Origin of the sequence: Microbacterium sp. C5A9, assembly GCF_022627955.1 — a bacterium.
In the GTDB taxonomy this organism is placed as follows: Bacteria; Actinomycetota; Actinomycetes; order Actinomycetales; family Microbacteriaceae; genus Microbacterium.
This window is the reverse complement of record NZ_JABXGD010000011.1, coordinates 1-55,343: the sequence shown is the minus strand read 5'-3', so window position 1 is coordinate 55,343 and position 55,343 is coordinate 1. Positions and strand designations below refer to the sequence as shown.

The 55,343-nt window shown below is 68.3% G+C and carries 57 protein-coding genes and 1 tRNA gene (1 of these 58 running past the window's edge); 30 read left to right on the top strand and 28 right to left on the bottom strand.

Going from position 1 to position 55,343, the window contains the following annotated elements:
• The 3 genes from fliD to HWD99_RS18045 all read right to left on the bottom strand — a co-directional run.
• Positions 1-1,041 carry the 5' portion of a flagellar filament capping protein FliD gene (gene fliD, locus HWD99_RS18055; protein ID WP_241797578.1) on the bottom strand. It extends 327 nt beyond the left edge of the window, so the window shows 1,041 of its 1,368 coding nt (coding positions 1-1,041); its start codon is at positions 1,039-1,041; its stop codon lies beyond the left edge, outside the window.
• A 101-nt stretch (positions 1,042-1,142) separates the two neighbouring features.
• Positions 1,143-2,003, bottom strand: a complete 861-nt coding sequence (locus HWD99_RS18050) for a flagellin (protein WP_241797577.1) — start codon at positions 2,001-2,003, stop codon at positions 1,143-1,145.
• Between the two features lie 105 nt (positions 2,004-2,108).
• Positions 2,109-2,966, bottom strand: coding sequence for a sigma-70 family RNA polymerase sigma factor (locus HWD99_RS18045; RefSeq protein WP_274618403.1), 858 nt, complete (start codon positions 2,964-2,966; stop codon positions 2,109-2,111).
• Positions 2,967-3,209: 243 nt separating this feature from the next.
• Here HWD99_RS18045 and HWD99_RS18040 point away from each other — a divergent pair, with 243 nt between their 5' ends.
• The 4 genes from HWD99_RS18040 to HWD99_RS18025 are packed head-to-tail and all read left to right on the top strand — an operon-like array spanning position 3,210 to position 5,353.
• Positions 3,210-3,800 (top strand): sulfite oxidase-like oxidoreductase, encoded by a 591-nt coding sequence (locus HWD99_RS18040; protein WP_241797575.1) that lies wholly within the window; start codon positions 3,210-3,212, stop codon positions 3,798-3,800.
• Complete coding sequence (locus tag HWD99_RS18035) at positions 3,797-4,522, top strand: ferredoxin reductase (protein ID WP_241797574.1); 726 nt, start codon at positions 3,797-3,799, stop codon at positions 4,520-4,522. The genes HWD99_RS18040 and HWD99_RS18035 overlap by 4 nt, the downstream gene beginning before the upstream one ends.
• On the top strand, positions 4,522-4,800 hold the full coding sequence (locus HWD99_RS18030) for a DUF6510 family protein (RefSeq protein WP_241797573.1): 279 nt from the start codon (positions 4,522-4,524) through the stop codon (positions 4,798-4,800). The genes HWD99_RS18035 and HWD99_RS18030 overlap by 1 nt, the downstream gene beginning before the upstream one ends.
• Before the next feature lie 58 nt (positions 4,801-4,858).
• Complete coding sequence (locus HWD99_RS18025) at positions 4,859-5,353, top strand: hypothetical protein (protein ID WP_241797572.1); 495 nt, start codon at positions 4,859-4,861, stop codon at positions 5,351-5,353.
• 40 nt (positions 5,354-5,393) lie between these two features.
• On the opposite strand, the gene HWD99_RS18020 is transcribed toward HWD99_RS18025, so the two are convergent.
• Both HWD99_RS18020 and HWD99_RS18015 read right to left on the bottom strand, forming a co-directional pair.
• Complete coding sequence (locus HWD99_RS18020; RefSeq protein WP_241797571.1) at positions 5,394-5,897, bottom strand: hypothetical protein; 504 nt, start codon at positions 5,895-5,897, stop codon at positions 5,394-5,396.
• Positions 5,897-6,577: a GntR family transcriptional regulator gene (locus HWD99_RS18015; RefSeq protein ID WP_241797570.1), complete on the bottom strand. Its 681-nt coding sequence runs from the start codon at positions 6,575-6,577 to the stop codon at positions 5,897-5,899. The genes HWD99_RS18020 and HWD99_RS18015 overlap by 1 nt, the downstream gene beginning before the upstream one ends.
• A gap of 66 nt (positions 6,578-6,643) precedes the next feature.
• Between HWD99_RS18015 and HWD99_RS18010 the strand changes: the two genes are divergently transcribed.
• On the top strand, positions 6,644-9,484 hold the full coding sequence (locus HWD99_RS18010; protein WP_241797569.1) for an FAD-binding and (Fe-S)-binding domain-containing protein: 2,841 nt from the start codon (positions 6,644-6,646) through the stop codon (positions 9,482-9,484).
• 198 nt (positions 9,485-9,682) lie between these two features.
• On the opposite strand, the gene HWD99_RS18005 is transcribed toward HWD99_RS18010, so the two are convergent.
• On the bottom strand, positions 9,683-10,516 hold the full coding sequence (locus HWD99_RS18005) for a hypothetical protein (RefSeq protein WP_241797568.1): 834 nt from the start codon (positions 10,514-10,516) through the stop codon (positions 9,683-9,685).
• Positions 10,517-11,905: 1,389 nt separating this feature from the next.
• Positions 11,906-11,978: transfer RNA gene (locus HWD99_RS18000), tRNA-Val, on the bottom strand.
• 152 nt (positions 11,979-12,130) lie between these two features.
• Between HWD99_RS18000 and aceE the strand changes: the two genes are divergently transcribed.
• From aceE to HWD99_RS17970, 6 genes are all read left to right on the top strand, one after another.
• A complete protein-coding gene (aceE, locus tag HWD99_RS17995; protein WP_241797567.1) occupies positions 12,131-14,857 on the top strand; it encodes a pyruvate dehydrogenase (acetyl-transferring), homodimeric type in 2,727 nt (908 codons plus the stop codon).
• Positions 14,858-14,888: 31 nt separating this feature from the next.
• Positions 14,889-16,091, top strand: a complete 1,203-nt coding sequence (locus tag HWD99_RS17990) for a CdaR family transcriptional regulator (protein WP_241797590.1) — start codon at positions 14,889-14,891, stop codon at positions 16,089-16,091.
• A gap of 99 nt (positions 16,092-16,190) precedes the next feature.
• Positions 16,191-17,111 (top strand): ACP S-malonyltransferase, encoded by a 921-nt coding sequence (locus HWD99_RS17985; RefSeq protein ID WP_241797566.1) that lies wholly within the window; start codon positions 16,191-16,193, stop codon positions 17,109-17,111.
• A complete protein-coding gene (locus HWD99_RS17980; RefSeq protein WP_241797565.1) occupies positions 17,108-18,109 on the top strand; it encodes a beta-ketoacyl-ACP synthase III in 1,002 nt (333 codons plus the stop codon). Before HWD99_RS17985 ends, HWD99_RS17980 begins: the two co-directional genes overlap by 4 nt.
• A gap of 68 nt (positions 18,110-18,177) precedes the next feature.
• Positions 18,178-18,426 (top strand): acyl carrier protein, encoded by a 249-nt coding sequence (locus tag HWD99_RS17975; protein WP_017830435.1) that lies wholly within the window; start codon positions 18,178-18,180, stop codon positions 18,424-18,426.
• 90 nt (positions 18,427-18,516) lie between these two features.
• Positions 18,517-19,755: a beta-ketoacyl synthase gene (locus HWD99_RS17970; RefSeq protein ID WP_241797564.1), complete on the top strand. Its 1,239-nt coding sequence runs from the start codon at positions 18,517-18,519 to the stop codon at positions 19,753-19,755.
• Between the two features lie 84 nt (positions 19,756-19,839).
• On the opposite strand, the gene HWD99_RS17965 is transcribed toward HWD99_RS17970, so the two are convergent.
• A complete protein-coding gene (locus tag HWD99_RS17965; RefSeq protein ID WP_241797563.1) occupies positions 19,840-20,505 on the bottom strand; it encodes a YitT family protein in 666 nt (221 codons plus the stop codon).
• Between the two features lie 95 nt (positions 20,506-20,600).
• Between HWD99_RS17965 and HWD99_RS17960 the strand changes: the two genes are divergently transcribed.
• A complete protein-coding gene (locus tag HWD99_RS17960; RefSeq protein ID WP_241797562.1) occupies positions 20,601-22,004 on the top strand; it encodes a PLP-dependent aminotransferase family protein in 1,404 nt (467 codons plus the stop codon).
• Between the two features lie 193 nt (positions 22,005-22,197).
• Here the strand turns inward: HWD99_RS17960 and HWD99_RS17955 are convergent, their stop codons facing one another.
• Positions 22,198-22,701: a DUF3145 domain-containing protein gene (locus tag HWD99_RS17955; RefSeq protein WP_241797561.1), complete on the bottom strand. Its 504-nt coding sequence runs from the start codon at positions 22,699-22,701 to the stop codon at positions 22,198-22,200.
• 187 nt (positions 22,702-22,888) lie between these two features.
• Complete coding sequence (locus HWD99_RS17950; RefSeq protein WP_241797560.1) at positions 22,889-23,662, bottom strand: hypothetical protein; 774 nt, start codon at positions 23,660-23,662, stop codon at positions 22,889-22,891.
• 176 nt (positions 23,663-23,838) lie between these two features.
• Here HWD99_RS17950 and HWD99_RS17945 point away from each other — a divergent pair, with 176 nt between their 5' ends.
• Genes HWD99_RS17945 through HWD99_RS17935 form a run of 3 tightly spaced genes read left to right on the top strand, consistent with a single transcriptional unit; the run spans position 23,839 to position 27,427 of the window.
• A complete protein-coding gene (locus HWD99_RS17945) occupies positions 23,839-25,842 on the top strand; it encodes a DUF262 domain-containing protein (protein WP_241797559.1) in 2,004 nt (667 codons plus the stop codon).
• Between the two features lies 1 nt (position 25,843).
• Complete coding sequence (locus tag HWD99_RS17940) at positions 25,844-27,091, top strand: alpha/beta fold hydrolase (RefSeq protein WP_241797558.1); 1,248 nt, start codon at positions 25,844-25,846, stop codon at positions 27,089-27,091.
• 54 nt (positions 27,092-27,145) lie between these two features.
• The gene (locus HWD99_RS17935) at positions 27,146-27,427 is read left to right on the top strand and encodes a hypothetical protein (RefSeq protein ID WP_241797557.1); all 282 of its coding nucleotides are present in this window, start codon (positions 27,146-27,148) and stop codon (positions 27,425-27,427) included.
• A gap of 66 nt (positions 27,428-27,493) precedes the next feature.
• Here the strand turns inward: HWD99_RS17935 and HWD99_RS17930 are convergent, their stop codons facing one another.
• From HWD99_RS17930 to glgA, 3 genes are all read right to left on the bottom strand, one after another.
• On the bottom strand, positions 27,494-27,751 hold the full coding sequence (locus HWD99_RS17930; RefSeq protein ID WP_025103626.1) for a type B 50S ribosomal protein L31: 258 nt from the start codon (positions 27,749-27,751) through the stop codon (positions 27,494-27,496).
• A 91-nt stretch (positions 27,752-27,842) separates the two neighbouring features.
• The gene (locus HWD99_RS17925; protein WP_241797556.1) at positions 27,843-28,628 is read right to left on the bottom strand and encodes an ABC transporter ATP-binding protein; all 786 of its coding nucleotides are present in this window, start codon (positions 28,626-28,628) and stop codon (positions 27,843-27,845) included.
• Positions 28,629-28,645: 17 nt separating this feature from the next.
• A complete protein-coding gene (glgA, locus tag HWD99_RS17920) occupies positions 28,646-29,830 on the bottom strand; it encodes a glycogen synthase (protein ID WP_241797555.1) in 1,185 nt (394 codons plus the stop codon).
• A 69-nt stretch (positions 29,831-29,899) separates the two neighbouring features.
• On the opposite strand from glgA, the gene glgC reads away from it, so the two are divergent.
• The 3 genes from glgC to HWD99_RS17905 are packed head-to-tail and all read left to right on the top strand — an operon-like array spanning position 29,900 to position 32,554.
• Entirely contained in the window at positions 29,900-31,141 is a 1,242-nt protein-coding gene (gene glgC, locus HWD99_RS17915) for a glucose-1-phosphate adenylyltransferase (protein ID WP_241797554.1), read from the top strand.
• Between the two features lie 40 nt (positions 31,142-31,181).
• Positions 31,182-31,817 (top strand): phosphoserine phosphatase SerB, encoded by a 636-nt coding sequence (gene serB, locus HWD99_RS17910; protein WP_241797553.1) that lies wholly within the window; start codon positions 31,182-31,184, stop codon positions 31,815-31,817.
• 32 nt (positions 31,818-31,849) lie between these two features.
• Positions 31,850-32,554, top strand: a complete 705-nt coding sequence (locus HWD99_RS17905) for an alpha/beta fold hydrolase (RefSeq protein WP_241797552.1) — start codon at positions 31,850-31,852, stop codon at positions 32,552-32,554.
• Between the two features lie 31 nt (positions 32,555-32,585).
• Here the strand turns inward: HWD99_RS17905 and HWD99_RS17900 are convergent, their stop codons facing one another.
• Positions 32,586-33,296, bottom strand: a complete 711-nt coding sequence (locus tag HWD99_RS17900) for a beta-ketoacyl-ACP reductase (protein ID WP_067119158.1) — start codon at positions 33,294-33,296, stop codon at positions 32,586-32,588.
• Between the two features lie 138 nt (positions 33,297-33,434).
• Between HWD99_RS17900 and HWD99_RS17895 the strand changes: the two genes are divergently transcribed.
• From HWD99_RS17895 to HWD99_RS17880, 4 genes are read left to right on the top strand one after another with little or no spacing between them, the layout of a single operon-like run.
• Complete coding sequence (locus HWD99_RS17895) at positions 33,435-34,139, top strand: DUF4190 domain-containing protein (RefSeq protein WP_241797551.1); 705 nt, start codon at positions 33,435-33,437, stop codon at positions 34,137-34,139.
• Positions 34,140-34,191: 52 nt separating this feature from the next.
• The gene (locus HWD99_RS17890) at positions 34,192-34,545 is read left to right on the top strand and encodes a DUF3099 domain-containing protein (protein WP_241797550.1); all 354 of its coding nucleotides are present in this window, start codon (positions 34,192-34,194) and stop codon (positions 34,543-34,545) included.
• Entirely contained in the window at positions 34,542-34,736 is a 195-nt protein-coding gene (locus HWD99_RS17885) for a hypothetical protein (protein WP_241797549.1), read from the top strand. The genes HWD99_RS17890 and HWD99_RS17885 overlap by 4 nt, the downstream gene beginning before the upstream one ends.
• Positions 34,733-35,545 carry an SURF1 family protein gene (locus HWD99_RS17880; RefSeq protein ID WP_241797548.1) on the top strand — a complete coding sequence of 271 codons (813 nt, stop codon included), beginning with the start codon at positions 34,733-34,735 and terminating at the stop codon, positions 35,543-35,545. Before HWD99_RS17885 ends, HWD99_RS17880 begins: the two co-directional genes overlap by 4 nt.
• Positions 35,546-35,580: 35 nt before the next feature.
• Here HWD99_RS17880 and HWD99_RS17875 read toward each other — a convergent pair whose 3' ends face one another.
• From HWD99_RS17875 to HWD99_RS17865, 3 genes are all read right to left on the bottom strand, one after another.
• Entirely contained in the window at positions 35,581-36,186 is a 606-nt protein-coding gene (locus HWD99_RS17875; RefSeq protein WP_241797547.1) for a pyridoxamine 5'-phosphate oxidase family protein, read from the bottom strand.
• Positions 36,187-36,217: 31 nt separating this feature from the next.
• Positions 36,218-37,816 (bottom strand): ABC-F family ATP-binding cassette domain-containing protein, encoded by a 1,599-nt coding sequence (locus tag HWD99_RS17870; protein ID WP_241797546.1) that lies wholly within the window; start codon positions 37,814-37,816, stop codon positions 36,218-36,220.
• A gap of 109 nt (positions 37,817-37,925) precedes the next feature.
• Positions 37,926-38,246: a CHY zinc finger protein gene (locus tag HWD99_RS17865; protein ID WP_241797545.1), complete on the bottom strand. Its 321-nt coding sequence runs from the start codon at positions 38,244-38,246 to the stop codon at positions 37,926-37,928.
• A gap of 93 nt (positions 38,247-38,339) precedes the next feature.
• Between HWD99_RS17865 and HWD99_RS17860 the strand changes: the two genes are divergently transcribed.
• The 4 genes from HWD99_RS17860 to HWD99_RS17845 all read left to right on the top strand — a co-directional run bounded on the left by HWD99_RS17860 (position 38,340) and on the right by HWD99_RS17845 (position 42,400).
• On the top strand, positions 38,340-38,960 hold the full coding sequence (locus tag HWD99_RS17860) for a DedA family protein (RefSeq protein WP_241797544.1): 621 nt from the start codon (positions 38,340-38,342) through the stop codon (positions 38,958-38,960).
• Between the two features lie 5 nt (positions 38,961-38,965).
• Positions 38,966-40,216: a sensor histidine kinase gene (locus HWD99_RS17855; RefSeq protein ID WP_241797543.1), complete on the top strand. Its 1,251-nt coding sequence runs from the start codon at positions 38,966-38,968 to the stop codon at positions 40,214-40,216.
• A 58-nt stretch (positions 40,217-40,274) separates the two neighbouring features.
• Positions 40,275-40,946 carry a response regulator transcription factor gene (locus tag HWD99_RS17850; RefSeq protein ID WP_241797542.1) on the top strand — a complete coding sequence of 224 codons (672 nt, stop codon included), beginning with the start codon at positions 40,275-40,277 and terminating at the stop codon, positions 40,944-40,946.
• A 137-nt stretch (positions 40,947-41,083) separates the two neighbouring features.
• Positions 41,084-42,400, top strand: a complete 1,317-nt coding sequence (locus tag HWD99_RS17845; RefSeq protein WP_241797541.1) for an acyltransferase — start codon at positions 41,084-41,086, stop codon at positions 42,398-42,400.
• On the opposite strand, the gene HWD99_RS17840 is transcribed toward HWD99_RS17845, so the two are convergent.
• The 3 genes from HWD99_RS17840 to HWD99_RS17830 are packed head-to-tail and all read right to left on the bottom strand — an operon-like array spanning position 42,347 to position 44,221.
• A complete protein-coding gene (locus HWD99_RS17840) occupies positions 42,347-42,940 on the bottom strand; it encodes an energy-coupling factor transporter transmembrane component T (RefSeq protein ID WP_241797540.1) in 594 nt (197 codons plus the stop codon). The genes HWD99_RS17845 and HWD99_RS17840 overlap by 54 nt on opposite strands.
• Positions 42,937-43,644, bottom strand: a complete 708-nt coding sequence (locus tag HWD99_RS17835; protein WP_241797539.1) for an energy-coupling factor ABC transporter ATP-binding protein — start codon at positions 43,642-43,644, stop codon at positions 42,937-42,939. Before HWD99_RS17835 ends, HWD99_RS17840 begins: the two co-directional genes overlap by 4 nt.
• Positions 43,634-44,221, bottom strand: coding sequence for a biotin transporter BioY (locus HWD99_RS17830; protein ID WP_241797538.1), 588 nt, complete (start codon positions 44,219-44,221; stop codon positions 43,634-43,636). The genes HWD99_RS17835 and HWD99_RS17830 overlap by 11 nt, the downstream gene beginning before the upstream one ends.
• Positions 44,222-44,277: 56 nt before the next feature.
• On the opposite strand from HWD99_RS17830, the gene HWD99_RS17825 reads away from it, so the two are divergent.
• Positions 44,278-44,880 carry a TetR family transcriptional regulator gene (locus HWD99_RS17825; protein WP_241797537.1) on the top strand — a complete coding sequence of 201 codons (603 nt, stop codon included), beginning with the start codon at positions 44,278-44,280 and terminating at the stop codon, positions 44,878-44,880.
• On the opposite strand, the gene HWD99_RS17820 is transcribed toward HWD99_RS17825, so the two are convergent.
• From HWD99_RS17820 to sufB, 7 genes are read right to left on the bottom strand one after another with little or no spacing between them, the layout of a single operon-like run.
• The gene (locus tag HWD99_RS17820) at positions 44,843-46,213 is read right to left on the bottom strand and encodes an MFS transporter (RefSeq protein ID WP_241797536.1); all 1,371 of its coding nucleotides are present in this window, start codon (positions 46,211-46,213) and stop codon (positions 44,843-44,845) included. The two genes, HWD99_RS17825 and HWD99_RS17820, sit on opposite strands and share 38 nt — an antisense overlap.
• On the bottom strand, positions 46,210-47,364 hold the full coding sequence (locus HWD99_RS17815; protein ID WP_241797535.1) for a MalY/PatB family protein: 1,155 nt from the start codon (positions 47,362-47,364) through the stop codon (positions 46,210-46,212). The genes HWD99_RS17820 and HWD99_RS17815 overlap by 4 nt, the downstream gene beginning before the upstream one ends.
• A gap of 2 nt (positions 47,365-47,366) precedes the next feature.
• Positions 47,367-47,696, bottom strand: a complete 330-nt coding sequence (locus HWD99_RS17810) for a metal-sulfur cluster assembly factor (protein WP_201469981.1) — start codon at positions 47,694-47,696, stop codon at positions 47,367-47,369.
• A 10-nt stretch (positions 47,697-47,706) separates the two neighbouring features.
• Positions 47,707-48,477, bottom strand: a complete 771-nt coding sequence (gene sufC / locus HWD99_RS17805) for a Fe-S cluster assembly ATPase SufC (protein ID WP_241797534.1) — start codon at positions 48,475-48,477, stop codon at positions 47,707-47,709.
• Entirely contained in the window at positions 48,478-48,804 is a 327-nt protein-coding gene (locus HWD99_RS17800) for a non-heme iron oxygenase ferredoxin subunit (RefSeq protein WP_241797533.1), read from the bottom strand.
• Positions 48,801-50,006 carry a Fe-S cluster assembly protein SufD gene (gene sufD / locus HWD99_RS17795; protein ID WP_241797532.1) on the bottom strand — a complete coding sequence of 402 codons (1,206 nt, stop codon included), beginning with the start codon at positions 50,004-50,006 and terminating at the stop codon, positions 48,801-48,803. Before sufD ends, HWD99_RS17800 begins: the two co-directional genes overlap by 4 nt.
• Before the next feature lies 1 nt (position 50,007).
• Positions 50,008-51,426: a Fe-S cluster assembly protein SufB gene (gene sufB, locus HWD99_RS17790; RefSeq protein ID WP_241797531.1), complete on the bottom strand. Its 1,419-nt coding sequence runs from the start codon at positions 51,424-51,426 to the stop codon at positions 50,008-50,010.
• Between the two features lie 233 nt (positions 51,427-51,659).
• On the opposite strand from sufB, the gene HWD99_RS17785 reads away from it, so the two are divergent.
• Together HWD99_RS17785 and HWD99_RS17780 are read left to right on the top strand one after the other, a co-directional pair.
• On the top strand, positions 51,660-52,769 hold the full coding sequence (locus HWD99_RS17785; RefSeq protein WP_241797530.1) for a heme A synthase: 1,110 nt from the start codon (positions 51,660-51,662) through the stop codon (positions 52,767-52,769).
• Between the two features lie 71 nt (positions 52,770-52,840).
• On the top strand, positions 52,841-53,326 hold the full coding sequence (locus HWD99_RS17780; RefSeq protein WP_241797529.1) for a hypothetical protein: 486 nt from the start codon (positions 52,841-52,843) through the stop codon (positions 53,324-53,326).
• Here HWD99_RS17780 and HWD99_RS17775 read toward each other — a convergent pair.
• On the bottom strand, positions 53,272-54,186 hold the full coding sequence (locus tag HWD99_RS17775) for a heme o synthase (RefSeq protein WP_374205488.1): 915 nt from the start codon (positions 54,184-54,186) through the stop codon (positions 53,272-53,274). The genes HWD99_RS17780 and HWD99_RS17775 overlap by 55 nt on opposite strands.
• A 173-nt stretch (positions 54,187-54,359) precedes the next feature.
• Between HWD99_RS17775 and HWD99_RS17770 the strand changes: the two genes are divergently transcribed.
• Positions 54,360-54,884: a hypothetical protein gene (locus HWD99_RS17770; RefSeq protein ID WP_241797527.1), complete on the top strand. Its 525-nt coding sequence runs from the start codon at positions 54,360-54,362 to the stop codon at positions 54,882-54,884.
• Positions 54,885-55,343: the final 459 nt, after the last annotated feature.

The window sequence follows — 55,343 nt, the reverse complement described above, 5'->3', positions numbered from 1 at the left end:
GTCGAACGAGAGCACGCCCTTGTCGCTGATCGAGATGCCGATGGTCGAGGGCGAGATCCCGTCGATCGGATGCTGCATCGCGCTGGCGAGAGCGCCTCGAAGATTGCGAACCGTGCTGTCGCCGGTGAAGACGCCGAGCGTCGTGGTCTCGCCGACAGCACCGATCGTGGCCTTGGATCCGTTGTCGATCCGCGTCAGCAGCGCCGCGATCTCCTTCACGAAGGCTTCGGCAGAGGCGGTCTGCGCCTTGGCATCGAGAGCGACGACGACGGTCACGGGGTCGGCGCTGACCTTCGACACTGTGACGTCGATGCCCTCGGTCACGGTGAACGTGTTGTCGGCGCTGGTGAGAGTCTGCTCGGCCGCGGTTCCGGCGAAGAGGCGGATGCGCGCATCGCCCCCCTGCGTGAGGACGGCGGCGCCGGATTCGGTCGCCACATCGACGGACGATCCCGCATCGACCTCGGCGCCGGTGCCGCGGTGCAGCGCGAAGCGGGCTTCTTCTCCGGTCTCTGCGCTGGTCAGCTGGATGCGCGACAGCGGTGCGCCGTCGGCATCCGTGCCCGCGGGGACGACCGTCGCGGTGACGCCGGACTTCGCCGCGTTGATCGCCTTGGCGAGGTCCTGCGGGCTGCTGCCGTTCGGGGTGATCTCGGTCTGCGTGCCGTCTGCGGCCACGAGAGTGTAGGTGCCGCCCCAGGCGTCGGCTCCGGCGGACGCCGTGACGATCGAATGCGCCGAGGCGACGGCGTCGACGACGACGTCCGTCGAGAACGCGCTCGCCGTGGGGCGAGCCGTGACGGTGACGCTCTCGGACGATGCGGTGGCGGTGAAGGCCGCGAGCGACGTCGCTCCTGCGGCCGTCTTCGCCTTGGCGACGAGGGCCTGCAGCGAGCTGTTGAGAGACTGCAGGTTCGTGATGATCGCGCTGCGATCGGTGATCTTGGTGGTGATGAGCTTCTTGGGGATCGCCGACACGTCCATGAGCGCGTCGATGAGCTCGCCTGTCTTCAGGCCGGAGATCAAGCCGTCGAGTTTCATCCTCAGATGCCTTCCCAGTGCTGCGGATCGTGTCATTCCCCGAAGGTGCCCGAGCGGAGACGACCCCGCTCGGGCACCCGAAGCGCCTCAGGCGCAGCGACTCAACGGAGCAGCTGGAGAACGCCCTGGCCGGACTGGTTGGCCTGCGCCAGCATGGCGGTGCCGGCCTGAGCCAGGATGTTCGCCGCCGTGTACTTGACCATCTCCGAGGCCATGTCGGTGTCCGCGATGCGGCTCTTGGCAGCCGAGAGGTTCTCGGCCGAGACCTGCAGCGAGTTGATCGTCGACTCGAAGCGGTTCTGCACCGCACCGAGGTCGGCGCGGGCCGACGAGACGCTCTTGATGGCGGTGTCGACCGTGGTGATGGTCGCGGCGGCCACCGTCGGGTCCGCGAATCCGTCGGTCGTCACGATGTCCGTGCGCAGCTGCGTCGAGAGCGCCTTGATGTTGGCGCTGCTCAGGTCGACGGTGATCTGGCTGGATGCAGAACCGTCGGCGCCCACCTGGAAGCTGAGCGTTCCGTCGCCTGCGGCACCGGCCGTGCCGTCGAGCAGCTGGATGCCGTTGAAGTTGGCGCTGTCGGCGATGCGCTCGAGCTCGTCGACCAGCTGCGTCACCTCGGTGGTGATCGCTCCGCGCGAGTCGGCGTTGTTCGAGTCGTTACCGGCCTGCACCGCGAGGTCGCGCACGCGCTGCAGGATGGAGTGGACCTCGGTCAGCTGGCCTTCTGCGGTCTGGATGACCGAGATGCCGTCCTGAGCGTTGCGGGCTGCGACGTTCAGGCCGTTGACCTGCGAGCGCAGGCCCTCGGAGATGGCGAGACCCGCGGCGTCGTCGGCTGCGCGGTTGATGCGCAGACCGCTCGAGAGCTTCTCGAGCGACTTCGAGACGTCGTTCTGGTTCGCCGACAGGTTGCGGTACGAGTTGAGCGCACTGACGTTGGTTGCGATCTGAAGACCCATGTTTATCCTCCGTGGTGATGGGACTGAATGCGGGCCCATCCGTGGGCCTGCACTCACCACATTCGCGACGTGCGGATCGCCCGTAACCCGGGGCCGGGAGAAATCTCAGACGCCGGCGAGCACGCGCGCGGTCGTCGCCGTCTCCGCGGGGGCGGCGGCTCCGAAGAGCGCCTCGAAGAAGTCCGAGCGGGCCTTGGTCGAACGGTCGCCGGTGGTGCCGTCCTCCCACGCCTGCATGGCCTCGCGCATCAGAGTGAGCCCCTTGGAGCGCAGCTTCGAGACATACGCGTGGCTCACCGCGAGCTCCTCCGCGATGTCCTTGACCATGCGGTCGTCGAGGTAGATCCCGCGCACCACCTGACGCATGGCGTCGGGCAGCGCGTCGATGACGCGCGAGAGCATCGTGCGCAGCTCCGACTGCTCGACCGCGTGCTCGGGCAGGATCACGCTGTCGGTGAGGTCGGCCGCCTGGCGTCCGGTCTCCACGTCGAAGTGCTCCTCGAAGCTGGTCGCGGTGCGCACCATCTCGTCGAGCTTCTGCATCTCGATCACCGTGTCGATGTCGAGACCCGACTCTCGTGCCAGCTCCAGGGGCGTCGCGGTGCGGCCCGTGCGGGCGAGTACGGCCTCGGCGGCGACGCGCAGGCGTTCGATCTTGTCCCGACTGCGTTCTCCTGCGGGGTCGGCACGACGCATCTCCGACAGCATCGCCCAGTTGATCTGGCTGCTCGCGAACGCACCGAACGGAACACCGCGCGACGCGTCGTACGACATCGCCGCTCGCGCGAGTCCCATCCGTGCGGCGGAGAGCAGGTCGTCGAGGTCGACGTGCGTCGCCGAGCGCGCCTTCTCGACGGCGAGGAAGGTGGCGAGGGGCATGTTGTCCCTGGCGAGCTGATCGGGTGTCGACGCGACGCCCTGACCCGGGTCAGAATCAGCAAAAACATCAGAATGACGCAGCAATGTGACTCCGTGGCTTGTTCAACTGGTTTATCAGGAACATAGCAGGATTTACGCGTATACAAGTAAATATTTGATGTCGCTGAGATCACGATCAGCCGCCGCTCGCGCGATCAGCGCGAACCCCTCGTGCGACGAGGAGGCCGCTCACTAGAATCGTCGCGTCACCGCAGGGCCGTCCCCGGAGGGGGCCAGGCGACCGCGGTCGACCGGCCGTATTCGCTGGACCGACGGAAGAGGACGACGATGGCTGTGATCTCACGAGGGTTCGGCGCACGCCGCAGAGGGGCAGACGAGCGGCTGCCACCGGGTCAGTACCTGACCGAGGACTTCCCCGTGCTGTCCGCCGGGCCCACGCCTCGCATCGCCACCGACACCTGGGAGTTCGCCGTCGTCGGGCTCGACGGAATCCGGCGGACGTGGTCGTGGGATGACCTGCACGCGCTCCCGCTCGACACGATCACCACCGACATCCACTGCGTGACGCGCTGGTCCAAGCTCGGCACGCGGTGGCGGGGAGTCTCGCTGGATCACCTGCTCGCAGACGCCGGGGACGGCGAATTCACGCGCGTCTTCTCGTACGGCGGGTACACCACCAATGTCCCCCGCGCCGATCTGACGGGCGGCCGCGCATGGATTGCCGTCGAGTTCGAAGGTGAACCGCTCGGGGCCGAGCACGGCGGGCCCGCACGTCTGCTCGTTCCGCATCTCTACTTCTGGAAGTCGGCCAAGTGGGTCCACGGCCTCGACCTGCTCGAGAACGACGAACCGGGTTTCTGGGAGCAGAACGGCTACAACATGTATGGAGACCCCTGGAAAGAGGAGCGGTACTGGTGACCACCTCGTCGCTGTGGCTGGCCGCCACGGTCGTCGAGACCCGGCAGGCCACGGCGCACGGTCGCATCCTCCGGCTGCGGGTGCACGGATGGCCGGGAAACCTCGCAGGACAGCACGTCGACGTGCGCCTCACCGCGGAAGACGGCTATCAGGCCGTGCGCTCCTACTCGCTGGCCTCCGCGGGCGGCTCCGATCTCCTCGAGCTCGCCGTCGACGAGGTACCGGACGGAGAGGTCTCCCCCTATGTCGTGGAGGACGTGCGTCCGGGCGACGAGCTCGAAGTGCGCGGCCCCATCGGCGCCTACTTCGTGTGGACCCCCGACCGACCGGAACCCGTGCAGCTCATCGCCGGCGGCTCGGGCATCGTCCCGCTGCTCGCGATGGCACGGGAGCACGCCCTCGTCGCGAGCGGGGCGCCGATGCGCCTGCTGTACTCGGTGCGCACCGCGGACGACGCGTTCTACGCCGACGAGCTGAGCGCGCTCTCCGACGAGACGTTCACCCTCGACTGGGCGTACACCCGGTCTTCTCCCGCCGGTGTCGCACGACCCGCAGGCAGGGTGGATGCAGCCACGATCACGGCATCCACGATCCCGGTGTCGCAGAACCCCGCGGTCTACGTGTGCGGCCCGACGGGTTTCGTCGAGGCGGTCGCCGACCTGCTCGTCTCCGCGGGTCACTCCCCCGATCGAATCCGTACCGAGCGCTTCGGAGGTGCCTGATGCGCGCCCATCACCCCGGCCATCACGAGCAGCTCGACGGCAACGCCGCCGGCGGCCTCCTGCTCGAGCTCTTCGGCAGAGACATGACGGACGCGCGGGCGGCGTGCGCGCACTGCGAGCATGAAGCGGCGCTCGCCGATGCGGTCGCCGAACTCGACGATGCCGGCATGATCCTCCTGTGCCGAGGCTGCGGTCACACGCTGCTCACCTCTCTCCGCTCCGACGGCCGACAGACCCTCGTCATCGGAGGCCTCCGCCGCCTGCAGTGGCCGCTCTAGAACCCGCACGACGATCCTTGCCCCCCGCATCCGCGCCCTGGCCTGCGATGATCGGAGCATGCGCACCCGTCCTCGAGGCACCTGGAGACGGCAGGTGACCCGCGCCGCCCGCGACGCCCAGATGGTCGACAGGCTCGACTCGGCGCCCGTCGTGATCGACGGCGACGCCCACGACCTCGTGCGCGATCTGCAGGAGAGCGCCCGGGCCGGCGGCGTGATGCTGCAGACCTTCGCCACCACGACGGAGCCCGCCCAGATCGTCATCCTGGCGATCGAGGGCGACGGCCGCTCGTCGCTGCTCAAGATCAACACCCTGCTCCGGTCGGCCTCCGACTCCGTGGCCGCGGATGCGCTGCGCATCGCCGTCATCCGCAGCGGCCGAGCACGGATCGCCCCCGCGAAGGTGCAGCGACTCCTGTCCTCCGAGATCCTCTTCCAGATCTCCGTGGCGCTGTCACCGGTCTCCGCAGGCACCCGCGACCGCTCGCTGCGGCAGCGCCTCGTGCTCGGCTCTCTCGATGCCGCGGGGTTCAGCGTGCTCCGGGTGGGCTGATCGGCGGCAGAGCTGCGGGCCGTCTCGGTCGGTTCGGCGGTCAGGCGTGCGCGAGCACCTGCAGACCGATCACGGCCAGCGCCAGCACGGCCTCTCCCCCGAGCACCAGAAGGCGCACCTGCCACGACAGACGGATCCTGCGCACCGCGAGGAACCCGATGCCGACCAGCGCGGCGACCAGGGCGACGGCCGACCACCGCAGCGCCGACTCCACACTCCACCACCCCCATGCGGACGTGGCGAGCAGGATGAACGGCAGCGCGACGGCACCGAGCGCACCGAACGTCGTCACGACGGCATGGCGGAGCTCGGCGGCGGTCATGAACCGCTCGTGCACGACCAGGTGGGAGATCAGGTCGGCGGTGAAGACCGCGAGCAGGGTGCCGAGCACCGTGACCGCCAGGGTGCGCAGCGCTTCACCCGCCTCGACGTGACCGTGCGTCGCGAGGGCGAGCACCACGGCGAGCGCGGCGAAGGTGAGGTAGATCCGCTCCTTCAGCCGATCGGCTCGTTCATGCCGGTCCGGTCTCTGTCGCTCTCTCATCACGCGTCCTCTCCGTCGCCGACCGTGATCGCCTCGACGAGCCGCTCCTCCGCCGAAGCCAGGTGCGCGGTCAACAGGGCCGCCGCACGCTCTGCGTCACCGTCACGGACCGCGTCGAGCATCGACGCGTGCTGGGCGGCGATCACGGCGGCATCCAGCAGCCGTCGGTCCTGCACCTGCGCCATGCACAGGCGCACCTCGTCGAGCACGCTGCGATACATCCGCGATGTGCGTTCGCTGCCGAGAGCGTCGATCAGCGCGGTATGGAACCGAAGATCAGGATCGACAGTGGCGGGATCCGGCCCCGTCGGCATCGCGAGCAGCGCCGCGTTGGCGTCGACGGCCTCGTCGGGAACGGCTCGCATCGCGGCGAGCTCTCTCAGTGCCGCGCTCTCGAGACGACTCCGCGTGCGGTAGACGTCGCGCACCATCTCGGCGTCGATCGGGATCACCCGCGCGCTCCGATGAGCCGTGCGTACGAGCAGGCCGGCACCGACCAGCTGCTCGATCGCCGCCTTCGCCGTCGGGCGTGCGACGCCGTACGCCGACGAGACCCGCGCTTCGGTGAGAGCACTGCCCGAGGCGAGTTCGCCGCTGAGGATCTCCTCCCGCAGCCGGAGGGCGACGGCCTCGACGACGCCCACGACTCCGAGCGGCGCGGAGGCGGCAGCACTGGTCATGGCATCAGGATAATCGATGCCGATGAATCCGGTACTCTTGTCTGACAATCCGGCGAAGGAGCCCCGATGTCCGCGACACTGCTCACCCCGCTCTCCCGCGACCTGCTCGGCGCCGACACCGTCGTCGCCTCCCGGTCGATCGACAGGTTCGCGCGTGCGCACGACGCGTCGCACTACCTGCTGATCCCCGACGCCGTGCTCTCTCCGCAGGACGCCGAGGGCGTGGCACGCGCATTCGCCGCCGCGCGGGCCGCCGGCCGCACACTCACGTTCCGCTCCGGCGGCACGAGCCTGTCCGGCCAGGGGGTCTCCGGCGACATCCTCGTCGACACCCGCAGCGCGTTCCGCGACATCCGCGTCGACGACGGCGGCGCTCTGGTCAGGGTGGGCCCCGGGGCCACGGTGCGCCAGGTCAACACACGGCTCGCGCGATACGGGCGCAAGCTCGGACCCGATCCCGCGAGCGAGATCGCGTGCACGATCGGCGGTGTCGTCGCCAACAACTCGAGCGGCATGGCCTGCGGCATCACCGAGAACTCGTACCGCACGATCGACTCCCTGCTGCTCGTGCTCCCCAGCGGCACCGTCGTCGACACCGGGGCATCCGACGCGCTCGATCGCCTCACCGCCGCAGAGCCTGCCGTGGTGGCCGGGCTGCGCCAGCTCCGCGCGCGACTGCTGGCCTCCCCCGAGCACACGGAGATCGTGCAGCGGCAGTTCTCGATGAAGAACACCATGGGATACGGGCTCAACTCGCTGCTCGACTTCGACGATCCGGTCAAGATCCTCGAGCACCTGATCATCGGCTCCGAGGGCACCCTCGCCTTCGTGGCAGAGGCGCGGTTCCGCACCGTCGAGGTGCGTCCGCACATCGCGACCGGCCTGCTCGTCTTCGCGACGCTCGCCGACGCGATGGCCGCTCTACCCCAGCTCGTGACGCAGGGGCTCGCCACGATCGAGCTGATGGATGCCGCGTCGCTCCGCGTCGCGCAGGGCCTCGCCGACGTCCCCGCGGCCATCGCCGACATCGCGGTCGAGGGGCACGCCGCCCTGCTCGTCGAGGTGCACGCATCCGACCCCGACGAACTGACGGCCGCCGCCGACGCCGCGCTCGCCGAGTTCGCGCGGCTCCCTCTCGCCTCACCGCCCCGCCTCACCACGGATGCCGCCGAGCGGGCCTCTCTCTGGCTGGTGCGCAAGGGACTCTATACGGCCGTCGCCGGTGCTCGACCGAGCGGTACGACCGCTCTGCTCGAAGACATCGTCGTTCCCGTCGACCGCCTGCTGGTCACCTGCGAGCGCCTCATCGACCTGTTCGCGGCGCACGACTACGACGGCTCGGTGATCTTCGGACACGCGAAGGACGGCAACGTGCACTTCCTGCTCAACGAGCGGTTCGACGACCCCGAGAGCCTGGCGCGCTATCGGCGGTTCACCGCAGACCTCGTCGACCTCGTGCTGAGCCAGGGCGGCTCGCTGAAGGCCGAGCACGGAACAGGACGCATCATGGCCCCGTTCGTGCGGACGCAGTACGGCGACGTCCTCACCGACATGATGTGGGAGATCAAGCGCCTCATCGATCCGTCCGGCATCCTCAACCCCGGCGTGATCCTCTCGGACGACTCGGAGTCGTATCTGCACGACCTCAAGCACGTGCCGACGGTCGAGAGCGAGGTCGATCGCTGCGTGGAGTGCGGATACTGCGAGCCGACGTGCCCGAGCAAGAGCATCACGCTGACGCCGCGACAGCGGATCGTGCTGCGCCGGGACATGGCCTGGGCGGAGGAGCAGGGCGATGCCGATCTCGCACGCGAACTGCGTGCCGACTACGACTACGAGGGCGTGCAGACCTGTGCCGTCGACGGACTGTGCGGCGTCGCCTGTCCCGTGGACATCAACACCGGCGATCTCGTACGCCGTCTGCGTGCCGAAGAGTCGTCGAGGCTCGAAGACGGGCTGTGGGACGTCGCCGCCAAGAACTGGGGAGCAGTCACGCGGGTCGGGGGCGTCGCTCTCACCGTCGCCGACGCCATGCCCGCACCGCTCGTCACCGGCGTCACCGCGCTCGGACGCGCCGTGCTCGGCGCCGACACGGTACCGCTCTACGACAAGGCGCTCCCACGCGGCGGCTCCACGCCGCCGAAGCCGGAGAACCGCGCCGACGCGCAGGTCGTGTTCTTCGGGGCATGCATCGGCACCATGTTCGGAGCCGAGGGCGGCGGCGAAGGATCGCGAGACGCCCTGCGCGCGCTCCTCGATCGCGCCGCGATCCCGGTCACCGTGCCGGACGACGCCGGCGGCCTGTGCTGCGGAACCCCGTGGAAGTCCAAGGGGCATCTCACCGGGTACGACCGCATGACCGACAGGGTGCTCGCCTCGCTGTGGCAGGCGAGCAGACAGGGCGAGATCCCCGTCGTCTGCGACGCCGCCTCCTGCACGGAGGGTCTGCACACGATGCTGGCGAAGGCCGCCGCAGCGCATCCGGAGTACTCCGGGCTGGTGATCGAAGACGCCACGACCTACGTCGTCCGTGAGGTCGTCCCGCGCCTGACCGTCGCGACCAGGCTCCGCAGCGTGGCGGTGCACCCCACGTGCTCCACCACCGCGCTGGGTGCGACGACGGCGCTCACCGCTCTCGCGGCGGCCGTCGCCGACGAGGTGTACGTCCCCGACGACTGGGGATGCTGCGCCTTCGCCGGAGATCGCGGGATGCTGCATCCCGAGCTCACCGCCAGCGCCACGGCTGCCGAGACAGCCGAGCTGACCGCAGCGGACGCGGCCCGCGACGGATTCGACGCCTTCGTCTCCGCGAACCGGACGTGCGAGATCGGAATGACACGGGCGACGGGCAAGCCCTATCGCCATGTCATCGAGATCCTCGAGGAGCTGACGCATCCTTCGAGGTGAGTGGTGGGCCCTGCCGGGATCGAACCGACGACATCCACGGTGTAGTCAGGGTAGTCGCTTTGGTCTGCGATGACGCCCCCTCGCATGACTGGAAACGACAAAAGCCCCGCCGACGCGGCGAGGCTTTGCGTCACCACATGTGGAACCGCAGTTTGACAAAGCAGGCGGCCACAGTCAGTTTCAAGATCGAGAGGCAGGTTATGCCAAACGAAGGATGATCAGATCCGAGGTGGTCTCGATCACGCGACCCTTCGTATTTAGGTCCGCCAGCACCTGCTCGATCTCAGCTCCACGAATCCACTGATCTTCTTTCGGCGTATTGACCGTCTCCACAAAGACAGACGTACCGTCAGCCGTTGAACTCAAGCGCACGCCGATCACCCCTGGGAAGTCGCTGATTGACGCAACCAATACGCCCGTGCTGGCTGGCATACTCAGCCGACGTTCAGTTCGGATCAACTCGCCCAGAGCGAACACCTGCTCGGATATCACGTCGAGACGCGCCTCCGTCGAGTTCTCATCCGAACTCGGCGCGCTAGCGACGATCCCCGTCCCAAACCTTCGCCACATGGGATTGCCATCGTCGAGCCTCGTGCCGGTTTCACGAATGTGGTCAGCGAGTTCTTCGCGCTGCTGCTCCAGCCTCCAGGACTCGATGCCTGAGCTGTACTCGTAGGTGTTAATTCCACCAATATCGAACGGCAGCTTCGTCTGTTCGTCTTTTACCAAAACGATCGGCTTATCAACCGATGTACGCACGCCTAATTCGAACATGACGTTGGCGTTGTGTTGACTCAGATCGCAGAGCACCAGTGGCGCTGTCGCGAGATACTGTACGATCCGCGCATGAATCATGTCCGACCCAGTTGTGAAAGGCTTGATCGGCGAGAATCCTGCGAGCTCGATGGCCGGGATGAAAAGCTGCTCCATCACATGCTTCCAGTGATCTGCGTCCCTGTAGAGCTGTTTTTCCTCCAGGTGGACAGTGATCGGCATCGCGATGAAGCACTCACGAGCAGCAGCGTCGGTCATGTTGAACACGCTATCGGATCACCGAAGGTGCTCGGCTCAGTCAGCAATTCGCGCGAGCTATCAGCACTCATCCGACATTGACCTCGGTCGAACTGCCCTGCTCATCATGAATCTTTTCGCACGCGCAACCGTGGAGTGACGCCGAGGACGCTTCTGGCGGCCCCCAATAAAGCTGAACGCGTCTCCAACCCGGAGACTGCCTCTGGCTCTTATGACGTGACCCCATCGACCCACTCCGGTTCACCCGTCGTGCGACGCTGCGGCCCGCACGTCGCCATCACCGCGGCCACTCGTCGCGGGAAGTAGTTTGTCCGGCAAGCTCCGCGCTTCTTGGCTTGGTCCCCGCTCTATGGTCGTCGCACGGTGCCCCGACCCGCCTCGCCCGATATCCCACAGGCACCCAGTCTCCTGACCGGGTTCTGTGAAGCCGCCTCCATCACGAAGATACTGGACACGGCCCGGCCTCCTAGAGTGATGAGCATGGACCCAATTGCACTCGTCGGCTCGATAGCCTCAGTGCTCGCGGCGCTAGGAGTCGGCGTGCAGTTGACCTGGGCGTGGCGAACGCGCCCCGGTGTCGAACTCGAAGCGCAGACGTCAAAGATCTTCTCGAATCGCGAGCTGATGCATCTCCGGAACGTCGGCTCTGCAGGCGCGCGAGGACTGAGCTTGAAGGGGTTCGAGTGCACGATCGGTTCGGTGGCACCGAACACAGGGCATCTCGACAGCGGTGAGATGATGACGCTCACGATCGAGGACGCGACCGACAACGCGTGGGTGTTGTTCTTCTGGCACCATCCGTCGGGTCGGCGTTCTGAACAGACGTGGTTCCCCGTTCGCTCCGGAACAGAGTTGGAAGCAGAACATGTCGAACAGACGCTGCGCCCATGGTGGAAGCGCCGAGCAATGCGAAGATCGCAACGAATGCTTGCTGCTCCCGGCGCATCGCTGCGAGTTTCCCTGCCACGATCCCCTCAGAAGCTCCAGCGACTGTGGCGCCGATCAGAGCGCCAAGTCGCTAGATCCCGATCGCGAGGGAAACCATGAAGAGCCCGGGGAGACGTAATCGTTCCTGCTCGGACGACGCGCGAAGAATGCGATGCTGTGGTGTCCACTCTCGCCAATACCAGGTCGTTGCACCGGGAGATCATGGGACACCTGTAAACGATACAAAGTCCCTTGATCTCCGTCGTGCGCACCGTGACTTCGTCCACGACCTCATCAAGAACCGACGTCCGCTCTGCCCGTTGCATCGCCAACAGATCGGGCTGAACGCGTCCTCGATGAGCGAGACCCTGCGCAGCAAGACCCGGTCCTTGACGGCGAGCTCGAGAACATCGCAAGTGCTGAAGCTCGACACGATCGACTTCTACAACCAGTACATTTCGGTGGGCCCTGCCGGGATCGAACCGACGACATCCACGGTGTAAACGTGGCGCTCTACCAGCTGAGCTAAAGGCCCTGGTGCACCCAGTGTATCGGTGTCGCCGTGCGCGAGCATGTCGTGGAAGGGGGATAGGCTGAGGGCGGCACGCGTTGTGCACAGCCGACAAGGCTGCCCGCGTCGCTTCCCGTTTCATTGGCATGACCTGCCAGCTTGACGAAAGGCTCCCCGTGACTGTGCACGACCAGGATCCGTATTCCCAGGGCCCGCTCGACAGCGACCCGGATGAGACGGGCGAGTGGCAGCAGTCACTCGATGAGCTCGTCGAGGCGAAGGGCCACGGTCGTGGCCGCGAGATCATGCTCAGCCTGCTCAAGCGCTCGAAGGAGCTGCACCTGGGCGTGCCGATGGTCCCGACCACCGACTACATCAACACGATCGCCGCCGAGAACGAGCCCGAGTTCCCCGGCGACGAAGAGATCGAGCGTCGCTACCGCGCATGGATCCGCTGGAACGCGGCCATCACGGTGCACCGCGCGCAGCGCCCCGGCATCGGCGTCGGCGGACACATCTCGACCTACGCATCCTCCGCCGCTCTCTACGAGGTGGGCTTCAACCACTTCTTCAAGGGTGCCGACAACCCCGGCGGCGGAGACCAGATCTTCATCCAGGGGCACGCCTCCCCCGGCACCTACGCGCGCTCGTACCTCGAAGGACGTCTGAGCGAAGACCAGCTCGACGGCTTCCGCCAGGAGAAGTCGCACGCCCCGCACGGCATCCCGTCGTACCCGCACCCGCGCCTCATGCCCGAGTACTGGCAGTTCCCGACGGTCTCGATGGGTCTCGGCCCGATCAACGCCATCTACCAGGCGATGTCGAACAAGTACCTCGAGAACCGGGGCATCAAGGACACGTCGCAGTCGCACGTCTGGGCCTTCCTCGGCGACGGCGAGATGGACGAGGTCGAGAGCCGCGGCCAGCTGCAGGTCGCCGCCAACGAGGGGCTCGACAACCTCACGTTCATCGTCAACTGCAACCTGCAGCGTCTCGACGGCCCCGTGCGCGGTAACGGCAAGATCGTCCAGGAACTCGAGTCGTTCTTCCGCGGCGCGGGCTGGAACGTCATCAAGGTCGTCTGGGGTCGCGAGTGGGACGACCTGCTCGCCCGCGACACCGAGGGCGCGCTGCTCAACCTCATGAACGTCACCCCCGACGGCGACTACCAGACGTACAAGGCCGAGTCCGGCGCCTACGTCCGCGAGCACTTCTTCGGTCGCGACGAGCGCACGGCCGCCCTCGTCAAGGACTATTCCGACGACGACATCTGGAACCTCAAGCGCGGTGGCCACGACTACCGCAAGGTCTACGCCGCGTTCAAGGCCGCGACCGAGCACAAGGGCAAGCCGACCGTCATCCTCGCGAAGACCGTCAAGGGCTACGGCCTCGGTCCGCACTTCGAGGGCCGCAACGCGACCCACCAGATGAAGAAGATGACGCTGGACAACCTCAAGACGTTCCGCGACGCGATGCACATCCCGATCACGGATGCGCAGCTCGAGGAGAACCCGTACCTGCCCCCGTACTACAACCCGGGACCCCAGGACGAGACGATCCAGTACATGCTCGAGCGCCGCAATGCGCTCGGCGGCTTCCTGCCCGAGCGCCGTTCGACGCACGTCGGCCTGTCGCTCCCCGACGACAGCGCGTACGCGCTGCCCAAGAAGGGCTCCGGAACCCAGGAGATCGCCACGACCATGGCGTTCGTCCGACTGCTGAAGGACCTGCTGCGGTCGAAGGACTTCGGGCACCGCATCGTCCCGATCATCCCGGACGAGGCTCGCACCTTCGGCATGGACGCGTACTTCCCGACCGCGAAGATCTACAACCCGAACGGCCAGCACTACACCTCGGTCGACCGTGAGCTGCTCCTCGCTTACAAGGAGAGCCCGCAGGGCCAGATCGTGCACGTCGGCATCAACGAGGCGGGCGCCCTCGCGGCGTTCACCGCGGCCGGAACGTCGTACGCCACGCACGGCGAGCCGCTCATCCCGGTCTACCTCTTCTACTCGATGTTCGGCTTCCAGCGCACGGGCGACGCCCAGTGGGCAGCCGGCGACCAGATGGCCCGCGGGTTCATCATGGGCGCCACGGCCGGCCGCACCACCCTCACGGGTGAGGGCCTGCAGCACGCCGACGGCCACTCGCACCTGCTCGCCGCGACGAACCCGGCGACGGTGTCGTACGACCCGGCCTACGGCTACGAGATCGCACACATCATGCGCTCGGGTATCGAGCGCATGTACGGCGGCGACCACGAGGACCCGAACGTGATGTACTACATCACGCTCTACAACGAGCCTCTCGTGATGCCCGCCGAGCCGGAGAACGTCGATGTCGACGGCATCGTGCGCGGCATCCACCGCGTCTCGGTCGGCGAGGGCGAGGGCCCCCGCGCCCAGCTCTTCGCGTCGGGTGTCGGCCTCCCCTGGGCTCTCGAGGCTCAGGAGCTGCTGAAGAACGACTGGGGCGTGATCGCCGATGTCTGGTCGGTCACCTCCTGGACCGAGCTGCGCCGCGACGGCCTCGCCGCCGACGAGCACAACTTCCTGCACCCGGAGGAGGAGCCCCGCACGGCTTACCTCACGCAGAAGCTGCAGGGTGCCGAGGGACCGGTCGTCGCCGTGAGCGACTTCATGCACGCCGTGCAGGACCAGATCCGCCCGTGGGTCCCGCAGCGTTTCGCGACGCTGGGCGCCGACGGCTTCGGATTCTCCGACACGCGTGCCGCGGCCCGTCGCTTCTTCAAGATCGACGGTCCGTCGATCGTCGTCCGCACGCTGCAGTCGCTCGCCGAGGACGGGGTCGTCGACCGCTCCCTCGCCGCGCAGGCCATCCAGAAGTACAGCCTGCACGACGTGAACGCCGGCACCAGCGGCAACGCGGGCGGCGAAAGCTGAGCCATCGGTGACGGCTTCCTCTTCGCGCGGCATGGACAAGACCGCCACGCTCACCTGGCTGCGCCGGATCTCCGGTGACATCGCCTCGGTGACGATCAAGCGCCTCGAGGACACTCTCCCGTGGTACGCCGACATGCCACCAGCCCGCCGCTCTGCGGTCGGGCTGGTGGCCCAGGCGGGCATCACCTCCTTCATCCAGTGGTACGAGGATCCGACCTCGACTCCCTGGATCGCCGCCGACATCTTCGCCGCGGCACCGCGCGAGCTGCTGCGCAGCGTCAGCCTGCAGCAGACGCTCCAGCTAATCCGCGTCACCGTCGAGGTCACAGAGGAGCGCGTGGCGGGCCGGGGCGAGGACCTGCGCGAGGCGATCCTGCTCTACTCGCGCGACGTGGCCTTCGCCGCCGCCGACGTCTACGCCCGCGCGGCAGAGGCGCGCGGCCTCTGGGATGCGCGGCTCGAGGCTCTCGTCGTGGACTCGATCCTGACCGGCGAGGCCGATGAAGAGCTGCCGAGCCGTATCGCTGCGCTCGGCTGGCACGGACACGGCGAGGTGGCGGTGCTCGTCGGCACGACTCCCCCGCAGTTCGATGTCGACCTGGTCCGTCGCACGGCGCGCAAGCTGTCCGTCGATGTGCTGATCGGCGTGCAGGGCTCCCGGCTCGTCCTCGTGATCGGCCGCGCCCGCGCCGAAGGCCAGGAGGGCGGTGAGGACGACGACGAACTCGGCTTCACCGAGATCGCCGCGCGACTCGAGCCGTCGTTCGGTCCCGGCTACGTGGTTCTCGGCCCCGCTGTCGCGGCGCTCGTCGACGCGAGCCAGAGCGCACGTGCGGCCCTGGCCGGTTTCGCCGTCGCCCGGGCCTGGCGCAGCGCGCCGCGCCCCGTCGAGGCCGACGATCTGCTTCCCGAGCGCGCACTCGCCGGCGACCCTCTCGCCAAGCAGACGCTCATCGAACGCATCTACCGTCCCCTCCAGGCGCACTCCACCGATCTGGTCACCACTCTCTGGAGCTATCTCGACAACGGCCGCTCGCTCGAGGCGACGGCGCGAGAGCTGTTCGTGCACCCCAACACGGTCCGCTACCGCCTGAAGCGCGTCAGCGAGGTGATCGGCTGGGATGCGACCGGGCCGCGTGAGGCTCTGATCCTGCAGACCGCGCTCATCCTCGGATCCATCGGCGCCGCAGAGCAGGTCCGTCGGCGTCCGCCGCTCAGACGTCCCTCGCGCTGACCCGGATTCGGGCAGATCTGTACGCCACACACAAGCGTTCTTCGGAATCTTGTGATGGATCATCCACCGCTCAGCCCGGATCGTTGGCAGACTGGGTGTGTGATTGTCGTCGTATGCCCGGGACAGGGCTCGCAAACCCCCGGTTTCCTCTCTCCTTGGCTCGAGCTGGAGGGCGTCTCCGACCGCATCGCCGCCTACTCCGAATCCGCCGGGGTCGACCTCGAGCAGCACGGAACGGTGTCGGATGCCGACACGATCCGCGACACGCGCATCGCTCAGCCGCTGATCGTCGCGGCCTCGCTGGTCGCCGCGACCGCGCTCACGGAACGTGCCGGACGCGTCGCCGACGGCGTCGCCGGGCATTCGGTCGGTGAGATCGCCGCGCTCGTGAGCAGCGGCGTGATCGACGCCGAGACCGGGATGCGCCTGGTCGGCATCCGCGGTCGTGCCATGGCCGACGCCGCGGCGCAGACCCCCACCGGCATGAGCGCGGTCCTCGGCGGCGACGAGGAGACGATCCTCACGCGACTCACCGAGCTCGGACTCTCCCCTGCCAACTACAACGGCGGCGGTCAGCTCGTCGTCGCCGGCGAGCTCGCCGGGCTCGATGCCCTCGCCAGCGAGCCGGTCAAGGGAACGCGCGTCATCCCGCTGCAGGTGGCCGGCGCGTTCCACACCTCCTACATGGAGTCGGCCGTCGCCGCGCTGCGCGATGCCGTCTCGACCGTCACGCCCGCGGACCCCGCGATCACGCTCTGGACGAACCGCGACGGGTCGGTCGTGTCCGACGGCGCACAGGCGCTCAGCTACCTCGTCGATCAGGTGTCGTCCCCCGTCCGATGGGATCTCTGCATGGCCTCCTTCGCCGATCACGGGATCACCGGTCTGATCGAGCTCGCTCCGGCCGGCGCGCTGACCGGTCTCGCCAAGCGCGGGCTGCGCGGCGTCCCCACCGTCGCAGTGAAGACCCCCGACGACCTCGACGCAGCGGTCGCGCTGCTGAACGGAGAAGCAGCATGACCGCCACCCTCGCCCAGGTCTCCGGCCCCGCGTACACCCGCATCCTCTCGTACGGCGCGGCGCGCGGCGAGAACGCGGTCCCGAACGACGACCTGATCGGTCCGATCGACTCGAGCGACGAGTGGATCCGTCAGCGGACGGGCATCATCACCCGTGTGCGGGCGGACAAGGGCACCGACGCCATCGATCTCGCGGCTCTCGCGGGGGCCGAGGCGATCGAGAAGGCCGGCGTTCCCGCCGACCAGGTCGACCTCGTCATCGTCGCCACCATCAGCAACCCGAAGCAGAGCCCCTCGGTCTCGGCCATCGTCGCCGACCGGGTGGGTGCGAACCCCGCGGCTGCCTACGACATCAATGCCGCGTGCGCCGGGTACGCCTACGCCGTGACCCAGGCCGACGCCCTGATCCGCGCGGGTGCCGCCCGGTACGCGCTGGTGATCGGCACCGAGAAGCTGTCCGACATCGTCGACCCGACCGACCGCAGCATCTCCTTCCTGCTGGGCGACGGGGCCGGCGCGGCCCTCATCGGCCCGAGCGACACGCCGGGGATCGCTCCCGCCGTCTGGGGCTCCGACGGATCGAAGGCCGATGCGGTCGGCATGAACGGCACCCTCACGGAGTTCCGCGACGGCGACGTCCCGTGGCCGACGCTGCGACAGGAGGGTCAGACGGTCTTCCGCTGGGCCGTCTGGGAGATGGCGAAGGTCGCCCGCGAAGCACTCGACCGCGCGGGCCTGCAGCCCGAGGACATCGCCGCCTTCATCCCCCACCAGGCGAACATGCGCATCATCGACGAGTTCGCCAAGCAGCTCAAGCTGCCGGAGACCACGGTCATCGCCCGCGACATCGAGACCACCGGCAACACCTCGGCGGCGTCGATCCCCCTCGCCAGCCACCGTCTGATGGCCGAGCACCCCGAGCTCTCGGGCGGCCTCGCGCTGCAGATCGGTTTCGGCGCGGGCCTCGTGTTCGCCGCTCAGGTCGTCGTCCTCCCCTGAGAACGCGCCGACTTTCCCTAGACTGTTCCACGGTTCCGAATACAACCCGTTAGAAAGAGGAAGACCACATGGCTTTCACCAACGATGAGGTCCTCGCTGGCCTCGCAGAGCTGATCACCGACGAGACCGGCATCAACGCCTCCGAGGTCGCCCTCGAGAAGTCGTTCACCGACGACCTCGACATCGACTCGATCTCGATGATGACGATCGTCGTCAACGCCGAGGAGAAGTTCGGCGTCACCATCCCCGACGACGAGGTCAAGAACCTCAAGACCGTCGGCGACGCCGTCTCCTTCATCGTCGCAGGCCAGGAGTAATCCACGAAGGATGCCACCCCCGCACCCGCGGGGCGTGGCATCCTCCGCCTTGCCCGCCTTCTGCTCGACCCGCCTGACAAGGAACCACACATGACCAAGCGCATCGTCGTCACCGGCATCGGCGCCACGTCCGCCATCGGCGGGACAGCTCCCGAGAACTGGACCAACCTGCTCGCAGGGCAGTCCGGCACCCGCACCCTCGAACACGACTGGGTTCAGCAGTACGAGCTGCCCGTCACCTTCGCCGCTGAGGCGATCGTCCGCCCCGAAGAGGTCCTGCCCCGCCACGAGGCGAAGCGGCTCGACCCCTCCTCGCAGTTCGCGCTCATCGCGGCTCGCGAGGCCTGGGCGGATGCAGGATCCCCCGAGGTCGCCCCCGAGCGCCTCGGCGTCGACTTCGCCACCGGCATCGGCGGCCTCTGGACCCTCCTCGACGCCTGGGACACCCTGCGTGAGAAGGGCCCCCGCCGCGTGATGCCCCTCACCGTGCCGATGCTCATGCCGAACGCCGCAGCCGGCAACCTGTCGCTGCAGTTCCAGGCCCGCGCCTACGCCCAGACCGTGGTCAGCGCGTGCGCCTCCAGCACCGAGTCGATCATCCACGCCTTCCACCACCTGCAGGACGGTCTCGCCGACGTCGTGATCGCCGGTGGCACCGAGTCGGCCATCCACCCGATCACGATGGCATCGTTCGCTTCGGCGCAGGCGCTGTCGCGCCGCAACGACGACCCGGCCACCGCCTCGCGCCCCGGCGCGATCGACCGCGACGGCTTCGTGATGGGCGAGGGCGCCGCAGCCCTCATCCTCGAGACAGAGGAGCACGCGAAGGCCCGCGGCGCCAAGATCTACGGCTACGTGTTGGGTGGCGGTGTGACCGCTGACGCGTACCACATCACGGGCAACGACCCCGAGGGCAACGGTGCCGCACGAGCCGTCACCCAGGCCCTCGACGAGGCCGGCATCACGGCAGACCAGGTCGCGCACATCAACGCGCACGCCACGTCGACCCCCGTCGGCGACCCCAACGAGTACGTGGCGCTGAAGAAGGTCTTCGGAGACCGCATCGATGAGATCCCGGTGTCCGCCACGAAGGCGTCGACCGGACATCTGCTCGGTGGCACGGGAGCACTCGAGGCGATCTTCTCGCTGCTCGCGCTGCGCGACCGGGTCGCCCCGCCGACCATCAACATGACCGAGCCCGACCCGGCAGTGCCGTTCAAGCTCTCGGGTGAGGCACAGCCCCTCGGCGACGGTCAGCTGTACGCGATCAGCAACTCGTTCGGCTTCGGCGGGCACAACGCCGTCGCCGTGTTCGCGAGCGCCGACTGACACGCAGACCGCATGGACGACGGCCCCCGGGTGTTCCCGGGGGCCGTCGTCGTGTGCAGGGGGCCGATTCGGCGGCCGGGTGCCTCAGGGGGCAGGAGTGCGCGCGAGCTGACGCGACCGCACGGTGCGCAGGCGCGTCATCCACGGCAGGAACCACCCGACGAGCGGGCCGACGCCGAAGGCGAAGAGAACGGTTCCGACGCCCACCGGGCCGCCGAGCAGGAAGCCGACGAGCAGGACTCCGCCCTCGATCAGGGTCCGCACGATCCATACGGGCCAGCCCGTCCGTCGCACGAGACCGGTCATGAGGCCGTCCCGAGGGCCGGGACCGAAGTCCGCAGAGATGTACAGCCCGGTGGCGAAGGCGAGCAGCAGCAGCCCGGCGACGAACATCGGCGCGCCCACCCAGACGGATGACGGGGCGGGGATCACGGCCAGGGCCAGATCGGCGCTCGGCCCGACCAGGAGTGCGTTGAGCAGCGTGCCGAGTCCGACCCGCTGGCGCAGGGGGATCCAGAGCAGCAGCACGACGACGGACACGAGCACGGTGACAGCGCCATAGCCGATGCCCGTCTGGCCCGCGACGCCGAGCGCGAGCACGTCCCAGGGAGCGACCCCGATCCCTCCGCGCACCATCAGACCGAGCGCGACGCCGTAGAGGAAGAGCCCGACCAGAAGCTGGAGGGCGCGCTCGACGAGGTCGCGGGGACCGGTGGCGGCGATCGGCAGGAAGACGAAGCGGAGGCGCATCCCTCTATCGTGGATGCACCTCGGCGGGGGAACAGCAGGCCACTCATCGAAAAGTGGCCTGCTGATAGCAGTCCACTTTGCGGCATGCTGGATGCATGACCTCACGACTCGTCGAGCAGCTGGGCGCACAGAGCGTGGCGGGCGCGACCGCGGCATCGCTCGCCGCCCAGATCCGCGCGCTGATCCTCGACGGACGGCTGACCGTCGGCGAGCGGCTGCCGAGCGAGCGTGCTCTGGCGCTCGAGCTTCGTCGATCGCGGTCCACGACCACCCGCGTCTACGGCCTCCTCGAGGATGAGGGATATGTCTCGCGGCTGCATGGCGGCAGCACCAGGGTCGCTCTGCCGCACGGCGCTCCGCACGCGATCGACGACGAGGACGACTCGTCCATCGACCTGTCGATCGCCTCGATGGACTCCACGCCGGGGCTGTACGACGCGACGGTGCGATCCCTCCCCCGCCTCGCCGCTCTGCGCGGCACCAGCGGATACTCGCTGCGCGGACTGCCCGAACTGCGCGAGGCTGTCGCCCGGCGTTTCATCGAACGGGGTGCGGACACGCATCCGGACGAGATCATCATCACGTCGGGAGCGGTCAACGCCTTCAACCTGGTCCTGGCGACGCTCGGATCCCGCGGAGAGCATGCCCTCGTCGAGCAGCCGACCTTCCCCCATGCCCTCGAAGCCCTTCATCGGCACGGTTATCGGATGCTCCCCACACCGGTCGACGCCGACGGCTGGGACGAGCGGCATCTGACCGACTCGCTGCTGCGCAGTCGCCCGCATGTCGCGTACCTCATCCCCGACTTCCACAACCCCACGGGCGCGTCGCTGACGGATGCCGAGAGATCCCGCATCGCCACGACGGCGCGGAGCGTGGGGACGCACGTGGTTGTCGACGAGACGACAGCGGAGCTCGACATCGACCGCGGCTGGTCGCCCCGCCCGATGGCGGCGTTCAGCCCGCACATCATCACGGTCGGCTCGATGTCGAAGATCGCCTGGGGAGGTCTCCGCATCGGATGGATCCGGGCGGCGCGCCCCCTCATCACCCGCCTGCTCACCACGCGCCCCTCCTTCGAACTCGGAACCGCCCTGCTCGAGCAGTGCATCGCCGTCGAGCTGCTCGACGACATGCCGGCGCTCACCGCGCACGTCGCGACCCGCCTGCGCGCCGGCCGGGCCGCGGTGGCCGCGGGACTCGAGTCCATCCCCGGAATCACCATGCCGCCGACCAGCGGAGGCCTCTCGGCATGGCTCGACCTCGGCGCTCCCGTGTCGACGGCCCTGTCCCTCGCTGCGCGTGATCACGGGCTCATCCTCCCCCCGGGACCGCGGTTCACGACGGGCGGCGTCCTGGAGCGACGCCTGCGCATGCCGATCACGCTGCCGCCCGAGAGGACGGTCGAGGCTGTCGATCGACTGAGGCTCGCCTGGAGGGATGTGACGGCGGGCGACGCCCCCCGCGGCCACGAGATGCCCCGCTCCGCCGTCATCTGAACGGCTCAGCCCGTGAGGTGAACGACGAAGACCCCGCCCCCTGCTGTCAGGGACGGGGTCCTCGTCATGTGGAACGGGAATTCGCCTTCTCAGCGTCCGGGATCACTCACCGGCATCCGATACTCGCGCCTTCCCGTTCCAGGTCTCTGTGCGCCCTCCGGCCTGTGTGCGGGTCCGGGCGCCGGTCGCTCGACTAGCCGACCTTGTGCAGCCACACGACGCGCGCGTCGTCGCTCGCGTGACGGAAGGGCTCGAGCTCCTCGTCCCAGGCCGAGCCCAGGGCGATGTCGAGCTCGCGCTGCAGTTCGACGGCGCTTCCGGCGGCGATCTCCATCGCATAGCGGATGCGGTCCTCGCCGATCACGATGTTGCCGGCGGCATCCGTCTGCGCGTAGTGGATGCCGAGGTCGGGGGTGTGCAGCCAGCGGCCGCCGTCACTGCGCGGGGTGGGATCCTCCGTGACCTCGAAGCGCAGGTGCTCCCAGCCGCGGATCGCCGTCGCGAGAGCGGCGCCGGTGCCGACCGGGCCGTCCCAGTAGAACTCCGCGCGCCGCGCACCGTCGAGCACCGGCTGATCGCTCCAATCGAAGTTCACAGCACGACCGATGGCGCGTCCCACCGCCCATTCGAGGTGCGGGCAGAGCGCGCGAGGTGCAGAGTGGATGAACACCACTCCGCGTGCGTAAGCCGTCGCCATGATCTCTCCGTTTCATCAGGTGCGTCTTCCCCAACGACCTGAACCATGAGAACTGGCGAGAATATGCGGTTATGCGCTAATTCTCACCCAGACCGGACGAAATCACAAGCATGCGATCCCATGACGAAGGCCCCGGTCCTGGGGACCGGGGCCTTCGGACCGTCTCCGGTCGTGGATCAGTGAGGGATCAGGCCTCGCTCATCGCCTGCTTGACCTGCTGGCCCTTGGCCGCGTAGTACGCGGCGCGGGCGGCGTCACGGCGCGCCTGCTCGGCGTAGCCGGCCTCGAGCACGTCCTGCGGGACCTCGACGTTCGGCACGTCCTGGGTGCCGTTGTACTTCTCGATGTAGGCGTCGAGCTCGGGGCCCGACGTCCACGACGTGATGAGGCAGTAGCGGGGCTCGGTGCCGACGTGGGTCGCCGCGTGCCACAGGCGCTGCGTGTCGACGATCAGCTGCGCGCCGGCGGGCAGAGCGATGCGGTACTCGATGCTCGGGTCGGTGCGGTTCTCACGAAGGACGAAGAAGCTGTCCTTGTCGTCGCTGAGGTTGAAGAACCCGCGGACGACCCAGCCGGTGCCGTCGGGGTTCAGACGGTTGTTGTCGTCCTGGTGGAGGTTGTAGAGGCACTCGCCGTACGGCGTCGGCTGCAGCTCGATGACGCGGCAGCGACCGACGTTCGCACCCGGCTCCTGCGCGCGGCGCGTCAGGTTGGGGGCCTTGGCCGTCTGCGAGTCGATCCAGACGCCGTCCTTGTCGGTGCGCGGCGGCTTGTGGTTCCAGAAGCCGTTGCACTCGATCTCACCCTTGGCGCTCGCGAGCGGCGCGAAGCGGGTGTCACCCGACGACTTCCAGTCGTTGTACTCGATGTCGAGCCACTCCTTGGGGTCGAGCTCCTGGTTGTAGCTGTCGAGCACGACGAAGCCCTTGTCTTCGAGCGCGGCGGACTTGATGTATCCCATGATCTGAACCAGATCCTCTCATCGGGGGCCAGCACGTTTTAACAGGCCCTGATTAGGCAAGCCTAACAGGGCGCCTCGGGAGCGCCTCCGAGGGTCGCCGTGAATAAGCGAATAGACTGAATCGGGCGCCTGGCGACTCCTCGGCGCCGTGCGTCACGGGAGGGCTAGACACCAGCATGAGCACTGCGACCAACGTCGAGGCGACAGCTGTCAACACGATCGAGTGGCTCGCGGCGGACTCCACAACCATCGTCGTTCCGGTGTATCAGCGGCAGTACCGGTGGGACATCGGCGGCTGCGAGCAGCTGCTCTCCGACGTCCGCGCCGTCGCGCGGGAAGACGCATCGCATCGGCACTTCATCGGCTCGATCCTCTCTGCCGCAGACGACTCCGACGCCGACACCGATCTCGTGCTGATCGACGGCCAGCAGCGCATCACGACGCTCATGCTGCTCGTCGCCGCCCTGCGGCACGCCGTGCAGGACTCGTCCCCCGAGCTCGCCGCGGAGCTCGACCGCGTGCTCGTGCGCCCCGACGATGCGACACGCACCAAGCTGCGCCCGCACGACGCCTGGGCCGAGCTCTACGAGTCCGTGGTGCTCGAGCGCGGCGACCACGCCGACCGCGAGTCGCGGTTCGACGACAACTACGCGTTCTTCCGCAGCCAGGTGCACGTCGACGAAGCCCCGCTGATCTGGCGGGGCCTGCAGAGACTCGAACACGTGTCGATCACGCTCGGCGCCGAGGCGAACGCGCAGCAGATCTTCGAGAGCCTGAACTCGACGGGCGAGCCGCTGCGCGATCACGAGCTCATCCACAACTACATCCTCATGGGGCTGACCCACGCCGAGCAGATCGACGTGGAGGCGCGGTTCTGGCTGCCGATCGAACGCCACACCGGCGAGACGATCGGCGCGTTCTGGCGGCACTACCTCGTGATGACGACAGGACGCGAGGTGGCCGCGAACGGCGAGCACGGCGTGTACAGCGCGTTCCGGCAGTCGTTCCCCCGCGTCGACCTCGATCACCTGCAGGCGGATGCCGAGGTCTGGCGGCACTACGCCGAGATCTACGGCATCCTGCTCGATCCCTCGCTCGAGCCCGACCCCGTGATCGCACGGCAGCTGCGCTTCGTGAACACCTTCGGGCGCGCGTCGTACCCGCTGGTCCTGAGCGTCTACAGCGACCACTCGCGTGGACTCATCGGGCGCGACGAGCTGATCGAGACCCTCGAGTGGATCCAGACGATGTACCTGCGACGCACGCTGGTCAACCTTCCCAACGAGCGGCTCGTGGCGCGCCTGTGCCGGGCCCGTGTGAACGGCCGGGACGCGTTGGCCCGCGCCTTCGCGCGCATCACACCGTCGGACGAACGCGTGAGTGCCGTCCTCAAGTACAGCGAGCTGCCGCATCCCGCCTACGTGCTCGCACGCCTGGAGGGCGTCGACGACGCACAGGATTTCGACGTCGAGCACATCGTGCCGACGGTTCCCAGCGACAGCTGGTCGGGCGACGGCACTCGCCCCTGGATCGAGTACTCGGACGACGAGCGCAACGCCCATCGGGCGCTCGCGCCCACGCTCGGCAACCTCACGCTCCTCGAGCAGCACCTGGCGGAGCGCGTCTTCGGCGAGTCATTCGCCGCCAAACGCGACTCCGCCTACGCGCGCAGCGCCGTTCCCGAGACCAGGGCGCTCGAGTCGACCGAGGCCTGGGGAACCGCGGCGATCTCGGAGCGCACCATCCGCCTCACCGCCGATCTGCTGCGCATCTGGGCGCGCCCCGCGCTGCCCGAGATCGACGACGACGGACTCACCCCCATCCTCGATGCGGTGCGTCGCCGAGGATGGCCGGCCGGCTGGGAACGCGAGTTCGAGTACGTGGAGTATCGAGGCGAGCGCTGGGAGGTCTTCGACGTCCGCCACCTCTTCAACCGCGTCTTCCGTCGCGCGTGGACCGACACCCGCGCGGCCGCCGTCTCGTACTGCGCCGCCCACGGCGGACCCATCTACGACGGGATGGCGTGGAAGGGCCAGTGGGACCAGCTCGACGAGTTGCACCACCTGTACATGGGGTGGGACTCGAACTACATGATGAACGCGGTGCAGGGCGTGCTCCAGGAGGCGGGCATCGCCTCCGAGGTGTTCGTCAAGTACTCCTATATCGGGAACGTGATGTGACATGACCACCACCATCCGCCGGCTGCTCGACCTCACCGTCGAGGAGCACACTCTGACCGTTCCTCTCGTCTGGGGCGATGCGGCCGACACCCGGACGATCGATGTGTTCGCCCGGGTCGTCACCCGCGAGGGGGGCGAGCGACTCCCCTACCTGGTCTTCCTGCAGGGCGGTCCCGGTCACGAGGCACCCCGTCCCTTCCACTCGTCGTCGTCCCCGGCCTGGCTCGACGAGGCGCTCGCGCACTACCGGGTGGTGATGCTCGACCAGCGCGGTACCGGTCTCTCCACACCCGTCGGCGACGCAGACCTCGCACAGGGCTCCCCGGCGGTCGCCGAGTACCTCACGCACCTGCGCGCCGACTCCATCGTCCGCGATTGCGAGGCGATGCGAGAGCACCTCGGAGCCGAGACGTGGAGCGTGCTCGGGCAGTCGTTCGGCGGCTTCACGACGCTCGCCTACCTGTCGACCGACGCGGACTCGCTCGCCGACGTCTTCATCACGGGTGGGCTCAGCACCGTGACCCGCCACCCCGACGAGGTGTACGCGCTCTGCTACGACAAGATGCGTTCGGCGTCGGAGCGCTACTACCGCCGATTCCCCGAGCACCGCGAGGTCATGCGCCGGCTCGTCGATCGCGCGGCTGCGGGCGACATCGTGCTCCCCGACGGCGAGGTCGTCTCGCCCTCGCGACTGCGTTCCGTCGGCTCCGCGCTCGGCACCGACGACGGCTGGCAGACCCTGTGGTCGCTTCTCGAGCGCGATCCCGCCTCGAATGCCTTCCGGTACGACCTCATGCACGCGATGCCGTACGGCGGCCGCAACCCCCTGTACTTCGCCTTCCACGAGTCGAGCTACGCGAACGGACATGCGACCCGGTGGTCGGCGGAGCGTGTGGAGCCCGACGACTTCCGCACGGACGTCACGCTCTTCACGGGCGAGCACATCCGTCGGGAGTGGACTGAGACCGTGCCGGCGTTCCAGCCCTGGCGCGATGTCGCTCTCGACCTGGCCGAGTTCGAGTGGCCGCGCATCTACGACGAGGTCGCGATCTCGGCATCCGGGGCCCGCGGTGCCGCGGCCGTCTACGTGAACGACGTGTACGTGCCCCTGGAGTACTCGCTCGAGACCGCCCGTCTGCTGCCCGGCGTCGTTCCCTGGGTCACCAGCGAACACGAGCACAACGGACTGCGCTCCGGCCCGGTCCTGACCCGCCTGATCGACCTCGCCCACGATCGCCGCATCCGCTGAGGATCGTCCCTGAGGTGGATGTCGGACTCGTCCGCATCCGCCTACCCTGAGATCATGACCGACACACTCGGGATGCTGCTCACGATCACGCTCCTCATCGTCGCCGCGATCGCGATCGTCGCTGCCGTCGTCACGGTCTACGCGAAGGTGCCCCTCGAGAAGAAGTACGACAGCGCCGGCGGTGGGCTGGGCGGCTCCTTCGAGGCGGTCTGGATGCCGTCGGCGCATGAAGCGGGCATGGAGCGCGACCGCCAGACGAAGCGCACGGCTCCCGCACCCGCTCCCGGCGACCCGCCCAGCAGGATCGACGGCGATCGCATCGTCCTCGACATCTGACGATCTCCGGACATACGACGAAGGCCCCGGTTCCGAGGAACCGGGGCCTTCGTCGTGCGGAGGTCGTTACTTCGACGATCCGCCGAAGCCCTTGAAGCGCTGGTTGAACTTCTCGACACGGCCGGCCGAGTCCATGATGCGCTGCTTGCCCGTGTAGAACGGGTGCGAGGCCGAGGAGATCTCGACGTCGATGACGGGGTACTCGACGCCGTCCAGCTCGATGGTCTTGTCGCTCGTGACCGTCGAACGGGTGAGGAACGTCTCTCCCGAACCGAGGTCGCGGAACACGACAGCCTTGTACTCGGGGTGAATGTCAGTCTTCATGGGATTCCTTAGTTGCTGCCCTGGATTGTGCCAGGGACGAGGGAAGTCTGCGGTGCAGAGAGCACCAAGGATCGATTCTATCAGATCGTGGTCAGGACGCCGCACGCGCGGCGTAGCGGCCGCTCTCGCTGGTGAGGGTGATCGGCATCCCGAAAGTCTCGCTCAGCGCGTCTGCCGTGAGCGTCTCGGCGACGGGTCCGGCCGCCACGATGCGTCCCTCGCGCATGAGGAGCACATGCGTGAAGCCCACCGGGATCTCCTCGACGTGATGGGTCACCATCAGCATCGCCGGAGTCGTCGGGGACGAGGCGTAGCCGCTGAGCAGTGCGAGGAGCTCTTCACGCGATCCGAGATCGAGAGACGCGGTCGGCTCGTCGAGCAGCAGCAGCTCGGGGTCGGTCATCACGGCGCGCGCGATCTGGACGCGCTTCTGCTCGCCGTCGCTCAGCGTGCCGAAGGTGCGATCCGCGAGGTGATCGAGTCGCCAGTCGCCGAGCACGCGCAGGGCACGACGCTCGTCGATGTCCTCATAGCTCTCGTTCCACCGACCGAGCACGGAGTACGCGGCGGTGAGCACGGTGTTCAGCACTGTCTCGTCGCGCGGCACGCGCTTCGCCATCGCCGACGACGCGAACCCGATGCGCGGACGCACCTCGAACACGTCGGTCCGACCCAGGGTCTCCCCCAGCACGGTGACGGTTCCCGCCGTCGGGTGCATCAGGGTGTCGGCGAGCTGCAGCAGCGTCGTCTTTCCCGCGCCGTTCGGGCCGAGGATCACCCAGCGCTGATCGTCGTCGACCTGCCAGGTCACGTGATCGATGATGTTGCGGCCCTCACGGCGCACGACGACGTCGGTGAATTCCAGAGCGCTCGACATGCTCCCAGCCTATCGGCTCAGCTGGTCAGCTCCGCGTAGAGCGCGCGCGTGGTGTCGGCGATCGCACCCCAGCTGAACTCGTCCCTGGCACGTTCGCGACCCGCCTGACCGTACTCGCGAGCTCGTTCCGGATCGGATGCGACCTCCGTGAGCGCGCGCGCGAGATCCGCGACGTACTGCTCCGGATCGACAGGGGTTCCGGTCCCGTCCTGCACCTGATCGATGGGGACCAGCCGTCCCGTGACGCCGTCGGCGACGACCTCGGGGATGCCTCCGGTGGCGGTTCCGACGACGGCGGCGCCGCAGGCCATCGCCTCGAGGTTCACGATCCCCAGGGGCTCGTAGACCGAGGGGCAGACGAAGGTCGTCGCCGCGGTGAGGATCGCCGACAGCTCGTCCCGCGGCAGCATCCGCTCGATCCAGATCACACCCTCTCGCGTCTGCTGCAGCAGCCGGACGCCTTCCTGCACCTCCGCCATGATCTCCGGCGTGTCCGGCGCGCCGGCGCACAGGACGAGCTGCACCTCCGGGGGCAGCAGGCTCGCTGCCCGCAGCAGGTAGGGCAGGCCCTTCTGGCGCGTGATGCGACCGACGAACACGACCGACGGGCGCGTCGGATCCATGCCGATCGACTCGAGCAGGGCCGGGTTCTGCACCGGTCGCCAGCGATCGACGTCGATGCCGTTGTGGATCACGCGGACCTTCGCGGGGTCGACCGCCGGGTAGCTGCGCAGGATGTCGGCGCGCATGCCCGCGCTCACCGCGATGACCGCGGCGGCGTTCTCGTAGGCGAGTTTCTCGATGCCGCTGGAGACGGCGTATCCGCCGCCCAGCTGCTCGGCCTTCCAGGGCCGCAGGGGCTCGAGACTGTGCGCCGTCAGGACGTGAGGGATGCCGTGCAGCTGCGAGGCGAGGTGACCGGCGAAGTTCGCGTACCAGGTGTGGCTGTGCACGATGTCGGCGTCGGAGATCGCCGCGACGATCTCGAGATCGGTCCCGAGCGTCTGGAGCGCGGGGTTCGCCGATGCCAGTCCCGCAGGTGTCTGGTAGGCCGAAGTCTGCGCCTCGTCACGCGGAGCACCGAAGGCCCTCACCTGTACATCGATATTCTGCCGCAGTGCCCCGACGAGCTCCGCGACGTGCACTCCCGCACCCCCGTAGATCTCCGGCGGGTATTCCTTCGTGATCATCTCGACGCGCATGTCTAGACGGTAGTGACTCACTTGTCCAGATGCTAGTTCGCCGGGCCGATTCGCCTCTATGGTTGGTGCATGTCCGCACCAAAGAAGATCTTCGGCATCATCCTCGCCGGCGGCGAGGGCAAGCGTCTCATGCCACTCACGGCCGATCGCGCGAAACCGGCAGTGCCGTTCGGCGGACAGTATCGACTGATCGATTTCGCGATCTCGAACCTGATCAACTCCGGTCTGCGACAGATCGTCGTGCTGACCCAGTACAAGTCGCACAGCCTCGATCGCCACATCTCGCAGACCTGGCGTATGTCGGCTCTGCTCGACTCGTACGTCACGTCGGTTCCCGCGCAGCAGCGCCTCGGCAAGAGGTGGTTCTCGGGCTCCGCCGACGCGATCCTGCAGAGCATGAACCTGATCAACGACGAGAAGCCCGACATCGTCGTGGTGATCGGCGCCGATCACGTCTACCGGATGGACTTCCGTCAGATGCTCGAGGCGCACATCGAGTCCGGCGCCAAGGCCACCGTCGCCGGCATCCGCCAGCCCCTCGCGATGGCCTCGCAGTTCGGCGTGATCGATGCCGACACCGAGACCGGTCGCATCAAGCAGTTCCTCGAGAAGCCGACCGACATCGCCGGTCTCGAGGACTCCCCGCACGAGGTACTCGCGTCGATGGGCAACTACATCTTCGATGCCGATGCGCTGATCGCGGCTGTCGAGGCCGATGGCGAGTCCCCCACGTCGGGTCACGACATGGGCGGCGATATTGTGCCCTACTTCGTCGACCGCGGCGAGGCCGGCTACTACGACATGAAGCAGAACGAGGTGCCGGGCTCTTCGCCGCGTGACCGCTCCTACTGGCGCGACGTGGGTACGATCGATTCCTTCTTCGACGCCCACATGGACCTGATCTCGACGCTGCCGATCTTCAACCTCTACAACATGGAGTGGCCGATCCACTCGCAGGCCGTGAACTCACCGCCCGCGAAGTTCGTCCGCGATTCGGTCGGACGCATCGGCAACGCGATCGATTCCATCGTCTCGCTCGGATCCGTGCTCTCGGGCACCCATCTCGAACGCAGCGTGGTCGGTCCGTGGACTCTCGCGGGGGGTGGATCGACGATCACCGACTCCGTGGTGTTCGACGGAGTCCGGGTCGGCGCAGGGTCCCGGGTGCATCGGGCCATCCTCGACAAGAACGTCGTCCTCGCCGACGGCGCGACCGTGGGCGTCGACCGCGAACGAGATCTCGCCCGTGGTTTCACGGTCACCGAGTCCGGCATCACCGTGGTGGGCAAGGGGCTCTTCATCGAGCGATGACACGTCACGCTGTCGTCCCGCGGATCGGTAGGCTCTGACAGTGACTTCCGCGCGCTTCCTCGTCGTCCTCGATGCCGATTCCACCCTGATCCGCAACGAGGTGATCGAGTTGATCGCCGACGAGGCCGGGCGCCGCGACGAGGTGCAGGCGGCCACCGAGGCGGCGATGCGCGGAGAGATCGACTTCGCGACGAGTCTGCGATCCCGAGTCGCCGCTCTCGAGGGCGTCCCGGTCGCGTCTTTCGCACGAGTGCTCGCGCGCATCGAGCCGACCCCCGGAGTCCGTGAACTCACCGCAGCAGTGCATGATCGCGGTGGTGTGGTCGGCGTCGTCTCGGGCGGATTCCACGAGATCCTCGATGACGTCGCGCCGGGTCTGGGTGTGGACCGGTGGCGCGCGAATCGCCTCGAGGTCGCCGACGGGACGCTCTCCGGTCGAGTGCACGGCGAGATCGTCGACGCGGCCGCCAAGGCGACGTCCCTGAGCGAGTGGGCCGACGAACTCGGCGTGCCCCGCCACGCCACGATCGCGATCGGCGACGGTGCGAACGACCTGCAGATGATGGCCGCCGCGGGTCTCGGACTCGCGTTCAACGCCAAGCCCGCGGTGCGCGCGGCAGCGAGCCTCGTGGTCGGCCCTCAGGATCTGTCCGAGGTCATCGCGCTCCTCCCCTGACGGATGTCGGCGCCCCGGACTATCGTCGGCGCATGGACATCATCCTCATCCCCGGACTCTGGCTCGAGGCATCGAGCTGGAGCGACGTCACCGCCGACCTCGAGCGCGCGGGCCACACCGTGCATCCGTTGACACTGCCCGGCGTGGGCGCGCCCGCCGCAGAGACCGCCGACATCGGCATCGCCGACTGGGTCGCCGCCGCAGTGACGGCCGTCGATGCCGCCGCGAAACCGGTCGTGGTCGTCGGCCACAGCGGGGGAGGCAACGTCGCGTGGGGCGTCGCCGACGCGAGACCCGACGACGTCTCGCGCGTCGTCTTCGTCGACACCGTTCCGCCCCCTCCGGGATCCGGCATCAGCGAGTTCGAGGTCGTGGACGGCGTCATCCCTTTCCCGGGCTGGGACTTCTTCCCCGCAGAAGACGTCGACGACCTCGACGACGACACGCGTGCGCGCACAGCGCGACTCGTGCACAGCGTTCCGGCACGAGTGCCGACAGACGAGATCAGCCTCCGCGACGACGCGCGTCACCGCGTACCGGTGACCCTGCTCATGGGTGGCCTCGATCGTGAGACCCTCGAGTCCGAACTCGATCAGTGGGGTCCGTACGCGGACGAGTTCCGGGCGATCGTCGATGCGGAGGTCGTCCGAATCGGTTCGGGGCACTGGCCGCAGTTCTCGGTTCCCCACCGGCTGGCGGAGCTCATCGACGCCGCGGCGACCCGCCGGGAGGGATGAGCGCCGGGTCGGGGTCAGGACCCGTCGGCCGTCAGTGTCCCATGCCGAGACCGCCGTCGACGGGAATCACGGCACCGGAGATGTAGCCCGACTCATCGCTCGCCAGCCACGTCACGACGCCGGCGACCTCGTCGGGGGTCGCGAAGCGGCCGGCGGGGATGTTCGCCTTGTACTGCTTCTGCGTCTCTTCGGGCAGCTCGGCGGTCATATCGGTCTCGATGAACCCGGGCGCCACGACGTTGGCGGTGATCCCCCGGCCCCCGAGCTCGCGGGTGAGAGAGCGCGCGAAGCCCACGAGGGCGCTCTTCGACGCCGAATAGTTCACCTGACCCGCCGAACCGTAGAGGCCGACGACGCTCGAGATGAGGATCACGCGACCGAAGCGGGCTCGCAGCATGCCCTTCGACGCACGCTTGACCACGCGGAACGTGCCGCCGAGGTTCGTGGCGACGACGCTGTCGAAGTCGTCCTCGCTCATGCGCAGGAGCAGGGTGTCTTTGGTGATGCCGGCGTTGGCTACCACGATCTCCACCGGGCCGAGCTGCTGCTCCACTTCGGTGAAGGCGGCGTCGAGCGCTGCGGCATCCGTGACGTCCGCCCGCACCGTCAAGGTCCCCTCGGGGCCCTCGCCGCTGCGCGCGGTCACCGCGACGCGATAGCCGTCACGCACGAAGCGCTCTGCGATGGCACGGCCGATTCCGCGGTTTCCACCGGTGACGAGGACGACGCGCTGAGAACTCATTTCCACTCCTGATCTGGCTCGCGGGGGTCGGCGGCCGGGTCGTGAACGATCCTACCGATGATGCGGATGCGCCACCTCGTCGGACGTTTGACAGAGACCCTTCGACACTGGAACCCTGAGTGCGACGAAAGGCATGACGTGAGCGACAGCAGCAGCCCCCTACCGGTGCCTCCCGCAGCCGGCCCCGACCAGCCGACCGCGCCGGTGCCGCCGTCGGCCACGCAGCCCACACTCCCGTACCCGCCGTCCCCGCAGGGCCTCCCGCCGGCCCCGCGTGCCGAGGCCGCAGCCACCCCGTCGCAGGCATACCCCGGTGCCGCACCGTCGTTCACCCCGCCGCCGGCACCGCCTGCCTCCGAGCTCGCGCCGTCTCAGCAGCAGCCGTACGGCACCGCGCAGCAGCCGTACGGCACCGCGCAGCAGCCGTACGGCGCTGCCCACCAGCCCTACGGCAGCACCGCGCAGCAGCCTTACGGCACCGCGCAGCAGCAGTACGGCGCTCGCACGCAGCAGGCGGGCTACCCGATCTACGGCGGCCAGTACACTCCCGTCTCGCGCCCGACCAGCGGCCTCGCGCTCACCTCCCTCATCTGCGGGATCGCCGGCGTCGTCCTGTTCTGGCTGTTCCTGCCGATGCTCGCATCGATCGTCGCGGTGATCACCGGCCACATGGCGCTTCGTCAGATCAAGGCCGACCCCTCACTCGGCGGCCGCGGCATGGCGATCGCGGGCGTGATCATGGGATACGTCATGGTGGCGTTCCTGGTGCTCAGCATCGCGGTCACCGTGTTCAGCTTCCTGTTCGTCGGCGCCTTCACCCTGCCGTTCATCTTCTCCAGCTGACGCCCCTGATCGGCGCGCCGTTCGAGCCAGGTCGGCGTAGGCTGGACTCATCGTGAAGAGCAAGCATCTGGTCCCCGCCGTGACCTCCCTGCCGCAGTCGCCGCAGGCCGAGGCGGACCATCGTGTGCGCCGCTATGCCCTGACGATGACCATCCGAATCGTCTGCTTCGCGCTCATGATGTTCGTGCAGCCCTACGGCTGGTACACCTGGGTCTTCGCCGCCGCCGCCGCGGTGCTGCCCTACATCGCCGTGGTGTTCGCGAACGCGGGCAGCGACAGCACCGAGACGACGGCCGAGTCCCCTCTGCAGGAGCTCGAAGCACCCGTCGTCGTCACCGAGGAGCCCGCGGCGCCGTCGGACCCCCAGGTCTTCACGATCCGGGAGAGCGGTCGGGACGACGCGTGAGCGAGCTGGAGTGCTCGCGTGCCGGATGCCGGAACGCGGCGACGGCTCAGGTCGTGTGGAGGAATCCGCGCATCCACGCCGCTGATCGCGAGAAGGTGTGGCTCGCCTGCGCCGAGCACGTCGACTTCCTCCGCGACTACCTGGCCGCCCGGGACTTCCCCGTGACCGTGAGAGACGGTGTTCCTTCGTGAGTTCCCGCCTGACCCGCTGGACGGTCTACGTCCTGATCGCGATCGGCTTCGCCATCGGCTGCGCCTTCCTCTCCCAGTGGCAGTTCGATCGCAACGAGTCGAGATCCGAGCAGATCGCGCTGGTCGAGAAGAACTACGACGCCGACCCCGTGCCGCTGGCGGATCTCGTCGGCTCCGACGGAGAGCTCGACGAGGGCGATGTCTGGCATCCGGTCGTGCTCACAGGCGAATACCTGAGCGATGAGCAGCTCCTCGTCCGCAACCGCCCGCACGGCGGTACGAGCGCGTTCGAGGTGCTGGTGCCGTTCCGCGACGCCGACGGGCGCGTCATCATCGTCGACCGCGGCTGGGTTCCGCCGGGCGACGGAGAATCGCCGGATGCCGTGCCCGCGCCGCCGGAGGGTGAGGTCGAGGTCATCGTTCGCCTGCGGCCGGGCGAGCAGCTGCCCGCCTCGGGACGCGGCGCCCCTGACGGCCAGGTGCCGACCATCAATCTGCCGTCGATCGCGGCGATCGTGGGCGGCGACGTCGTGACGAGCGCCTACGGGCAGATCGTCAGCGAGGACCCCGCTCCGGAGGTCGCGCTCGGTGGATTCGACTCCCCCACCGATGACCCCGGACCCCACCTGTCCTATGCGATCCAGTGGATCCTGTTCGCGCTGATGGGCTTCATCTTCATCGGATACATCATCCGCACCGAGATCATCAAGCACCGCGAGGAGCTCGAGGGAGCCCCGGCGCCGGTGAAGAAGTCCCGACGACGCGACCGAGACGCCGACGTCGAGGACGAGCTGCTCGACGCGCGCTGACGCCGTCGATCCGCGCGCGTCACGGCGTCACGACGTCACGGCGTCTGCCGATCCGTGGGGCCGCCGATGAGCGTCCGGTTCCAGCCTGTGTCGACGGCGTCATAGATCACCCGCGTGTGCCGTCGGTCTCGTGAGCCCTGCCAGAACTCGATGCGAGCGGGGACGATCCGCCACAGCACCCAGTCGCCGTCGGCGATGTCGGCCCGCGCGGCAGCGGAGCGCGCCGCGAGGTCGGCGGCGCTCTCCTCGGCCGTCGCCTCCTGCACGCGTCCGCGCACGCGCACGGCGCGCACCTGCGGCTGCCACCAGAAGTTCAGCGCCGCCGCGGGTGCGGCGGCGAGCTGCGCGCCCTTGCGTGACGATCTCGTGCTGGCGAACGCCCACCCGCGCTCGTCGATCCTCTTCAGGATGAGCGTGCGGGCATCGGGCAGCCCCTCTGCATCCACCGTCGCGAGGGTCACCGTGTGAGGCTCCGGCACCCCGGCGGCATCCGCCGTACGCAGCCACGCCGCGAAGAGGCTCGTCGGATCGTCCGGCAACGCGCTGAGGTCCCAGTCCGGGGCACTGCCGGTGAGGGCGTGCCGTCCTCTCAACCACTCGTTGAGGGGGCGGGTATCCAGGTCATCGTCGCTGTGCGTCACGCTCTCGACTATGCCATGCGAGGCGGGGCGATCAGGCGAGCTCGATGAGGTCCTGGTACTCCTGGCTCCAGATGTCCTCGACGCCGTCGGGCAGGATCAGCACGCGCTCGGGATTCAGCGACTGCACGGCGCCGGGGTCGTGCGAGACGAGCACGACGGCACCCTCGTAGTGCGCGAGGGCACCGAGGATCTCTTCGCGCGAGGCGGGGTCGAGGTTGTTGGTCGGCTCATCGAGCAGCAGCAGGTTGGCCGAGGAGACGACGAGCGTCGCGAGCGACAGTCGCGTCTTCTCCCCTCCGGACAGCACTCCCGCGGGCTTCAGGACGTCGTCTCCCGTGAACAGGAAGGAGCCGAGCACCTTGCGCGCTTCCATCTCGGTGATGTGCGGCGCCGCCGACACCATGTTCTCGAGCACCGATCGGTTCACGTCGAGGTTCTCGTGCTCCTGCGCGTAGTACCCGACCTTGAGTCCATGGCCGGGTTCGAGCTGGCCGGTGTCGGGCTTGTCGACACCCGCGAGCATGCGCAGGAGGGTCGTCTTCCCCGCACCGTTGAGTCCGAGCACGACGACCTTCGAACCGCGGTCGATGGCGAGATCGACATCGGTGAAGATCTCGAGCGAACCGTACGACTTCGACAGCCCCGTCGCCATCATCGGAGTCTTGCCGCACGGCGCGGGCTTCGGGAAGCGCAGTTTCGCCACGCGATCTTCCTGGCGCACGTCGTCGAGACCGGCGAGCAGCTTCTCGGCACGGGCGATCATCTGGTGAGCGGCAGCGGCCTTCGATGCCTTCGCCCCGAAGCGCGCCGCCTGCAGCTGCAGGGTGGTCGCCTTCTTCTCGGCGTTGGCGCGCTCCTTCTTGCGGCGTTCCTCGTCGGCCACCCGCTGGCGCAGGTAGTTCTTCCAGTTCATGTTGTACGTGTCGATGACCTGACGGTTCGCGTCGAGGTAGAACACGCGGTTGACCGTCTCGCCGACGAGCTCCACGTCGTGGCTGATCACGATCAGGCCACCCTTGTAGTTCTTCAGGAACTCGCGCAGCCACACGACACTGTCGGCGTCGAGGTGGTTGGTCGGCTCGTCGAGGATCATCGTCTCGGCGTCGGAGAACAGGATGCGCGCCAGCTCGATGCGACGACGCTGACCGCCCGACAGGGTCGACAGCGGCTGGTCGAGGATGCGGTCGGGCAGCGACAGGTTGTTGGCGATCGACGCCGCCTCCGCCTCTGCCGCGTAGCCGCCCTGCGCCTCGAACTGCTCGGTGAGACGGGCGTAGCGCTTCATCGCCTTGTCAGCGACAGCGGGATCGTCAGAGCCCATCGCGAGAGCCGCCTCGGACATCCCGAGGTTGAGCTGGCCGAGGCCGCGCGCGTCGAGGATGCGCGTGCGCGCCAGGTCCTCCGGGTTTCCGGAGCGGGGGTCCTGAGGCAGGTATCCGAGCTCGCCGGAGCGGGTCACGGAGCCGCCGGACGGGAGGACATCACCGGCGAGCACCTTGGTGAGCGTGGTCTTGCCTGCGCCGTTGCGTCCGACGAGACCGATCTTGTCTCCGTCGCTCACGCGGAACGACACGTTCTCCATCAGGAGGCGTGCGCCCACGCGGATCTCGAGTTCGTGCACGGCAAGCACAGCGGGATGTCCGTTCGTTCAGGGGGAAGCGGCCGAGCGGCCAAACTCCCAGTATAGATCGCTCGGCTGAGTGTTCCGGTGATGCCGCGAGGTCGGGCGTGGAAGCCGGTCAGTCGAAGTACAGACGGTGATGCAGCCGGCACCCCGGATTGAAGCCCGCCTCGCAGGTCGGGCATGCGGACACCTCCAGGTAGTCGGCGATGCTCAGCGCCGTGCCGCAGACGCCGCAGAGCACGGCCTCCGTCGAACGTGCATCCGTCGGCCACGGACGCGCATCGTGATCGGCGGTCGCCTCATGGCACAGATGACAGGGGTACCACCCGCCGCAGCAGGCGAACCGCAGCGCGATCACGTCGAGCGGACCACGGTAGTGCTCGCAGCGCGTCTCGTCGTCGATGAGCAGTCCCTGCACCGGCGTCGCGCCGACCACGGCCGTGCGCCCCTCGGATCTCCCTCTCCGGAGGGATGCGGTCGATACCGCAGAGTGATGCTCCACCCGCCACCTGCTTCCTAGCCTTCTCGGGTGGATGTTATCAACGAGCTCATTCTGCAGACCGTGGCGTCGCCCTGGCTGTTCGCGGTGTTGCTGGCCGTGACCATCGTCGACGGATTCTTCCCGCCCGTGCCGAGCGAGACGGTGCTCGTCGCGGCCGCCGCGGTGCTGGCATCGGCCGGCGACGTCTGGGCGCTGCTGCCCCTCGGACTCATCGCCGCGATCGGAGCAACGATCGGCGACAACATCGCCTTCGCTCTCGGGCGCAGGCTGGGCACGACCCGCTGGGCCTGGATGCGTCGACCGGGAGTCGCCCGCGCCTTCGCCCATGCCGAGAGTGCACTCGCGCATCGCAGCGCCGCACTCATCCTGGGGGCCCGCTACATCCCGGTCGGCCGCGTCGCCGTCAACATGTCGGCAGGCGCGCTGGGATTCCCCTGGCGCAGGTTCCTCCCGCTGAGTGTGCTCGCGGGCATCAGCTGGAGCGCACTCAGCCTCGCGATAGGCCTGCTCGCGGGCTCGTGGATCACCGACCAGCCGGTGATCAGCGCGGGGATCGGCGTCGCGATCGCGCTCGTCGTCGGCGTGGCCATCGACCGGATCACCGCGGTCCGCCGTCGCCGCGCGCCGGTTGCACAACTGGCAGGATGACAGACATGGCACGTCGTCGGCCGCGCCCCGAGCGCGCTCCCCGCATCAGCCGCCGCACCGGTGTGCTCGTCGCGGTCGGTGCCGTCTGCCTGGCGCTCTTCTCGATCCTCGTTCCGCTCCAGACCGTCCTCTACGGAACGCCGCTCCCCCTGGCGTTCATCCTCGGTGCCGCGATGTGCGCCGCGCCGCTGCTCGCGATCTCCCATCCTCGTTGGGCGGTCGCGATGTTCTGCGTGGCCGCCTTCACCCTGCCCCTGCTCGCCACCTCCGAGCTCGCGACGACCGCCCCCTGGCCGTGGTCGGTCCCCGCTCTCCTCGCATTCGCGCTCTTCGTGGGTGTCGTGACCTTCGTGCACGGCGCCCGGCTCGGTGCCTTCTCTCTCATTCTCGGCGCCCTCCTCGCGCTCACGGCCCCGTTGCTGCGGCCCGAGATCGTCGCGACGACGCCGACGGCCGGCAGCGCCACGGCCGACCTCATCGTGACGGGATCCGTGGCCACGGCCACCTATCTGGTCGCGATCCTCATCGCCGGGCGCGTGCGCGTCTCGGCGGAGCTCGTGCGGGAGCGCGAGCACTCGGCGCTCGAGGAGTCGCGCCGCGCGCTCGTCGAAGAGCGCACCCGCATCGCGCGCGAGCTGCACGACGTGATCGCTCACAGCATGTCGGTGATCCAGGTGCAGGCATCGACGGCGCGGTACCGGCTTCCCGAGATCGGCGAGGCCGAGGCATCCGAGTTCGAGAGCATCGCCGCCACCGCGCGATCCTCACTCACCGAGATGCGTCGCATGCTCGGAGTCCTGCGCACAGAGGATCAGGCCGCGGAGCTCACTCCGCAGCAGGGACTCGCCGACATCCCCGCGCTCGTCGACAGCATCAGGCGAGCAGGGGTCATGGTCGGGCTCGAGATCACGGGCTCCGTGGCCGACGCGCCGCAGACCGTGCAGATCGCCGCCTTCCGCATCGTGCAGGAGGCCCTGAGCAATGCCGTGCGGCATGCCTCGGGCGCCGCGGTCACGCTCAGGGTGCAGGCCGGTGCCGAGGCGATCGTCATCCGAATCCGCAATGCGCGTCCCTCCTCCACCCCGGCCGCGGCGCCTTCCGGCGGATACGGCCTCCGCGGCATGCGCGAACGAGTCGAACTGCTCGGCGGGATGTTCACGGCCGGCCCCACCTCGGAGGGCGGGTGGGAGGTCACCGCCTCCCTGCCGACAGCCGACATCGTGGACCGCGAGACGACCATGGACCCGTCGCGATGACCGATCCCGTCGAGATGCCCGCTGACACCGATACGACCGCCGACACCCAGGAGACCCCGTGACGATCACCGTCCTCATCGCAGACGACCAGGCGATGGTGCGCGCCGGATTCGCGGCTCTGCTCGACGCGCACGAGGGCATCCGCGTCACGGGACAGGCGGCGGACGGAGCCGAGGCGATCACCCTGGCCGCTCGCCTCGACCCCGACGTCATCCTGATGGACGTGAGGATGCCGGGACTCGACGGCATCGAGGCCACACGCCGCATCCTCGGCCCCGGGTATCCCGCGGCGCACGTCCCGCGCATCCTCATGCTGACGACCTTCGACATCGACGACTACGTGTACGACGCATTGGAGGCCGGAGCGAGTGGGTTCCTGCTGAAGGACGCTCTTCCCGAAGAGCTCGTGCACGCCGTGCGCGTGGTGGCCGGCGGTGACGCGCTGCTCGCCCCCAGCGTGACCAGGCGGATGATCGAGCAGTTCGCCGGCCGCCGACCTCGCGCGCCCCGCGCGGCGACCGCACTCGCCGACCTGACGGATCGCGAACGCGAGGTGCTGGTGCTCATCGGCAGGGGCAGGTCGAACAGCGAGATCGCCGGCGACCTCTTCATCGCCGAGCAGACGGTCAAGACCCACGTGGGCAAGGTGCTCGCCAAGCTCGGCGTGCGCGACCGCGTGCACGCCGTGATCCTCGCCTACGACGCGGGCCTCGTCGAACCCGCATCCTGACCGGAGGCCGGAACTCGGCAGCCCGGGCGCCCCCGCCGTCTCACACCGGAGTAGGGGTGTGAACCAGTCCAGGGGGTGATCCCTCGCCGGGCACCCCGTCCATAGGCTCCTCGGACACCGCATCCGAGGAGGACACCATGGCCATCGTCGAGGCACCCCCGCTCGCCGCTCACCGAACACCGCCGCCGAGCGGGCGCGACACCGGGATCGATTTCCTCCGTGCACTCTGCGTGCTCGGAGTCGTGCTTCTGCACGCCATCATGGTGGGCGTCACGGTCGCCGACGGCAGCCCGGTGTTCGCGAACGCGAGCGACGGCACCTGGTGGATCGCTCCGGTGAGCTGGATCCTGCAGGTCATGCCGCTGTTCTTCATCATCGCCGGCTTCGCCGGCTACACCTCCTACCGCCGCCAGTCGGAACGCGGCGGCACGGCAGCCGCCTTCGTCGCGGCGCGCGTGCACCGACTGCTCCGCCCCGCCACCGTGGTGATCGGCGTCGTGGGGGTCGCCCTGGCACTGCTGAGCCTCATCGGCGTGCCGGCCGAGATCATCGCGATCGCAGGTTTCCGCTACGGCCAGCCGCTGTGGTTCCTCGGCGTCTTCCTCCTCTGCCAGGCGCTCCTCCCGGCACTCGCCCATGCGCACCGGCGGATGCCGAAGACCATGCTCGCCGCTCTCGTCGTGGCTGCCCTCGGTGTCGATGCGCTCCGGTCGCAGACGGGTGTCGACGGTCTCGGCTTCGTGAATCTCGTGTTCGTCTGGGCAGCGCTGCAGCAGATCGGATTCTTCCTCGCAGACGGCACCGTCGATCGACTCAGCCGGCGCGTCCGCGCGATCGCGGGGGCCGCCTCCCTGATCGCGCTCGTCGCCGCCTGCGTCGGCGGCGTCTACTCCCCCGACCTCATCGCCAACATCAACCCGCCCACGTGTGCGCTGCTCCTCGTCGGCATCGTGCAGCTGAGCGCCGTCTCCCTGTTGCGCGAGCGCATCTCCGCGTTCAGTCGGCGTCCGGCAGCAGCGGCCTTCAGCGGTTTCGTCAACCGTCGGACGATGACCGTCTACCTCTGGCACATGCCCGTGCTGCTCGCCATGGCCGGGCTCTCCGCCGTCTTCGCGATGACCACCGGTGTCCCCCTGCCGGAGCCGAGCACCCTCGGCTGGTGGCTGAGCCGCCCGCTGTGGCTCGCAGGTGCGCTGGCGCTCACGGCGGCGGTCGCGATCTCACTCACGTCGATCGAGACGCGGCCGTCGCCGCCGCCGTCGTACTCGACCCGAGGCACCGCCGTCGCCGTCGCGATCGGCCTGTTCTCGGTCGTCCTCCTGCTGGTGACGGGCACGAGCGCGGTGACCGCGGGGCTCGCTGTGCTCGGACTGCTCCTGTCGCGTCGGTGGGCAGGTCGTTCACGCCAGCCCGCGGGCCGCGAGGGCATCGCCGACCTCGTCCGCGTGGCGTAGCGTGCGCACCATGAGCGGAACGACCCCGCGTACCCCCAGAGCGACACCGCGCGCGCGGTGCGCATCTCTCACCGCATCCGCGAACGATGCCACCACGGGGATCATCGTGAGCGTGAGCGAGAGCGTCATCGCCACGGCGTCGACGTCGACCCCCACCCGCCGCAGCGGGCCGAGCCCTCGATACAGCACCGCGAGGAGGTCTCCCATCCGCGTCGTGATCGTCAGCAGCGAGGCCAGGAGCACCAGTGCGATGACACGCGCGGCGCTGATCCAGGCGGTGAGCGGAGACGCGAAGAACCAGAGAGCGGTGCCGAGAACCAGCACCAGCCAGCGCAGCCGCCATATCTCGCCGCCGAGAGTCCGCAGCCCGACCCGCGCGAGGAGGAACAGACCGCAGACGCCGACCAGGGCGACCGCGACGCTCCCGGCGTCGTGGGGATACGCGGACAGGAGCAGTGCCAGCGCCGCGAGCAGCACCAGCTTGGGGCCCGCGCCCATCCGGTGCACGACGCTCGTTCCCTCGCGATACTGCTGGATCATGCGCAAAGACTCCGGTATCGCGCGATCACGTCGTCCGGCGCACCGGATGCCGCCAGCGCCCCATCGTCGAACAGGAGCGCGTGATCGCACCGTGCGGCGAGCTCGAGGTCATGCGTCACGACGATGATCTGTGCGGACGTCGAGAGCAGCAGGTCGGCGATGCGACGCGCGTTGCGCAGATCGAGCAGAGTCGTCGGCTCGTCGGCGACGATCAGCGCCGGCTCGGTGATGAGCACGGATGCCAGCGCCAGCATCTGCTTCTGCCCGCCCGAGAGCTCGGATGCCGGGACCCGCGCGTGATCGGCGAGGCCGTGCTCGGCCAGCGCCTCCACGACGCGCCTTTCGACGTCGGCCCGCGGCAACCCCCGCAGCGACAGCGCGATGTCCTCCTCCGGCGTCGGCATCAGGATCTGCGATTGCGGATCGGTGAACACGAAGCCGACACGACGGCGCAGGGCGGAGGTGTACCGCCGCGTGTCGAGTCCGTGCACCCGAACGCGTCCGGCGGTCGGAAGGACGAGCCCGTTGAGCAGGCGTGCGAACGTCGACTTCCCCGATCCGTTCGCACCGATCACCGCGATCCGTCGCGCCGTGAGATCGACGCTGATGTCGCGCAGGATGACTCGATCGTCGCGCTGCACCGTGACCCGATCGAGCGAGACCCGGTCGAGCGCGACGGCCTCGGCCGCCGCCTCAGGCCGCACGCGGCGATGCGGAGACAGGCGTGACACGATCGCCGAAGGCGCGAGGGTAGGCGCGATTCAGCGCGAGTGCGAGTGCGGTCGCGGCGGCGGCCTTGAGCAGGTCGCCCGGCAGGAAGACCAGGCTCGACACGGCCGTCGGCAGCAGATCGACGCCGAGCACGAGCGACTGCACCGGGATCCCGAAGAGGTACACGACCAGGATGCCTCCGACGACGGTCGCGAGCAGGATCCGCCACCAGGCGAAGCGACCGCTGCGAACGATCAGCCCGACGACCACGACGCCCGCGATCCATCCGACGAGGTAGCCGGCCGTCGGCCCCGCGAACACCCCGAGTCCTCCCCGTCCGCCCGCGAGCACCGGCAGCCCGACGGCCGCGAGTGCGAGCACGAGCAGCACCGACAGCGGCGCGCGTCGCGGCCCGAGCACCACCCCGGCGAGCATCACTCCGAGTGTCTGCGCCGTGATCGGCACTCCGCCCGGAATCGGCACCGTGACCATGCCGAGCACCACGATGAGTGCGGCGAAGAGCGCGATCCGCGCGAGGTCGCGGCCTAGAGAGTCCTGCTGTCGTGCCATATCCGAGTTCCTTCCTGAACACTGTTCACTTGAACGGTGTTCACTATACTGAGGGCATGGTGCCGGAACACAACTCGACGCGACACGACCGCGACGGCGTCGCCCGCGCGGCGTTGCTGCTCCTCGACGAGGTCGGCCTCGCGGATCTGTCGATGAGGCGGATCGCCGGCGCGCTCGACGTGCAGCCGAGCGCGCTCTACTGGCACTTCGCCAGCAAACAGGAGCTCCTGGCCGAACTCGCCGATCGCATCACGGCGACCATGCCTCGCGCGGATGCCGATGTCCTGACCACGGCACGCGGTATCCGCGATGCCCTTTTCACCTACCGAGACGGCGCAGAGCTCGTCCTGAGCACCTCCGCGCTCCGCCTCGGCTCGTCCCCGGCGCAGACCGCCCTGGAGTCGGCACTCCGACGCCACGGGGCCGACGACCCCGAGAACCGCGCGGCCGCACTCCTGCATTTCGTCCTGGGCCACGCGACGCTCGTGCAGCAGCGCATGCACGCCGACAGCCACGGTGCGACGATCGGTGACGGCGTGCACGACATCACCGCAGGGCTCGACCGCGTCTTCGATCTCGGCGTCACGGCGCTCGCGGGGACGCCGGTCGCCGACGACGAGGTCAGCGAGCTGCCGACTCCGCGGCGTGACCGAGCCTGAGCCCGGGTACGAACGCGACCAGGACCAGACCCAGGCAGAACGCGAACACGACAGCGAAGGCACTCGCCTCGCCACCCAGACTGGCGACGGCCAGACCGGCCAGTGCGATCACCACCGCGGAGCCGGTGGAGTCGGAGATCGACAGGGCCGAGGAGTTGAAGCCCTGATTGCCCTCGTGAGAGTACGCGAGCGTGAGCACGGTGAGCCGCGGATAGAGCAGCCCCATCCCTCCCCCGGCGAAGGCCCAGCCGATCACGACGAGGAGCGGAGACACGCCCCACAGCGCAGCCACGAGCACGCAGAGCACGGCGATGAGCAGCAGAGACAGGCTGATGGCCGTGATGCGCGTGTTGCCGAGACGCTCGCCATAGCGCCCCTGCAGCTGCGAGGCGCCCGCCCACGCGAAGGCGGCGAGCAAGAGGGCGATACCGGCCCACGTCGCGGTGAAGCCGAATCGCTCCATCAGGAGGTAGGGGATGTACGCCTCCGAGGCGAAGAACGCTCCGGCCGCGATACCGCGCATGAGCACGACGCTGGGCAGGCCGCGGCCGGCTCGCAGGGTGCGTCGAGGAAGCAGCGGCAGCACCGCGACCCCGATCACGAGGACCGATCCGAGTGCCACCGGCCAGGCGAATGCCGCATCCAGCTCCGCCGTGAACCCGATCAGCACCGCGAACACGGCGACCACGACGGCGAGAGCCAGGCGGATGACGAGCGCACGGCGGTCCTGCGGCTCACCGTGTCCCAGGTCGACGCCGCGAAGACGCACGGCGATCATGAGGAAGGCGACCGCCGTCAGCACGGCGACGCCGAGGAACGCCCAGCGCCAGTCGAGATACTCGGCCACCGCTCCCGCGAGGAAGGGCCCGATCATGGACGGCACGACCCAGGCGGCAGCGAACGCCGCGAACACCCTGCCGTGCAGATGGGGCGGGTAGAGGCGGGCGACGACCACGTACAGGGCGACGGTCTGTCCCCCCGCGCCGAGTCCCTGCACGAGACGCCCGATGAGGAACTGATCCATCGTGAACGCGAGACCCGACAGCAGCAGACCGGCGATGAAGAGCGACACGGCGACGTACAGGGCTCCACGCGGACCACGAGCGTCAGACCACGCCCCGGCCGCCACCATGCCGATCACGCCGGTCGCCAGCGTGCCGGCGAAGGCGACGGCATACAGGGCGCGACCGTCGAGCGCCTCGCTCACGATGGGCATCACGGTCGTGACCGCGAGCGCCTCGATGGCGGCGAGGAAGATCAGTGCGACGGCACCCGCGGTGACCCAGAGTCGCTCGCGATCCCAGATCGATGCGGCCGTCTGCTGCTCGGTCATCGACCCGCGAGCGACGCGATGCGCTCGACGGCCTCGGTGATGATCTCCGGGCTCGTGCCGAAGTTGAGCCGCACGTGCCCTGCACCTTCGGCGCCGAAGGCGGGCCCGTAGTGCAGCGCGACCCGCGCGTCCTTGAGGATCCGCCTCGCGGGATTGTCGCCCCAGCCCAGGCCTGACAGGTCGATCCAGGCGAGGTACCCGGCGTCGGGGATGCGGTAGTGCGCCTCAGGGAGCCTCGCCGCCAGAAGATCCTCGAGCAACACTCGATTCTCGTCCAGCGTGCGCAGCAGACCGTCGAGCCAGGCGTCGCTCTCCTGCGAGAACGCCGCCACGGCCGCGAGCAGCCCGAGCTGACCCGTGCGCCACTCGACCTCGATGGGCAGCCCGCGCACGACCGCGCTCGTGGCGTCGGCCGCGGTGACCATGAGGGCGCACTTGAGTCCGGCGAGGTTGAAGGCCTTGCTCGCGCTGACCACGGCATACCCCACGCGCTCGGCCGCGTCGCCCACGTCGAGGAACGGGGTGAAACCCGTCCCCGGCTGCGCCAGCGGGGCATGGATCTCGTCGGAGATGACCGCGGCCCCGAACTCGGCGGCGATCTCGGCCAGCGCCGCGAGTGAGTCGCAGGAGTGGACCGTTCCGGTCGGGTTGTGCGGATTGCACAGCAGCATCGCGGTGGCGCCGTCTGCGAACGCGGCGCGGATGCCGTCGAGGTCGAGCTCCCAGGCCGTGCCCGTATCGAGCAGCGGCACTCGTTCGACCTCGGCACCGGCCTCTGCGACGAGGTCGTAGAACGGCGGATACACCGGCGGCGTCACGACGACGCGCTCCCCCGGCTGCGTCACACGGCGCAGGATCTCGACGATCCCCATGCTGACATCCGCGGTGCTGCGCATGCGCGCAGGATCCGCCTCCCAGCCGAACCGGCGCCGGGCGAAGTCCGCGTACGCCGCGGCGAGCGGCGTACGCGAGGCGATGTACCCGGTGTCACCGGCGTCGACAGCGCGATGCAGAGCATCGGAGATCGCGGGAGCGAGCGGGAAGTCGGTTTCCGCGACGAAGAGCGGAAGGACGTCGGCGGGATACTCCCGCCATTTCTCGCTGGTTCTCTCGCGGAGCTCAGCCAGAGGCAGAGCCGTGACCTCGAGCATCCTCAGATCGCGAAGCCGAGGGCACGCATCATGTCACGCCCGTCATCGGTGATCCGCTCGGGTCCCCACGGCGGCATCCACACCCAGTTGATGCGGAAGCGATCGACGACGCTGTCCAGTGCCTGAGCGGTCTGGTCCTCGAGCACGTCGGTCAGGGGGCAGCCCGCACTGGTCAGCGTCATGTGGATGACGAGAGCATCGTTCTCGTCATCCCACGCGAGGTCGTAGATGAGGCCGAGGTCGACGACGTTGATGCCGAGCTCCGGGTCCATGACGTCTTTGAGAGCCTCGGTGACCTCGTCGTACTTCGCGTCGGTGAGGGTGGCTGTCATGCGAATCAGCCTACGCCTCGATGGGGGCTGCGGGGTCGAGGAAACGGTCGTATCCCTCTTCCTCGAGCCGGTCTGCGAGCTCGGGGCCGCCCTCTTCCACGATCTTGCCCGCGACGACGACGTGCACGAAGTCGGGGCGGATGTAGCGGAGGATGCGGGTGTAGTGCGTGATCAGCAGAACGCCGAGACCCGTGGACTCCTTGGCGCGGTTGACGCCCTCGGAGACGATCTTCAGGGCGTCGACGTCGAGGCCGGAGTCGGTCTCGTCGAGGATCGCGAACTGCGGCTTGAGCACCTCGAGCTGGAGGATCTCGTGGCGCTTCTTCTCACCACCGGAGAAACCCTCGTTGACGTTGCGCTGCGCGAACTTCGGGTCCATGCGCAGGTTGGCCATGGCCGCCTTGACGTCCTTGGTCCAGCCGCGGATCGCCGGTGCCTCGCCGTCGAGCGCCGTCTTGGCGGTGCGGAGGAAGTTCGTCACCGTCACGCCGGGGATCTCGACCGGGTACTGCATGGCGAGGAAGAGACCCGCACGAGCGCGCTCGTCGACGCTCATCTCGAGCACGTCCTGACCGTCGAACGTGATCGAGCCGGAGGTCACGGTGTACTTCGGGTGACCGGCGATCGTGTACGCGAGGGTGGACTTGCCGGAGCCGTTGGGGCCCATGATGGCGTGGGTCTCACCGGTGTTCATGGTGAGGGTGATTCCGTTGAGGATCGGGGTGGTCCCCGCCTCGGTCTCGACCGTCACGTGCAGGTCGCGGATTTCGAGAACAGACATTCAGACTTCCTTCGTCACAGTCGGGTCGATGAGCACGTCGTCGCCGTCGATCTCGACGACGTAGACCGGAACGGGCTCATAAGCGGGGAGATTCTGGGGCTTGCCGGTGAGTAGGGAGAAGGCGGAGCCATGGGCCCAGCACTCCACCGTGTCGCCCTCGACGAAACCTTCGGACAGCGAGATGTCGCCGTGCGTGCAGGTGTCTCCGATGGCGTGGATGACGCCCTCGGAGTCCTTGATCACCGTGATGGGCACACCGTTCGGCTCGACACGGATCGGGGTGTCGAGTTCGAGCTCGGCGACGCCGCAGACGCGCTCGGCGCTCACGCGTCGACCTCCGCGAGCTCGGTCTCGATCGCGTCGAGCAGCTCGGTCTCCAGCGCGGGGATGCCGAGGCGCTGGACGATGTCGGTGAGGAAGCCGAGCACGACGAGACGGCGTGCTTCCTCTTCGCTGATGCCGCGAGCCTGCAGGTAGAACAGCTGCTCATCGTCGAAGCGTCCGGTGGCGCTGGCGTGGCCGGCGCCGAGGATGTCTCCGGTCTCGATCTCGAGGTTCGGGATCGAGTCGGCGCGAGCGCCCTCGGTGAGCACCAGGTTGCGGTTCGCCTCGTAGGAGTCGGTGCCGGTCGCGTCGGCGCCGATCAGCACGTCGCCGATCCAGACGCTGTGCGCTCCCTGGCCCTGCAGCGCACCCTTGTAGAGCACGTCACCCTTGGTGTGCGGACCCTTGTGGTGGAGGTAGACCTGGCTCTCGAGGTGCTGGCCGGCATCGGCGTACGAGAGACCGTAGAGGTACCCCTCGGAGCCTGCGCCTGCGAGCTCGACGCTCGGGTTCACGCGCACCACACCGCCGCCGAAGCTGATGACGAAGTGCTTGAGAGTGGCATCCGCGTCGACGCGAGCCTGGTGAGCCGACGTGTGCACGGCCTCGTCCTGCCACTGCTGCAGGCTGATGACGGTGAGCTTCGCTCCGTCGCGGACGATGATCTCGACGTTCTGCGAGTACTGCGCGGCACCGGTGTGCTGCAGCACGACCGTTGCCGAGCTGTGCTCGAGAGCCTCAATCACGATGTGGGCATCGGCGCGCAGATCCGCCCCGAGACCGGCGATCGACACGAGGATGGGCTCGGCCACCTCTTCTTCGCGCGGGATGCGGATGTGCAGCGCCTCAGCAGCTCCCTGCCAGGCGACGGCGGCGGTGATGTCCTCGGCGAGGAAGACCTCGCCGCGGGGCGCATCGCCGGCGGCGAGCGGCGTGGACACGTAGTGCTCTCCGGCGCCGAACGTGTAGCTCACTCCTTCGGCGGAGTCCGCGACCTCGAAGAGGCCGGAGAGCTTCGCCACCGGAGTGTGCTTCCAGTTGACCTCACGGCCGCTGGGCGCACCGAAATCGGTGGGATCGAACGAATGCGGGCGCTCCGACCGGGTCTGCACCGGAACGAATCCTGCGTCCGCGACCTGCGCGGCCGGGTCGACGTGCGCGCTCGAATCATGCGACGCCGTCGGCGTCGTCGTCTGGGCCGTCATCTCAGCCGACCGATCCTTCCATGCCCATCTCGATGAGCTTGTTCAATTCCATCGCGTACTCCATCGGCAGCTCCCGCGCGATCGGCTCGATGAAACCGCGCACGATCATCGCCATCGCCTCGTCCTCGGGCATGCCGCGAGACTGCAGATAGAAGAGCTGCTCCTCGCTGACCTTCGAGACCGTGGCCTCGTGGCCGAGCTGCACGTCGTCGACGCGGATGTCGATCGCCGGATACGTGTCGGAGCGCGACTTGGTGTCCACGAGCAGCGCGTCGCAGCGCACCGTGTTGGCCGAGTGGTGCGCGTTCGCGTCCACGCGGACCTCACCGCGGTATCCCGCACGACCGCCACCGCGGGCGATCGACTTCGAGACGATCGACGACTGCGTGTACGGAGCCATGTGGATCATCTTCGCGCCGGCGTCCTGGTGCTGACCGGGGCCCGCGAAGGCGACCGAGAGCGTCTCGCCCTTGGCGTGCTCGCCCATCAGGTAGATCGAGGGGTACTTCATGGTCACCTTGGAGCCGATGTTGCCGTCGACCCACTCCATCGTCGCGCCCTCGTGCGCGACCGCACGCTTGGTGACGAGGTTGTAGACGTTGTTCGACCAGTTCTGGATCGTCGTGTAGCGAACGCGGGCGTTCTTCTTCACGATGATCTCGACGACGGCCGAGTGCAGGGAGTCCGACTTGTAGATCGGAGCCGTGCAGCCCTCGATGTAGTGGACGTAGCTGTCCTCGTCGGCGATGATCAGGGTCCGCTCGAACTGGCCCATGTTCTCGGTGTTGATGCGGAAGTACGCCTGCAGCGGGATCTCGACGTGCACGCCCTTGGGGACGTAGACGAACGATCCGCCCGACCACACGGCGGTGTTCAGAGCCGCGAACTTGTTGTCGCCGGCGGGGATCACGGTGCCGAAGTACTCCTCGAAGAACTCGGGGTGCTCGCGCAGCGCCGTGTCGGTGTCCATGAAGATGACACCCTGCTCTTCCAGGTCCTCGCGGATCTGGTGGTAGACGACCTCGGACTCGTACTGAGCCGCGACGCCGGCCACGAGACGCTGACGCTCGGCCTCGGGGATGCCGAGGCGCTCGTAGGTCTCACGGATCTCGGCGGGAAGGTCTTCCCACGACTGCGCCTGCTTCTCGGTGGAGCGCACGAAGTACTTGATGTTGTCGAAGTCGATCTCGCTGAGGTCTGCGCCCCAGGTCGGCATCGGCTTGCGTCCGAAGAGCTGATAGCCCTTGAGACGGGTCTTCAGCATCCATTCGGGCTCGCGCTTGAGCGCCGAGATCCCGCGGACCACCTCTTCGGAGATTCCGCGCTTGGCGATGGCTCCGGCGGCGTCCTCATCATGCCATCCGAATTCGTACACCCCCAGGCCATCGAGCTCCGGGCGGTCGATCAGCACATCCGACATCACACACTCTCCTCACAGGTCCCAAAACGGTGTAATCCGCCCCGACACACCTGATCCCCGTCGAGTCTGCGGGAGCGGGTGCCGTTGGTGGGCCCTCATCACCGGCGCTTCCATCGCGCCTAAACTGTTAGTGATGGTGCAGCGCGGTCAGCGCTCATCACAACAATCCGATTCTACAGGTTCCGCCTGAAGACAGGGCCGCTCGCCGTGTCCGCCGCGGTTCGGAGAGACATATGCCCGACACCTCGTTCGCCTCCCCCACGAATGCACAGGACGCGCCGTCGACCCACGCGGCTCTGTGGGGGCGCGCGCTCCGCATCTTCGCGTGGCTGTCGTTCCTCGCTCAGACCATCATCATCGGCACCGGAGGCGCGGTCCGCCTGACCGGTTCGGGCCTCGGATGCTCGGAATGGCCGCTCTGCACCCCCGAGTCGCTCGTGCCGATCTACGCCGATCAGGGCATCCACGGGATCATCGAGTTCGGCAACCGCGTGATGACCGGCGTGGTCGGCATCATCGCCCTCGCGGTCCTGCTGCTGGTGCTCGCGCGGGTCGGTGGCAGGCGTCTCGTCTTCTCGGCACTGCGTTTCGCCGCGAGCGGAATCGTCGCAGCCGGCGTGGTCTTCCTCATCATGACGCTCATCGGGCTCCCCGCGACGCCTTTCGCGATGGGCGCTCTGCTGATCACGGTGATCGCGGCGATCGTCCGCTCTCTGCGGCTCGCCACCGAGCGGCGCGACCTCGTGATCCTGGCTTGGCTGGTGCTGGCCGGGGTCGTCGCACAGGCGCTGGTCGGCGGCATCACGGTGCTCACCGGACTCAACCCCTTCATCGTCGGATTCCACTACGTCTCCTCGCTGCTGCTCGTGTGCGTCACCGCCGCCTTCCTGGTGCGTCTGTACTCGCCTGCGGGCCCGCGCGAGAGCGCGGTTCCGAAGTGGTTCACGATCCTCACCCACGTCACCGGCCTCGCCCTCGCCGTCACCATCGTGTTCGGGGTGCTCACCACCGGATCCGGACCGCACTCCGGCGACGCCGACGTGCTCCGCCACGGTTTCGACGCGACCGTCCTCGCGCACGTGCACTCGTGGCCCGGGTACATCCTCGCCGTGCTCGTGCTCGCGCTCACCGTCTCGGCCTGGGCTCTCCGCCTCGAGCCGCGCCGGTGGCTTCTCGTGCTCGTGATCGCGATCCTCGTGCAGGTTGCGGTGGGCGTCTGGCAGGCCCGGGAGGGGCTGCCGCCCGTGCTCGTCGGCATCCACATGGTGCTCGCCTCGCTGTCCGCCGCCGCGTACACGGTGGTCGTCCTGCACCTGAAGAAGCCCGTCGACTCGCAGCAGTGAGTGCGGGCCGCACAGTGGATGCATAGCTGCGGCATCACAGGCTCATCAGTTCGTCGTGCAACGTGGCGGGCATGAACAAGTCACTGACACGCAGCATCGGCTTCTGGCTCCTCCTCGTGCTCTCGCTCGCCTCGGCGGGCGTCGGAGGATGGCTCATCGCCGGACAGGTCGGCACGATGACGAGCACCCTGCTCGACGGCACCGCGACCGGCATCGAGGTCTACGTGGGCCAGTCGCTCGTCGTGGTGGGGGCGGCGCTGCTCGGAGCCGGCGTCCTCGGCATCCTCCTCGCCGTCGCGCTCACCGCCGTTCAGGCGCTGATGCCGTCGGCCACGCCCGTCGTCGTGGAGCCCATCGCCTGGACCGCCGAGAGCGACCCGGCTCAGGAGGGCGACATCACGAACCCCGAGACCGACATCACGAACCCTGACACCGACATCACGAACACCGAGAACGACGCGCAGAGCGCCGACGACGAGGAGATCTCGTCAGACGAGAAGGCTCAGAACGGCAGCAGCGGATCGACCGCGACGGCCACGAAGATCAGCGTCAAGTAGGTGATCGAGGCGTGGAAGACTCGCATCGGCCGCGCCTCGTTCCCCCGCACCGCCTGGTTGTAGAGACGGTGTGACTCATAGATGAACCACCCGCCGAACACAGCGGCGGAGACGCCGTAGACGAGGCCCATGTTCGCGATCGGGATCAGCAGCAGCGAGCAGGCGACGGTCGCCCAGGCATACAGGATGACCTGCAGGCCGACCTGCGACGCGTTGCGGGTCACGCCGAGCATGGGCACGTCTACGTCTTCGTAGTCGTCCTTGTACTTCATCGACAGCGGCCAGTAGTGCGGCGGAGTCCAGAGGAAGATGAGAGCGAAGAGGATGAACGCCGGCCAGTCGAGCGAACCCGTGACAGCGGCCCATCCGATGAGCACCGGGAAGCATCCCGCGATGCCTCCCCAGATGATGTTCTGCTCGGTGCGACGCTTGAGGATCATCGTGTAGATCACGACATAGAAGAAGATCGCGAACGCCGACAGCGCCGCGGCGAGCCAGTTCGTGGTGACGAGGAGCCACACGGTCGAGAGGATGGCGAGCGTCCACGAGAAGATGAGCGCCCCCCGGGGCGTGATCTCCCCTGTCACCAACGGGCGGTTCTCGGTGCGGTGCATGTGAGCGTCGATGTCGCGATCGAGGTACATGTTGAACGCGGCCGCAGATCCGGCGCTCAACGAGCCGCCGATCACGGTGGCGAGCACCAACAGCATGTTGGGCAGTCCGCCCTGAGCGAGGAACATCACGGGGACCGTCGACACCAGGAGCAGTTCGAGGACGCGCGGCTTGGTGAGGGCGACGTACGCCTTCACGGTACGACCGATGGACTTCTTCACAACGGTCTGATCAGACATCGTCGAGATCTCGATCGCCTCCTCCGCACGCGTCACGACAGCTTTCCCAGTCTAGAGCACAGTGTTGCTGTGGATAACGCGCCCGCGACCTTCGCCATCGCGGTTACCGTGACCGGGTGAATCCGCGTCGCTCCGTGTCCCGCCCCGAGTCCCGCCCCGCCTCCCGCCACGAACCTCCACGCGTGTTGCGCCTCGCCGCCGTCGCCGCGATCCCCGCGATCGTGATGCTGCTCGGAGGCTGCGCGCCCGGAGCCGCGCCGACTCCCGCTCCGACCCCCGCGTTCGCCAGTGAGGCCGAGGCCTTCGCCGCGGCAGAGGAGGTGTATCGGGCGTACAACGAGGCAGGGAACGATCGCCGCGGAGGCGATAAATCGGTGAAACCTCAGGATTTTCTGGTGGGCACCGCGCTCGAGGGGGCTATCGATGGGCAGAACTTTCTCCGTGAACACGATGTGCGTTTGACCGGCGTGATCCTGGTCATGACCTTCGTAGGCGAGCACTCGGCCCCGAGCGAACCTCCGGTCGTCCATGCGCTTGTGTGTCTCGACCTCTCCAACGCTCGAACCATGGACGCAAGCGGCAACGACGTGACACCTGCAGATCGGCCGACCGTGATCGCTCAGCGGGTGACATTCGTGCACGACGGCATCAAGCTCCGTATCTCCGAAGAGGCGGAAGGAGACGCCGAATCATGCCCTTCGCTCTGAACATCGTCAGTGTGCCGCTTCTCGTGGTTTCACTTCTTTCGGTTCCAGCTGCGGCAGGCGGTTGCGGTCAGGAAGTTCAGGCTGCTTTCGGCCGTTGCCCCGACGCGAGCACCGACGGCTCGTCGCTGACCGTCTCGGGCACGCAACAACGCCCCGGCACACCCGCGACCCCCCACACACCCACCACCCCCGGCATCCCGGACACCCGGAACACCAGCCCCGGCTCCCCCACCGAACCCGCACCACCCAGCGACCGCGCCATCCGCCTCGCCGACTGCATGGACGACTCCGGCACCGTCCGCTGCCTCACCCTCACCACCCCCGAAACCACACCCGCCGCCCAGGGCCCCCCCCCCCCCCCCCCCGCCCCCGGGCCCCCCCCCCCCCCCCCCCCCCCCCCCCCGCCCCCCGCCCGCCCCCCCCCCCCCCCCCGGCCCGGGCCGCGGGGCGGGCGGCGCC

Bases quoted from the DNA above. Each gene is read 5' to 3' on its own strand.
- HWD99_RS18050 (WP_241797577.1), bottom strand. From the start codon at position 2,003: ATGGGTCTTCAGATCGCAACCAACGTCAGTGCGCTCAACTCGTACCGC.
- HWD99_RS18040 (WP_241797575.1), top strand. From the start codon at position 3,210: ATGGCTGTGATCTCACGAGGGTTCGGCGCACGCCGCAGAGGGGCAGAC.
- HWD99_RS18030 (WP_241797573.1), top strand. From the start codon at position 4,522: ATGCGCGCCCATCACCCCGGCCATCACGAGCAGCTCGACGGCAACGCC.
- HWD99_RS18025 (WP_241797572.1), top strand. From the start codon at position 4,859: ATGCGCACCCGTCCTCGAGGCACCTGGAGACGGCAGGTGACCCGCGCC.
- HWD99_RS18020 (WP_241797571.1), bottom strand. From the start codon at position 5,897: ATGAGAGAGCGACAGAGACCGGACCGGCATGAACGAGCCGATCGGCTG.
- HWD99_RS18015 (WP_241797570.1), bottom strand. From the start codon at position 6,577: ATGACCAGTGCTGCCGCCTCCGCGCCGCTCGGAGTCGTGGGCGTCGTC.
- HWD99_RS18010 (WP_241797569.1), top strand. From the start codon at position 6,644: ATGTCCGCGACACTGCTCACCCCGCTCTCCCGCGACCTGCTCGGCGCC.
- HWD99_RS18005 (WP_241797568.1), bottom strand. From the start codon at position 10,516: ATGACCGACGCTGCTGCTCGTGAGTGCTTCATCGCGATGCCGATCACT.
- HWD99_RS17990 (WP_241797590.1), top strand. From the start codon at position 14,889: ATGGACAAGACCGCCACGCTCACCTGGCTGCGCCGGATCTCCGGTGAC.
- HWD99_RS17980 (WP_241797565.1), top strand. From the start codon at position 17,108: ATGACCGCCACCCTCGCCCAGGTCTCCGGCCCCGCGTACACCCGCATC.
- HWD99_RS17975 (WP_017830435.1), top strand. From the start codon at position 18,178: ATGGCTTTCACCAACGATGAGGTCCTCGCTGGCCTCGCAGAGCTGATC.
- HWD99_RS17970 (WP_241797564.1), top strand. From the start codon at position 18,517: ATGACCAAGCGCATCGTCGTCACCGGCATCGGCGCCACGTCCGCCATC.
- HWD99_RS17965 (WP_241797563.1), bottom strand. From the start codon at position 20,505: ATGCGCCTCCGCTTCGTCTTCCTGCCGATCGCCGCCACCGGTCCCCGC.
- HWD99_RS17960 (WP_241797562.1), top strand. From the start codon at position 20,601: ATGACCTCACGACTCGTCGAGCAGCTGGGCGCACAGAGCGTGGCGGGC.
- HWD99_RS17955 (WP_241797561.1), bottom strand. From the start codon at position 22,701: ATGGCGACGGCTTACGCACGCGGAGTGGTGTTCATCCACTCTGCACCT.
- HWD99_RS17950 (WP_241797560.1), bottom strand. From the start codon at position 23,662: ATGGGATACATCAAGTCCGCCGCGCTCGAAGACAAGGGCTTCGTCGTG.
- HWD99_RS17945 (WP_241797559.1), top strand. From the start codon at position 23,839: ATGAGCACTGCGACCAACGTCGAGGCGACAGCTGTCAACACGATCGAG.
- HWD99_RS17940 (WP_241797558.1), top strand. From the start codon at position 25,844: ATGACCACCACCATCCGCCGGCTGCTCGACCTCACCGTCGAGGAGCAC.
- HWD99_RS17935 (WP_241797557.1), top strand. From the start codon at position 27,146: ATGACCGACACACTCGGGATGCTGCTCACGATCACGCTCCTCATCGTC.
- HWD99_RS17930 (WP_025103626.1), bottom strand. From the start codon at position 27,751: ATGAAGACTGACATTCACCCCGAGTACAAGGCTGTCGTGTTCCGCGAC.
- HWD99_RS17925 (WP_241797556.1), bottom strand. From the start codon at position 28,628: ATGTCGAGCGCTCTGGAATTCACCGACGTCGTCGTGCGCCGTGAGGGC.
- glgA (WP_241797555.1), bottom strand. From the start codon at position 29,830: ATGCGCGTCGAGATGATCACGAAGGAATACCCGCCGGAGATCTACGGG.
- glgC (WP_241797554.1), top strand. From the start codon at position 29,900: ATGTCCGCACCAAAGAAGATCTTCGGCATCATCCTCGCCGGCGGCGAG.
- HWD99_RS17905 (WP_241797552.1), top strand. From the start codon at position 31,850: ATGGACATCATCCTCATCCCCGGACTCTGGCTCGAGGCATCGAGCTGG.
- HWD99_RS17900 (WP_067119158.1), bottom strand. From the start codon at position 33,296: ATGAGTTCTCAGCGCGTCGTCCTCGTCACCGGTGGAAACCGCGGAATC.
- HWD99_RS17855 (WP_241797543.1), top strand. From the start codon at position 38,966: ATGGCACGTCGTCGGCCGCGCCCCGAGCGCGCTCCCCGCATCAGCCGC.
- HWD99_RS17845 (WP_241797541.1), top strand. From the start codon at position 41,084: ATGGCCATCGTCGAGGCACCCCCGCTCGCCGCTCACCGAACACCGCCG.
- HWD99_RS17840 (WP_241797540.1), bottom strand. From the start codon at position 42,940: ATGATCCAGCAGTATCGCGAGGGAACGAGCGTCGTGCACCGGATGGGC.
- HWD99_RS17830 (WP_241797538.1), bottom strand. From the start codon at position 44,221: ATGGCACGACAGCAGGACTCTCTAGGCCGCGACCTCGCGCGGATCGCG.
- HWD99_RS17825 (WP_241797537.1), top strand. From the start codon at position 44,278: ATGGTGCCGGAACACAACTCGACGCGACACGACCGCGACGGCGTCGCC.
- HWD99_RS17820 (WP_241797536.1), bottom strand. From the start codon at position 46,213: ATGACCGAGCAGCAGACGGCCGCATCGATCTGGGATCGCGAGCGACTC.
- HWD99_RS17815 (WP_241797535.1), bottom strand. From the start codon at position 47,364: ATGCTCGAGGTCACGGCTCTGCCTCTGGCTGAGCTCCGCGAGAGAACC.
- HWD99_RS17810 (WP_201469981.1), bottom strand. From the start codon at position 47,696: ATGACAGCCACCCTCACCGACGCGAAGTACGACGAGGTCACCGAGGCT.
- sufC (WP_241797534.1), bottom strand. From the start codon at position 48,477: ATGTCTGTTCTCGAAATCCGCGACCTGCACGTGACGGTCGAGACCGAG.
- sufD (WP_241797532.1), bottom strand. From the start codon at position 50,006: ATGACGGCCCAGACGACGACGCCGACGGCGTCGCATGATTCGAGCGCG.
- sufB (WP_241797531.1), bottom strand. From the start codon at position 51,426: ATGTCGGATGTGCTGATCGACCGCCCGGAGCTCGATGGCCTGGGGGTG.
- HWD99_RS17785 (WP_241797530.1), top strand. From the start codon at position 51,660: ATGCCCGACACCTCGTTCGCCTCCCCCACGAATGCACAGGACGCGCCG.
- HWD99_RS17780 (WP_241797529.1), top strand. From the start codon at position 52,841: ATGAACAAGTCACTGACACGCAGCATCGGCTTCTGGCTCCTCCTCGTG.